This is a genomic window from Bacillus cereus group sp. Sample62 (assembly GCF_036851315.1).
Lineage (GTDB): Bacteria > Bacillota > Bacilli > Bacillales > Bacillaceae_G > Bacillus_A > Bacillus_A wiedmannii.
Window position 1 is genome coordinate 1,789,287 of record NZ_JAFLPK010000001.1, and the last position, 57,671, is coordinate 1,846,957.

A 57,671-nucleotide genomic window follows, 5' to 3' on the forward strand; every position below is an offset into this window, starting at 1 on the left:
AGCAATTAATTACTCGTTTTAAAGAAAATAATATTCAATTTATGGAGCTTAATAAAAATCCTATTTTGTTTGATTTACTTATTTAATAAAAGGAAAGAGTTAGTATCCAAATAAAAAAGATAGATACAAGCAAGGGAAATATAATGCTTGTTCTATCTTTTTTATAGTTAAACTAAATACTCATTAAATTCAAGAAGAATAAAGCTAGCTAACCAAAAAAATATTGCAATGCGAATAATTGCATACATTGTAAATTCAAAGGTAGTAAGCTTTCGTTCACGTTTTATTTTTTTTAGAAGTCTAACAGAAAAAAATGAACATAAAAGTAGAACGGCTATAGATATTTTATAAATATTCTCTAACAAACTTACATTTTCTAATAAGTCTTTCAGCATGTTCATCACCTATTCTGTAAAGTATGTTACAGAGAAATAGATCTTGCGATGTCTAGTTCCGTTTGTTTTTTATGTTCCCTGTATCATCAATTTCTACATCATTTGAAATTGTTTGTAAATATTGTAGAGCTTTTTTCTTTTCTTCCTCATTTACAGGGGAGATTTGGTTGTTGCGAATGATGTAAGGATTGAATGACATTTGGACATCCTTTCCTTTAAAAGTTAAAGTTAATACGCCAGTTTCGGCGCTTTTCCCGCTCACATAACTTGGGAATAAAAAGTTTCCTAATGAGTAAGCGATAGGAACTTTATTATAATACTCAAATCCTTGAAGCCAATGTGGATGACTTCCGACAATTGCGTCAGCTCCTGCTTCAACCATTTTAGGTACATATTGTTTTTGGTATTCTACCGGACGATTTGATTTTTCAACGCCCCAATGCATATAGACGATTAAATAGTCTGCATCTTTCTTTTGCTCTTTAATTGTTTTTGTTACAAGATTTAAATCATATCCGTTCGCAACGCCAGGTTTATTGTCACCAGCTACCCAATTCGTATCAGGCATAAATCGAACGAAGGAAAGAAATTTGAACTTTTTCCCTTTTACAGTCATTTCTCGTGCAGTATAGGCATCCTTTTCATTTTTTCCGGCTCCAATGTAAGGGAACTTTAATTTTTCTACGTGAGAAATCGTGTCTAATAATCCATCTTGCCCATAATCAAGTGTATGGTTATTTCCAATATTTACGATGTCATATCCAGTGTTTTTAATAGCTTTTAGTGTAGATGGATCACTTTTAATCCAAAATAGTTGCCCAGGTGCTTTTTTTTCTCTCGTTGTAAATGCTGACTCTAAATTAACGAAAGAAATATCAGCTTTTGTTATTTCTTCTTTTACATGTTGGAATGGATAATCAGCCCCGTTTTTTTCGATTACAGGACGTAATTGCCAATCGAACATTGTATCACCAGAGAAGGTGAGTGTAATTTCCGGATCTTCTATTTTTTTTTCACTTGTTGAAGCTTTTTTACTAGATTTGTTTTGCAAATCGGGTTTGTCTTTCGCTTTTGAAATAAAAGAGTAGTTAACTAATAAAACAATTGGTGTAATGCAAAAGGCTATTAACAGAAATCGTTTTAGTAAAGTTTTCATAAATACCTTCCCTTTTGAGTTTATCCCGCAATTTGTGGGCAGTAAAACTCGCGCTAGTTAAAGTTTCACTTTATGTATAACTACAAAGAATTGCGGTTTATGTAGTGGAAAAACATTTGTTAATATTCCCAATATTAAGTTAACATATAGATAACCTGTAAATCAATGTATAAACCAAAATATAGAAATAAAGAATTCGAAGGGTGAAGAATGAGAAATGGTTATATTAGGAGCAGTTGTAAATGGGGTTTGTATTATATTTGGAACTTTACTAGGTAAATTATTTAGTAGAATTCCAGAAAGTATGAAGGGAACAATTATGCATGCAATCGGTTTAGCGGTTACTGTGCTTGGACTTCAAATGGCATTGAAAAGTGAAAATTTCCTTGTTGTCATACTAAGTCTTGTCATTGGCACCGTCATCGGGGAATGGCTACAATTAGAGGGAAAGTTAAAACTGTTAGGAGATTGGCTAGAAAATAAAGTTGGATCGAAAGGGAAAGGAAGCATATCAGAAGGCTTTGTAACAGCTACTTTAATTTTTGCCATTGGTGCGATGGGGATACTTGGTGCACTCGACAGCGGGATTCGCGGAAATCATGATATTTTATTTACAAAGGCGATTATCGATGGATTTATTTCTATTATATTAACGACAACTTTAGGAATTGGTGTAGTGTTTTCAGCAATTCCAGTTATTTTATACGAAGGCGGTATTGCGGTTTTTGCAACACAAATTAATAGTTTAGTCCCGAAAGCATTAATGAATCAATTTATAGTGGAAATGACAGCTACAGGTGGTATTATGATAGCCGCTATTGGCTTGAACTTACTTGGTGTTATTAAAATTAAGGTGGCAAATTTGCTACCAGGTATATTGGTAGTTGGTATAATTGTTTCACTTATTTATGGTTACGGTTTACTAGTAAAGTAGTAGGGGATGAAGGTACATATGGAGGAATTTCAATTTACAAAACGTGTTCATAATATATTGCAGATTGCAGCAGAAGAGGCGGAAAATAATATTATTCAACCAGTGCATTTGTTTATCGGCATGTGTAAAGAAGGCACTGGAGTTTGCAACGAGTTGTATATGTATTTGTTTCGTAACGTGGGTACGGATTTTTTAGAAAAACTTTCGATACGAAAACAATATGATTCACCGGATCAAGAGTATAAAAAAATAGGACAATATAAGGTATCTTATAAGGTGCTAGAAATTTTACAAATAGCGAAGAAACGTATGGAACGTTTCCAGCAAGTAATAATAAATGAAGGACATGTTATAGATGCACTATTTCGCGCGGATACGTTTATTGGAAATGCACAAATACAAAAAGATATATTACGTATTCTAGCTGATCCAAGAGATTTAGCGGTCGATCTAAAATGTTTTGATCCTACTTATAATCATTTAATTTGTACTGTTAGAAAGGCTAACCCTTCTGATTTTGAAAAATTAGCAAGTTTTGTTAATGAGGAATTTGGTGAACGTTGGTTACATTCAATAGAGTATGGATTTCGTACATATAAAGAAAATGTACCTATTTATATAGCAGAACAAGAAGAAGTGATAGTAGGTTTCGCTTGTTACGATGTAGTGAGAGGGAAGAAAGGATTGTTTGGTCCAATGGGCACAGCGAAGCAAAATCGCGTGAAAGGTGTAGGGAAGCAATTGTTACATCGTTGTTTACATAGTATGAAGCAAGATGGATATGAATACGCAATTATTGGACAAGCGGGTCCGGTTGAGTTTTATGAGCGATGTTGTAATGCGCGTTTAATACCAATAATGGATAAATAACCAACTTCATTTAGGTGGAGTTGGTTTTATTATGAAAACAATGTAGAGATGTAGTGATTTTCACTAGAAAATAGCGGGTTTTGTAGTAAATCTTACAAGTAAAGCAAATTACTAAACTTTTTACAAGAAAGGGTGTAGAATGGGTATCTAAAGAAAGAAGGTGTGAAAATGGCCAGCTGGAAACGAAATTTAATGATTTGTTGGCTAGGTTGTTTTACCACTGCAGCCGGTATGAGTTTAGTAATTCCTTTTTTATCTTTTTATATTGAGGAATTAGGAGTAACTGGCACTTCTAGTATTGCACAGTGGTCGGGACTTGCATTTGGTATAACATTTTTAATGGGTGCGATCGTATCACCAATATGGGGAAAGCTTGGTGATATACATGGACGGAAATTGATGCTGATTCGTGCGAGCCTTGGTATGGCGATTATTATGACGCTTATGGGGTTTGTAACGGATGTGTATCAACTAGTCGCACTAAGGTTTTTAATGGGAGCAGTATCTGGTTTCCTTTCAACGGCGATGACATTTATTGCAGCAGAAACTCCGAAAGAGCATTCAGGTTGGGCAATTTCCACAATTTCAACTGGGGGCGTGAGCGGTTCTTTACTTGGCCCGTTACTTGGAGGATATTTGTCTGAGTTAATTGGAATGCGCTATGTTTTTCTTGTTACAGGAGCTTTTTTATTCCTTTCTTTTCTCATCGTTTTTTTCTTCCTACATGAAGAGAATCACTCCGCTCAAGCAAAAAAAGTACAACCGAAAAAAGTATGGACGATGGTTCCAGCAAAGCATTTAATTATTAGTTTATTTGTAACAACATTTATTATTCAACTTGCGAACATGTCAATTCAACCTATTATTACATTGTATGTAAAGAATTTAGAAGGCCCAGGAACGGCTCATATTGAAATGATTGCGGGCGCAGTCATGTCTGCGACAGGTTTAGCTATTATTATGGCAGCTCCTAAGTTAGGTAGATTATCAGATCGTATTGGACCTCAAAAAACGTTAGTTGTGGCGTTGTTTGCGGCAGGAATTATTTTTATTCCGCAAGCATTTGTAACCTCAGCTTGGCAACTATTAATTCTTCGCTTTTTATTAGGTATTGCACAAGCAGGACTATTACCTTCCGTACAAACTCTACTAAAACAACATACACCAACCCATGTAACGGGAAGAATATTTGGGTATAATCAATCGTTTCAGTTTTTAGGAAATATGATTGGACCAGTACTTGGTGGACAAATTGCAGCACATGCGGGCTTCCAATATGTTTTCTTTTCTACTTCATCATTATTATTTATTGCGTGCATTTGGGTTTATTTTCACAATAAGAACGAAGAGGTATCAGAGAAACGACATTTGGAAGTTAGTTAACTAAGTGAATGAAAAAGGAAAAGGATGAAGCAACGATTGCTCCATCCTTTTCTTTAAAATTGAAGACAAAGATAGCTTAATGTACCAAGCTCGTAACTACGATGAATGATTTCACCGTTATTATCGCCACTTCCCATAGCGATAAATAAAGGAACAAAATGCTCTGCTCTTGGTACGGCTAATTGTGCATGAGGGGCATTTTTCTCCCAATTAAATAATGCATCTTTATCAGTAGTCTGCATATGTTTAATAATCCAATCATCAAATTCAATTGCCCATTGTTCGGGTGTAGTTTGATTCCATTTTAAAGCTCGTAAGTTATGAACGGTAACACCGCTCCCGATTACTAAAATATCTTCTTGTCCAAGTCCTTTTAGTGCTTCTCCAATTTCAAATTGTTCTTTTGCAGGAAGGAATGGATTGACTGATATTTGGATGACAGGAATATTTGCTTCTGGATACATGCGGTGCAAGAGTGTCCATGAGCCATGATCTAAACCTCTCGTCATATTATGATGGACTGGAATACCTTTGTTTTTAAATTTTGTTTCTAACATAGATGCAATGTTTGAAGAACCTTTCGCACGATATTTGATTTCGTATAACTCAGGAGGAAAACCTCCAAAATCATAAATTGTTTCATATTCGTTATCTGATGAGGAAATCGTTAATACTTCACTTTCCCAGTGAGCAGTAAAAATAACAATTGCTTTCGGTTTATATGTTTCTCCAAGTGTTTTTAAAAAACTTGTATATTCTGTATCTTGAATAGCAAGCATCGGTGATCCGTGTGCTAAAAATAATGATGGCATCATAATAGAAACCTCCCAAAAATATAATAATTACTTTATGTAAGTTACTATATAATTTTATTTTGAGTTCGTCAACATAATAGTTATAGAGCCAATTGGAAAAGTGCAGCATTTGTCATAATGAAAGCAATTGCATATAATACATAATAAGAATAATGAATGGATATTCATTTTTTGATATACATAATAGAGTTGGGGGCTGACGAAATGAACGTACAGGAAAGTTTCGTTACGGCATTGGATGGATCGGAAATTTATTTACGTAAGTGGCTACCAGAAAGAGATCCGCGAGGGATTATTCAAATTGCACATGGTATGACAGAACATGCAGGTGTTTATACAGACTTTATTGCTGCGTTATTAAAAGCAGGGTATGGTGTTTATGCGCATGATCATAAAGGTCATGGGAAAACAGTGAAAAGAGAAGAAGATTATGGTCATTTTGAACCAAATGTAGGTTGGAATGAGGCTGTTTCTGATGTTATTTTTGTATCAGAAACGATAAAAAAGGAGCAGACATGCCCGTTGTTTTTACTTGGACATAGTATGGGGTCTTTTTTATCAAGACGCGCTGTACAACTTAAAGGTGGATTATATGATGGATTCCTTATTTCAGGAACTGGTGGGAACCCGGGATTCTTAGGAGTCATTGGTCATAAAGTAGCGACAATCGAGATGAAACTACGCGGGGCAAGAACGAAAAGTCCGATGCTAAACTTTTTATCTTTCGGAAATTTCAATTCGCACTTTAAACCAAATCGTACGAAATTTGATTGGTTATCTTCAGATAATAATCAAGTTGATAAATATATTGCGGATCCTTTATGTGGATTTATTTGTACAACAAGCTTTTATCGTGAATTATTTTCTGGGGTATTAGAAGTAAATAAACTAGAAGAGTTTAAGAAAACACCGAAAAACCTTCCAATACATATTTTTTCAGGAGATCGTGATCCTGTTGGGGATATGGGGAAAGGTGTAAAAGAAGTATATGAAAATTATAAAAAATGTGGCGTGAAAGATGTAACACTGCGTCTATATGAAAATGGAAGACATGAAATGTTCCATGAAGTAAATAGAGATGAAGTATTTCAAGATTTGATTTCTTGGTTAGATGGACATATTGTATGAGAAGAAACCTCACTTTTTTGAAGTGAGGTTTCTTTAAGGAGATGGAGGAATAGTTATGAGTGAATTTATAAATAAAGAATATGTAGAAATAGATTTTCAAGATGTTTCCATTAAAGAAGAGGAATTGAAAAATTGTACATTCATAAAATGCCGTTTTAGAGGGATAGATGCATCGGAAGTTTCTACTGAAAATTGTAATTTTATAGAATGTGATTTTACTGGTGCTCTTTTTAATGCTTCTATCCATCAAGGAACTACATTTGCGAATTGTAAGTTTGTTGGTGTGAATTTATTCGTATCGAAGTTTGAAGAATGTAAAATGACTGGCTCTGATTTTGAAGAAGCGAATTTAGACGGAATAACTATAATATCGGGCGATTGGTCATATACGAATTTAAGGTTCGCGAACTTAAGTAAACAAATGTTAAAGGGTATACGTTTAATTGAAGCTGACCTATATGAATGTAATTTAGAAAAAGCAGATTTACGTGAAGCAGATTTAACAGGTGTACAACTAGGTAAGGCGAAACTTAGCGGTGCAAATTTAAAAGGAGCGATAGTTGATAGAATTGATTTTACAAGTTTTGATTTAAAAAATGTGAAACTAGATATAGCGCAGGCAGTTGCAGTAGCAAGATGTTATGGGGCTAAGGTGAACTAAATAGTTTGAAAAACCGTTCAAAGTGCTGAACGGTTTTTCAAATCATAATAGTAGTATAATAGTAAATGAGGTGTTCATACTATGGAAGATAAAACATTAGGTATACTACTAGATGTAGTTGGGGAATTATTTTCAGATGAAATATCAATTGCCGTTTCGAATACGAAAGAATATATTTACTATCGGCCAAGTAAACGAATTGATTTAAAGATTAGCGCCGGGGACCCTATTAAGGAAGGGACGATTGCACATAAAGCAATGGTAACGAAGCAAAAAGCCTCTGAGTTTATTAACCGGGACGTTTTCGGTATTCCTTATCATGGAATGGCGGTACCTTTTTCAAATAATGGCAAGATTGAAGGGTGCGTGATGGCAATTTATCCCGCTTTAACGGATGGTAAGTCGGTCGTTACTTTAAAAACAACAGACGGATGGGTTCCGGTTCCTTTCTCAAAGGTGATGTATTTAGAGGCTAAAGATAAAAAGACGTATGTGAATTCAGAAGAGTTAACTGGAACACATAAGTACTCTCTACAAGAATTCGAATACTTGTTGCCGAAAGATTCCTTTATTAGATGCCACCGTTCCTTTATTGTAAATGTTAATCATATTAAAGCGATTTACCCTGATACGCATTCTACTTTTGTACTTTCTATGGATAACGGAGAGAGGGTACCAGTGAGTCAGTCATATGCTAGCTATTTTCGTAAGCTTCTAGGATTCTAAATTTTTCTGCTTTAGAACCTAGATTTTCTGTTTTGTCTGAATTTTCGGTATCGTGTACAAAAATCCCTATTTTGATAGTGTTAATGTGTAAAATAATTATGAATATTCATTGAGAGAGGGATTACATATGGAGAATAATTTAGATAGAATTAGGGATCAACGTTTCAAAGATCGAGTAGTTACACCTGAAGAGGCAGCTTCATGGATTGAAAGTGGAATGACTTTAGGTTTAAGTGGATTTACACGTGCTGGGGATGTAAAAGCAGTCCCGTTTGCACTTGTAAATCGAGTTAAGAATGATAAATCTTTTAAAGTAAATGTTTATACAGGGGCTTCCCTAGGCTCGGATGTAGATAAATTATTTGCTGAGGCAGGAATTTTAGGGAAAAGATTGCCTTTCCAAGCTGATGCGACTATGCGAAAAGGAATTAATAACGGAGACTTTTTATTTGTGGATCAGCACTTATCTCATACAGCAGAGTTACTCCGTGCTGACGTTATGGATATAGATGTCGCTATTTTGGAAGCGGTTGCGATTACTGAAGATGGTATGATTATTCCAACCACTTCAATTGGAAATTCCTTAGCATTTTCCTTAAATGCTAAGTCCATTATTATTGAAATGAATATGGCTCAATCTACGCAACTAGAGGGGCTGCATGATTTATATGAACCAGGTAAACAAGGGGAAAGACTTCCAATTCCGCTTGTAAAAACGGATGATAGAATTGGAACAATTGGTATCCAAATTGATGCTGAAAAAGTGAAGGGGATTGTGTTTACGAATCAACTGGATTCACCATCGACAATTGTTCCTCCAGATGAAGAAACTGTCATTATGGCACAACATTTAATAGAGTTCCTTCGAGAAGAAGTTAAAGTAGGCCGATTAACAAAGAGTTTAGCACCGTTACAATCGGGAATTGGTTCAGTTGCTAATGCAGTATTGCACGGCATGCTAGATTCGGAGTTTGAAGATTTAGAAGTGTATTCTGAAGTTTTACAAGATGCGGTCTTTGATCTAATGGACGCTGGGAAAGTTAATTTTGCTTCCTGCTGCTCGATCACGCTTTCTGAAGAGAAAATGCAACAAGTATTTTCTAACTTTGAAAAATATCGTGACAAATTAATGATGCGCCCACAAGAGATTTCTAATCACCCTGAAATCATTCGCCGCCTTGGATTGATCTCGATTAATACCGCTTTAGAATTAGATATATACGGAAATGTTAACTCTACTCACGTTTTAGGTACAAAAATGATGAACGGTATTGGTGGTTCAGGTGATTTTGCGAGAAATGCCCGACTAGCTATATTTGTTACTAAATCGATTGCAAAAGGTGGTAACATTTCAAGTATCGTTCCTTTCGTTTCACATGTAGACCATACGGAACACGATGTAGATGTTATCGTCACTGAACAAGGGTATGCGGACTTAAGAGGACTAGCACCAAGAGAAAGAGTGGAACTAATTATTGAGAATTGCGTACATCCAATGTATCGTGACCAACTAAGAGCTTATTTCGAAGAAGCACAAACAAGAGGTGGACAAACTCCTCATGTTTTAGAAAAAGCTTTTTCTTGGCATACGAATTATGCTAAAAATGGAACAATGCTTGAAGAGGTAGTAGAAACTGTTTAGAAGTGTAAAAATGATTCTTAATATAATATGCTATAAAGGTTAAAAGAAAAAGAACGCCAATTTTCAGGAATGGCGTTCTTTTTCTTTTAAAAAATTGTTACCTATAATAAAGATTTATAAAAGTAATCTCTTATTTACGGAAATAAGAGGTTTTTTAAATTACTTTTCGAATCATTTTAAAAGTGTATATATCGAAGGTGAGGAGAAAGAATCATGAAGATAAGAAAAGCGTTATTAAGTGAAGCAAATGAATTAAGTGAACTCGCGCTACATTCAAAAGCAACGTGGAATTATAGCGAAGAATTTATTCTTGCTTGTAAGGGAGATTTAACAGTTACAGAAGAGTACATAATAAATAATTTTATATATGTTTTAGAAAATGATAATACAAAGATTGGATTTTTCTCATTTTTACGTGACGATAATGCTCTCGATTTCTTATATATTCATCCTCGCTACAAAGGGAAAGGGTACGGGAAAATACTTTGGGAGTATGTAATAGAACAAGCAAATGAACTAGGAATAAAAAGTTTTACGGTTGATAGTGATCCGAATGCAAAAGGGTATTACTTGAAGATGGGAGCAAAGTTAATTGGAGAGACACGATCAACAGTTTGTAAGGATCGTTTACTGCCTCTTTTGAAATATGATGTGTAAAACAATTAATAGTAGGAGAAGCTGAAAATGGATAATGTAAAGGCAAAAAGAATATATGAAGAACTAATAAAATCGTGGTCGATTGAAACGAGTTCAAAGTGGACAAGTGAAAATCCAGCAAAGGGACAGTGTGGTGTAACGGCTTTAGTCGTTCAAGATATATGCGGAGGAAAAATTAAGAAGACAAAAATAGGAGAGGTGTGGCACTTTTATAACTGTATAGATGGACAGAGGTTTGATTTTACAGAGACTCAATTCAATGAAAACCTGAATTATTTGGATGTGGAATCAAATCGGGAAGAAGCGTTTGCAGATACAAATGAAAAACAATATAGCATTTTGAAGGAAAAGATAATGAAAGAATTGAAATTATCTTTTGACTCTTAATCTTTAATAAGTTACTATAATGGTGGTAACTTATTAAAGGGAACTTCATAGAGTTGAAAGGGGAAATACTTTTGAAAACAACTTATGTAAACGCTACAATCGTAACGATGAATGAACAAAACGAAGTGATAGAAAATGGATATATCATTGTAGAAAATGATCAAATTATAGATGTAAAGAGCGGAGAATTCGCCAATGATTTTGCAGTAGATGAAGTAATTGACATGAAAGGAAAGTGGATATTACCAGGGCTTGTAAATACACATACACACGTTGTAATGAGTCTCTTAAGAGGGATTGGCGATGATATGTTATTACAACCATGGCTTGAGACGAGAATTTGGCCACTTGAAAGTCAGTTTACGCCAGAGCTTGCGGTTGCTAGTACGGAATTAGGATTACTTGAAATGGTGAAAAGTGGTACAACATCATTCTCTGACATGTTTAATCCAATTGGAGTAGATCAAGATGCAATTATGGAAACGGTATCAAAGAGTGGGATGCGAGCTGCTGTTTCAAGAACTTTATTTAGCTTTGGAACGAAAGATGATGAAAAGAAAGCCATTGAAGAAGCTGAGAAATATGTGAAGCGTTACTATAACGAAAGTGGCATGTTAACTACGATGGTTGCACCGCATAGTCCATATACATGTTCTACAGAACTGTTAGAAGAGTGTGCTCGTATTGCAGTAGAAAATCAAACGATGGTTCATATTCATCTCTCGGAAACAGAGCGTGAAGTACGTGATATTGAAACACAGTACGGAAAACGTCCAGTAGAATATGCGGCAAGCTGTGGGTTGTTTAAACGCCCAACAGTTATTGCACACGGTGTAGTATTAAATGAAAATGAGCGTGCATTTTTAGCAGAACATGATGTTCGAGTAGCACATAACCCAAATAGTAATTTAAAACTAGGTTCTGGTATAGCGAATGTAAAAGCGATGCTAGAAGCAGGAATGAAAGTAGGAATTGCAACAGATAGTGTGGCATCTAACAACAATTTAGATATGTTTGAAGAAATGCGTATAGCAACATTATTACAAAAAGGTATTCATCAAGATGCAACAGCATTACCAGTTGAAACAGCTCTTACACTTGCGACTAAAGGAGCTGCTGAAGTAATCGGCATGAAACAAACAGGATCACTTGAGGTCGGAAAGTGTGCTGATTTTATTACGATTGATCCGTCTAATAAGCCGCATTTACAACCAGCAGATGAAGTGTTATCGCACCTTGTATATGCTGCTAGTGGAAAAGATGTAAGTGATGTAATTATTAACGGAAAACGTGTCGTTTGGAATGGCGAATGTAAAACGTTAGATGAAGAGCGTATTATATTTGAAGCGAGTCGTTATAAACGAGGTTTACAAAGATAGGTAATTATATGTAGTTGAAAAAGCTATCCTTTTTTAAAAGGATAGCTTTTTTCTTGAACGAATAAATATTCAAAAGAATGTCGCATCTTTCTGTTCATATTTCTGCTATAATATATAACGCTTTATAATATTTTATACTTAAGGAGAACAACTCATGAAGCGAAAAAAGAGCCATTTAATGGTAATGGCACTTGTTACAACTTTATTATTAACAGCTTGTAATAATAAAGCGAATAAAAGTGAAACAGAGGCAAAAGAACAAGTATTAAATGTAACAGTATCAGAAGAAATTCCTTCTCTTGATACTGCGAAAACGATGGATGGTACATCAGCACACGTTATGCAAAACATATTTGAAGGTTTGTATGTATTAGATGATCAAGATCAGCCTATTCCAGCAGTAGCAAAATCGTTTAAAAGAAGTGAAGATGGTAAAAAATATACATTTGATTTGCGTAAAGATGCAAAATGGTCAAATGGAGACAGTGTGACAGCAAATGATTTTATGTTTGCATGGAAACGTGCAATTAACCGTGAAACAGCGTCTCAATATGCGTACATGCTCTTTTACGTGAAAAATGCGAAAGAGATAAATAAAGGAACAATGCCTCTTGATGAACTTGGGGTTAAAGTTATAAATGATTATAAGTTAGAAGTGGAACTCGAACAGCCAATCCCGTATTTTTTACAGCTGTTAGCACTGCCAATTTACTTGCCACAGCATGAATCATTTTTGAAAGAACAAGGAAAGAATTATGCATTGGAACCTAGTAATCTCATATATAACGGGCCATTTGTATTAGAGAAATGGAAGCATGAACAAGAGTTTCAATTAAAGAAGAATGCTACATATTGGGATGAAAAGAAAGTGAAATTAGACGAGATAAACTTTCAAATTGTAAAGGATACAATGACGGCTGTTAATTTATACGAAGCTGGTAATTTAGACCGGGTGCCTATTAATTCTCAATTTGTAGACAAGTATAAAGGGAATAAGGAATTACATATGTCGAGCGAACCTGGAATTGCTATGCTACGTTTTAATGAGAAAAATAATGCGTTAGCAAATAAAAAGGTGCGTCAATCTATTTCATTAGCGTTAAATAAAGAAGATTTCGTTGCTCACTTTATTAATAACGGGGCAAAGTCTGCAAGCGGACTTGTACCAACTGGTCATATAAATGAAGAGACTGGTAAAGATTTTAGAAAAGAAAACGGAGATTTTTCTCCATATGATCTACAAAATGCGAAAAAGATTTGGGAAGAAGCGAAAAAAGAACTGGGAGTAGACGAAATAAACCTTGAATTTTTAACATATGAACAAGATAATGCAAAACGTATGGCAGAATATATAAAAGGTGACCTAGAAAAGTATTTGCAAGGATTAACGATACAAATTAAACAACAGCCATTTAAGCAAAAATTACAGTTAGAGCAAACAGGAGATTATGATATATCTATGGCAAATTGGGGACCTGATTATAAAGACCCAATTAGTTATTTAGAACTCTTTACGACGGATAATCAGAATAACAAAATGAATTATTCGAACCGTCACTACGATGAATTAATAAAGAAAGCGAAAAGCGATCTAGTACTAGATCAGAAGAAAAGATGGGAAGCATTGCAAGAGGCCGAACGTATTTTACTAGAGGATGCTGCGGTCGCACCGCTTTATCAAATGGGCTCAGCTTACGTACAAAAGGATTACGTAAAGGGAATTGAAAAGCATCAATTTGGTGGTGTTTATACTTATAAGAATGCTTATATCACAAATTAATAAATACAAAAAAACCTTACTTTTTAAAAGTAAGGTTTTTTACGCATACATTCTATTAAACCAATTTTAATAAAGAATAAAAATTCGTGTCATAGGGGATATCATCTTGATACATATAATTTTTTAAAACGCCTTCTTTTTCAAACCCTAATTTTAATAGCACTTTATTGGAAGCTTCATTTTCAAGAAATACAATTGCTCCGATTCGTTTTAAATGAAGTGTGTGGAAACCGTATGATATAACTTCAGAAACAGCCTCCGTCGCATATCCTTTTCCCCAGTGCTCAGGGAGAAAGGCATAACTTATATTGGCTCGTTTATGCTCAGAAGACCAATCGTGAAAACCAATGGTTCCAACGAGCTCTTTCTTGTCCTTTAATTCGATACCCCATTTTATACCGCTTCTTGCGTTGTAACTGAGTTTAAAGTTATGAATGACTTGTTTCACTTGATCAATATTTTGTAATGGTTTTTGGCCATAATAGCGCAGTACGTCAGTATTAGAAAAGCATTGTAGTATACTCGGTGCATCTTCTTCAGTAAGTTCTCTTAAAATGAGTCGGTCGGTTTTTAATATAGGAAACATGCTTTCACTCCATTTCTTCTGAAACTAAAATGTGTTGTTATTATATAATTTAGTCTGAAAATAAAGATTATTCAAGAGGGAAGTATGGTTTTGATTTGTGATACAATTGATTGTGGAATATATTTCAAAAAGAGGTACATACATAAGCGATAATTAGAAGAGAATTACTTCACCCCAAAAGGGTATTCCAAATTAAAATTGGAATACCCTTTTTTATTATCCTATAAATGTTTGATACAGTAAGAAAATATTTAAAATGATAACAAGTGCAGCAATGATCCAAGCGATAAAGGTTGTTATGCGGTGGTTAACGAGTGCACCCATAATTTTTTTACTGCTTGTAAAAATAATAAGTGGTACTAATGCAAAAGCAATACCGAATGATAAGACGACTTGGCTCATGACTAGAGCGTAAGTTGGATTTACACCTAAAGCGATAATAACTAATGGTGGAATCATTGTAATAAAACGGCGTAAGTATAACGGAATATGCATTCGAATGAAACCTTGCATAATAATATCACCTGACATTGTACCGACAGAAGAACTAGATAGTCCTGCTGATAAGAGCCCAATTCCAAATAAAGCAGCTGATACAGGGCCGACTAAAGTACTGAACTGGTTAAAAGCAACATCAAGATCTTCAACATGTAAGCCGTTTTTAAAGAATAGTGCAGCTGCTACAATTAACATACTCGCATTAATTGCTCCAGCGATAACCATTGCGATAATGATATCAATAAATTCGAAACGGAAAATCTTTTTCTTTTGTTCGTCAGTTGTTCCAACCACGCGGCGTTGTGTCAATGCAGAATGTAAATAGATTGCATGTGGCATAACTGTCGCGCCTAATATCCCTGCTGCAAGTAATATACTGTCTACACCTTGGAATTTTGGAAGGAAAAGTCCTGAAAGTAGAGGGCTTAATTCCGGCTTTGCATAAAAAACTTGAATCCCAAATGCTATTACTACAATAAAAATCATCCCTGTAATAATAGCTTCTAGTGGGCGAAATCCTCTGCGTTGAAACTCAAGAATAATAAATGATCCGACTGCCGTAATTAAAGCAGCTGGTAACATCGGAATTCCAAATAGTAAGTAAAGTCCCAATGCAGCTCCAATAAATTCAGCTAAATCAGTCGCCATAATAACGAGTTCACCTTGTATCCATAAACCGATGGAAACAGGTTTTGGGAAGTTTTCTCGAGCTATTTCAGGTAAATTATTTCCCGTAGCAATTCCTAATTTAGCTGATAAAGTTTGAATTAATACTGCCATTAAGTTAGAAGCGAATATAACCCATAATAGTAAATATCCGTATTGTGAACCAGCTGCGATATTTGTAGCAAAGTTACCAGGGTCAATATAAGCTACGGATGCGATAAAAGCGGGTCCTAAAAACGGTAACAGTCGTTTCCAGCCTTTCGTTTCGCCACTTAAAGCTAAGTGTGCTGATTGAACAGTTGTACTTTGAGAAGGGACTTGTTCATCTTTTGTTATATCTTTATTCATAGTAGTTTTCCCCTTTGAAATGTTAACTTGATGAAATTATTGTATTTATTCTTACACATTATTTCAATACATTTAAATGTATGAGATGATATTTTTATTTGAACATAAATGTTTCCTTAGTGCAAATTATATGCCTTTATGCAATGGATGGTGTGGTGTTATAAAAAATTGGGAGTTTATGGTGTGATGACGTGGGGAAACATAATGAATTAAAGGGCTATTTTTGAAATTTATGTGAACATAAAGCCGATAACACAGCATATTAATTGATGGAATTGCATTTGTATGATATATAATATATTGGGATTACAACTTAACCATAGTGTTTTGGTGTGTAATCTTGTTTTTATTTTTGTTAACTTATAGAAAATAGTATAAAGAGAAGAAAATGTGAATTCATTTTCTTATTATATATGTTTTGATATGAACGTTAACTTATACATGATTTTAAAAATTAGATAGGTGGTAGAAATACATTGGCAACTACAAAACCATATAGAGTATTACTATATTACATGTACACAACAATTGAAAATCCAGAAGAATTTGCTGAACAGCATTTAGAATTTTGTAAATCACTTGAGTTAAAAGGAAGAATTCTTGTAGCGACAGAAGGAATTAATGGAACTTGTTCTGGAACTGTTGAGCAAACAGAGAAATACATGGAAGCAATGAACAATGATCCACGTTTTGCTGGAATCGTTTTTAAAATTGATGAGGCAGATGAACATGCATTTAAGAAAATGCACGTACGCCCTCGTCCAGAGTTAGTTACACTTCGTCTAGAAGACGACATTAATCCGAAAGAAATAACTGGTAAATATTTAGAGCCAACAGAATTCTATGAGGCAATGAAACAAGAAGATACAGTTATCATTGATGCACGAAATGATTATGAGTTTGATCTAGGTCACTTTAAAGGCGCGATTAAACCGGATATTGAATCATTCCGTGAGTTGCCAGATTGGATTAGAGAAAACAAAGAAACACTTGAAGGTAAAAAGATTTTAACATACTGTACAGGCGGAATTCGTTGTGAGAAGTTTTCTGGTTGGTTAGTTCGTGAAGGTTACGAAGATGTAGCTCAGCTTCACGGCGGTATTGTAACGTACGGAAAAGACCCAGAAGTACAAGGTGAGCTTTGGGATGGACAATGTTACGTGTTCGATGAGCGTATCTCTGTACCAGTAAACCAAAAAGAGCATGTTATCGTTGGTAAAGACCACTTTACAGGTGAACCTTGTGAGCGCTATGTAAACTGTGCAAATCCAGAATGTAATAAGAAAATTTTATGTTCTGAAGAAAACGAAGCAAAACATTTACGAGCATGTTCTCATGAATGTCGTGTACACCCACGTAATCGTTATATCGTGCAACACGAATTAACTGAAGAGCAAGTAGCTGCTGCATTAGAGAAAATCGAAGCAGGAAAGTAAGATAAATTAGTGTAATAAAAAAGTACTCCAAATTTTATTTTGGAGTACTTTTTTTACTATGCGGTTCATTTTTGGTCAGTTTTTGTCGGTAAGTCGATATAATTTAAAAATCGCTGATAAAAATTTCATTCACTGAAATGCTCTACGTATTTGTAATTTGAAAATCACCCTTTTTAATGTTTATCATCTTTCTCTTTCACAGCAGAAAGTACAGTTTGTTTTACCCATGCTTTTCTTCGTTTATGTTGTAGACTCCATTGGTATAAACTTTGCGCACCTAAAATAAGTGAAATGACGATACCACTAATTGCAATTAAAAGTGCGAAAAATTCAAGTGGCGACGATATTTTGTTTGAATCGGTGTTTCTTAAAAGGTCAATCATAGTAAACCCTAACATTTGGCCTACTACAGAGTAGAGCGTTAAAATTAATAGTAAAAGGCTATCTTTTTTAGAAGCGACATTTTCTTGATACTTAAACAAACTGTCAAGATTTTGTTTTGCATTGGAGTAAAGTACTTCAATGTTAAATAGATTTCTTAAGCGGAAGAAAATATCTTCACTCTGTGATTGGGATACTAGCTCTAAAGAAAAGTAATTTGCTGTAAATGAATTGATTGAATAAATTAATTTTTCTATTTCATTTGTATCTTGTTCAATATTAAGTTCAGCATAAGCGTTTGCCATTTTTAATAAAACAACTTTATGAAATAGATTTAATAACAAAGCATAATAAAACTCCCCGTACATTTGACTAGCAAGTTTAGCGAATTCGTGTTCATCCTCGTTTGTTATACATGTAAAAATATGTTCTTCCATAATAAAGTAGCGATTAGGAGCCCATCTTTGATAAGAATGTTTTATTAAATAATCTTGAATATAAGGAACATTATTTGCGCTAATATAGGGCTTGCCATCGTCTGTTAATCCGGAAAGACTGGAAGCTCGGTATACATCGATTACATGAAGGTCGGACTTTTTGTTTATGGATAATAAAGTTTGTACATACATTCGTTGATCTTCAAAGAAGGGGAATGTTTGAAAGTAAGAACTCCGCAATCTCTTTTTCTCAAAGAAGTCTGTGACACCATGAAATAAGTCACCGAATATAAGTTTTTCCACTTGTGAATATTGTTTTCCATTACATTCAATACAGATAGTTTCAGTTGTGTCATTTTTAGTTTCAAGTACCCGGAAGCGGGCGGCGAATTCGATTGCTTCTGATAATGTCATGTTTGGAGAGGTTTCTACTTCTGTCCGAATTGTTAAGAAGCCAAGCTCATAAGGACAAAGTGTTACGTCAATAGAATGAATATTGAAGGGAACGGAAATAAGATTTGTTGTTAAATGTCCAGTTAAGTTAAGGTCTTTAGAATAGCGCTGTAATCCTTTTTGATGCTCTGAGTGAGGAAATAGAATTTTATTTGTAAATGAAAGATAGTATGCTTCCATATTTTGATGTGAAACTTGAAACTTTCCGTAATATGTATTTTCATTTTCAAGATGATCGAGTCGAAAAGGCCGAAAATCATTTTTCTGTAAGAAAGGGAACATATTTTGTTCATATCCAGTTTTAAAAGAAAACGGGAATATAAATTGAAATATAGCTGTTGCTACATCTTTTTCCTCGATTGTTTGTATTGCCTCCATTTACATTGTTTCCTTTCATATATGCTATAAAAACAACATGCCCAAATTCATTTGAAAATAACCACTGTTTTACACTTGATTAAGAATGAAAATTCAGCTTATTTAGTAGGGGACATGTATAATGTTATGTATACTAAATATTATAAAATTTTATTTTGAAAAGGGGGATGTTGTATGCGTATTTTAGTATTAGGGGCTGGTGGCGTCGGAGGCTTTTTTGGAGGGCGATTAGTCGAAAAAGAAGAAGATGTTACGTTTCTTGTCCGCAGTAAAAGAAAACAGCAATTAGAGGAAAAGGGACTTGTTATTCGCAGTGTCAATGGGGATTTTTCCTTCCAACCGAAAGTAATAACGAAAGAAGATCGAACTTCTCCATTTGACGTTATTTTATTTTCAACAAAAGCGTATCACTTAAACGAGGCGATTCAAGATTTGAAGCCGTTTGTAGGTGAAAATACTGTCATAATTCCATTGTTAAATGGTATTGCTCATGTATCACTATTACAAAAAGAATTTGGCGTGGAAAAAGTAATTGGCGGTTTATGCTTTATCGAGACGACGTTAAACGATCAAGGAGAGATTGTACAAACGAGTGTTGCCAACAGACTTGTATTTGGAGAAATGAAGTCTCAAGATTCAGAGAGAATAAAGCATATTTCTAAAGCATTTGCAGGTACGAAATCTAGTTTTGTTTTAAGTGAAAATATTATGCAAGATATGTGGCATAAATATTTATTTATTACTGTAATGTCGGGTGTGACGACATTAATGCGTGCACCGATAGGACCGATTCGCGAAAGCGAAGGTGGACGCGATTTTATCCAAAACTTATTTGAAGAATGTGTGCAAATCATGAGATTTATGAAAGCTCCAGTTAAGGATGGAATTGCCCAAGAACATATGAAAACAATTGATAAAATTTCGTATGATATGAAGTCATCGATGCAGCGTGATATGGAAAAAGGTTCGTTCATTGAAGGCGAGCACTTACAAGGATACTTACTAGATGTAGCGGAACAATTTTCTATAGAAGCACCATTACTAGGGGCAGTATATCAAAATTTGAAAGTGTATGAAGAAATGACCTTTAACAGATCAGCAATACAATTGGATGTATGAAAAAATAAAAAAGAAAGCAATATATAAGTGTATTGCTTTCTTTTTTATGACAAATTATTTATTTCTTTTCGTTCTATCTGTCAAATTTATTTCCTGTTCACGTTTACCGTATAATTGATTAATTTCATTTGCTAATGCATCTAAATAGGAATCGGAAAAAATAGGCTTCTTTTCTTTAGACATATGAGTCTCCTTTATCGATTTTTTAGTATTCATTATGTATATTTACCAGCGGATTATGCGCAATCATTTAAATTTTTTCTTTTTAAAAATTTTTGTTTACATTTTGAAAATAAAGGAGTATTATAATCCACAGTTTCAATTTTCTAAATCGCTGAAACCGTATGGTGCGGGGGACCCGTTCTTATGGATTAGTACTTAATCCAATGGGGTGAATCCTTGAAAAAGGTAGGGCTACTCATAGGCCCGAATCCGACAGCTAACCTCGTAAGCGTTATATTGAGAAGGAAGGTGGAGCTTGTGCGACAAAAAAAATAATGTCTACAAGTCTATTTCGTTATGGCTTGTAGACATTTTTTGTTTTCTGAAGAAATCGTTTATCCGCTGTAACTAGCAGAAAAGTTCATACAAAATTATTGGAGAGTGGACAGCAGTGGTTTCATCAATCAAAAGGTTTTTAATTGGAAGGCCGTTAAAATCAACTGAGTTAGGAGAGCAAAAGCTTAATAAAACGAAGGCGCTAGCCATTTTATCTTCTGACGCATTGTCATCGGTCGCATACGGACCAGAGCAAATATTAATCGCACTAGCAGGCCTAGGAGCAGTAGCTTATTGGTATTCTATTCCTATCGCTGTTGGGGTATTAGTATTATTGACAGCCCTTATTTTATCTTATAGACAAATTATTTTTGCTTATCCGCATGGCGGGGGCGCATACGTAGTATCAAAAGAAAATTTAGGGATGAATCCAGGGTTAATAGCTGGAGGGTCTTTATTAGTCGATTATATTTTAACTGTTGCAGTAAGTGTGTCAGCAGGTACAGATGCGCTTACATCAGCCTTCCCTAGTTTACATGCACATAATGTAATCATTGCAATTATATTTGTTATATTGATTACTATTTTAAATTTAAGAGGGGTAACGGAATCAGCTTCCGTTTTAGCATATCCTGTTTATTTATTCGTTTTAGCCCTATTTATATTAATTGGTGTAGGTATTTATAATATTATAACTGGTCAAGTTTCACCGACATTACATTCACCGATTGGAACACCAGTTGCAGGAATTAGTTTATTTTTACTGTTACGAGCATTTGCGTCAGGAAGCTCTGCTTTAACGGGTGTTGAGGCAATATCTAACGCAATTCCAAACTTTAAGGATCCTGCGCCTAACAATGCAGCGAAAACATTGCTTGCAATGGGGGCATTACTTGCAGTTTTATTTTCAGGAATTGTCTTTTTAGCTTATTATTACGGAATTACTCCAAGTAAAGAAGTAACAGTTGTTTCACAAATTGCTGAACAAACTTTTGGGCGTAATTTCATGTACTATTTTATACAAGGTACAACAGCTTTAATATTAATTCTTGCTGCTAACACAGGGTATTCTGCATTTCCGCTATTAGCAGTTAACCTTGCAAAAGACAAATTCATACCGAGAATGTTTACGATTAGAGGAGACCGCCTAGGTTACTCAAACGGTATTATTATACTTGGAATTGCTTCGATTATTTTAATTGTAGCTTTCCAAGGGCAAACAGAACATTTAATTCCGTTATATGCAGTAGGTGTATTTATTCCGTTTACACTCTCTCAAACGGGGATGGTATTAAAATGGCTTCGTGAAAAACCAGAAGGATGGGCTTTGAGATTAACGGTTAATTTAATTGGTGCAGTTATTAGTTTTATCGTAATGAGTATGTTCTTTTTAACTAAGTTCGCACAAGTTTGGTCAATCCTTATTTTCTTACCTGCCATCATCTTCTTGTTCCATAGAATTAAGAAGCATTACGATGCAGTGGGTGATCAATTAAGTTTAAAAACTTGTGAGCCACTTGTTCCAATTGAGGGAAATGTAATTGTTGTTCCTGTAGCTGGTATGACGCATGTAGTAGAAAATTCATTGAACTATGCGAAGGCTCTTTCGGCAGATCAAGTTATTGCTGTATATGTTGCTTTTGACAGAGAAGAGGAAAAGAAATTTGAAGAGAAATGGAAGAAGTGGCAACCTGAAGTAAGGCTTGTTACGTTACATTCTCATTATAGAAGTATTATTCAGCCACTAACAAAGTTTATTGATACAGTACAATATAAAGCGAGTGAGTCAAATTACCGAGTTACTGTAGTTATACCACAGTTCATTCCGAAAAAAGGTTGGCATAACATTCTTCATAATCAATCTAGTTTACTCATTCGTGCGTATTTACTCTATAAAAGAAATGTTGTTATTACGACAGTTCCATATCATTTGAAAAAGTAAGAAGATTTTTTAAGGATAGCTTCATGAAAGTGAAGCTATCCTTTTTGTGTATATGCTATGCATAATTGCATATGAGTCTAAAAGATATATTGATATAATTTTTATGTCTATGGATAAGTAGGATTTTTTGTTGTGATATATGGATATTTCAATTGAAATAGTGTAGCGGATTATATTTTGAAATAAGGACATGAAAGCTTGAAAATAAAGGGAATGAAAATACTTCTTTACGTTATATAAATAGCTGTGTTTAAATGACCTTACAGTACAAAACTTATATGAAAACAAAACGAAATTTCATATTTACGTACGTTATTTAGTTTAAAATGAATAATATTTTCATGTAATATATTCACTGTGTGAATGTGGAAATGGCTATAAAATAGAAATTTTATACAATGTTATTCATACTAATCACATATGAAATGTTTTATAACAATAAGTAAGTACTGTAGCAATAAAAGTTGAGAGAGGTGGTTCATACATGGATCGCGGTGAGAACGTTCTCTATTTTAACCATCTCAAATTATGTGCAAGAAAATAGAATAATAAAATGCGATAGTAATAGTTGCTAATACATAGGAGGAGTTAAAGTGAAAAAGACTTTAATTACAGGGTTATTGGTTACAGCAGTATCTACGAGTTGTTTTATTCCTGTAAGCGCTTACGCTAAGGAGGGGCAAACAGAGGTGAAAACAGTATATGCACAAAATGTAATTGCTCCAAATACATTATCCAATTCAATTAGAATGTTAGGATCACAGTCACCGCTTATACAAGCATACGGATTAGTTATTTTACAACAGCCAGACATTAAAGTAAATGCGATGAGTAGCTTAACGAATCATCAAAAGTTTGCAAAGGCGAATGTACGAGAGTGGATTGATGAATATAATCCGAAGCTAATCGACTTAAATCAAGAGATGATGAGATATAGTACTAGATTTAATAGTTATTATAGTAAGCTCTATGAACTAGCAGGAAACGTAAATGAAGATGAACAAGCAAAAGCAGATTTTACAAATGCATATGGAAAATTACAACTGCAAGTACAAAGCATCCAAGAGAGTATGGAGCGAGATTTATTAGAGTTAAATCGATTTAAAACGGTATTAGACAAAGATAGTAGCAACCTATCAATTAAAGCCGATGAAGCAATAAAAACACTACAAGGATCAAGTGGGGATATTGTGAAATTAAGAGAAGATATTAAAAGAATTCAAGGGGAAATTCAAGCGGAACTAACTATTATTTTGAATAGACCTCAAGAAATTATTAAAGGTTCTATTAATATCGGTAAACAAGTATTTACAATTACAAATCAAACTGCACAAACGAAAACAATTGATTTTGTTTCTATCGGTACTTTAAGTAATGAAATTGTCAATGCTGCCGATAGTCAAACGAGGGACGCAGCTCTTCGCATTCAGCAAAAGCAAAAAGAGCTACTACCACTTATTCAAAAGTTATCACAAACTGAAGCAGAAGCAACACAAATTACATTCGTTGAAGATCAAGTAAGTAGCTTTACAGAACTAATTGATCGCCAAATCTCAACTTTAGAAACGTTATTAACGGATTGGAAAGTTTTAAATAGTAATATGATCCAAATTCAAAAGAATGTTGAAGAAGGCACGTATACAGACAGTAGTTTACTTCAAAAACATTTCAATCAAATTAAAAAAGTAAGTGATGAAATGAATAAACAAACGAACCAATTTGAAGATTACGTTACAAACGTTGAAGTACATTAAAAATAAGTAACGATATAGGGAGAGAAGAAAAATGACAAAAAAACCTTATAAAGTAATGGCTCTATCAGCACTTATGGCAGTATTTGCAGCAGGAAACATTATGCCAGCCCATACGTATGCAGCTGAAAGTACAGTGAAACAAGCTCCAATTCATGCGGTAGCAAAAGCTTATAATGACTATGAAGAATACTCATTAGGACCAGAAGGCTTAAAAGATGCAATGGAAAGAACAGGTTCAAACGCCTTAGTAATGGATCTGTACGCTTTAACAATTATTAAACAAGGGAATGTTAACTTTGGTAATGTATCGTCTGTTGATGCGGCTTTAAAAGGGAAAGTAATTCAGCACCAGGATACAGCTAGAGGAAATGCGAAGCAATGGCTAGATGTATTAAAGCCACAGCTTATTTCAACGAATCAAAATATCATTAACTACAATACGAAATTCCAAAACTATTATGATACTTTAGTTACTGCGGTTGATGCAAAGGATAAAGCAACTCTTACGAAAGGTTTAACTAGATTATCAAGTAGTATTAATGAAAATAAAGCGCAAGTAGATCAGTTAGTAGAAGACTTGAAGAAATTCAGAAATAAAATGACATCGGATACGCAAAACTTCAAGGGAGACGCAAATCAAATTACATCTATATTAGCTAGTCAAGATGCTGGAATTCCGCTTCTGCAAAATCAAATTACAACGTACAATGAAGCGATTAGTAAATATAATGCAATTATTATCGGTTCATCAGTTGCGACAGCTTTAGGGCCAATTGCAATTATCGGTGGTGCAGTAGTTATTGCTACAGGTGCAGGAACGCCGCTAGGAGTCGCATTAATTGCAGGTGGTGCAGCAGCTGTAGGTGGTGGTACAGCTGGTATCGTATTAGCGAAGAAAGAACTTGATAATGCACAAGCTGAAATTCAAAAAATAACAGGACAAGTTACAACTGCTCAATTAGAAGTAGCTGGGTTAACGAACATTAAAACACAAACGGAGTATTTAACAAATACAATTGATACTGCAATTACAGCGTTGCAAAACATTTCAAACCAATGGTACACAATGGGATCAAAATACAATTCTTTACTTCAAAATGTAGATTCAATCAGTCCAAACGACCTTGTTTTCATTAAAGAAGATTTAAACATTGCGAAAGATAGCTGGAAAAACATTAAAGACTATGCAGAAAAGATTTATGCTGAAGATATTAAAGTAGTAGATACGAAAAAAGCATAATCGGATACGAATCGTTAGAGCGTTACGTATTGATGAGTGATTTGAAGCTCCTGTTCAGTTGTGAGCAGGAGCTTTTTATACCCTTATAAAGAAAATAGGTGAAAAGTATGCAGAAAAGATTTTATAAAAAATGTCTTTTAACGTTAATGATTGCTGGAGTGGCAACGAGTAACGCATTTCCTTTACATCCTTTTGCAGCAGAACAAAACGTAAAAACATTGCAAGAAAGTGCGGGAAATTATTCGCTAGGGCCAGCTGGATTCCGAGATGTTATGGCGCAAACGACATCGAGCATATTTGCAATGGATTCATATGCAAAATTAATTCAAAATCAGCAAGAGACTGATTTGAGTAAAATAAGTTCCATTAATAGTGAGTTTAAAGGAAATATGATTCAGCACCAAAGAGATGCAAAAATTAACGCGGCGTATTGGTTAGATCATATGAAGCCGCAAATTATGAAAACAGATCAAAATATTATTAATTACAATAATACTTTTCAAGCGTATTATAATAGTATGCTAATTGCGATTGATCAAAAAGATAGCGTAAAGTTAAAAGCGGATTTAGAAAAATTGTATGCGGATATTGTAAAGAATCAAAATGAGGTAGATGTATTATTAGGGAATTTGAAAGCTTTTCGCGATAGAATGGCGAAAGACACAAATAGCTTTAAAGAGGATACAAATCAATTAACATCGATTTTGGCAAGTACGAATGCCGGTATTCCAGCTCTAGAGCAACAAATTAATACATATAACGATTCAATCAAAAAAAGTAATGATATGGTCATTGCTGGTGGTGTACTATGCGTAGCATTAATAACATGTCTTGCTGGCGGACCGATGATTGCGATTGCGAAAAAAGATATCGCAAATGCAGAAAGAGAAATCGCCAATTTAAAAGATAGAATTTCTGGCGCACAAGCAGAAGTCGCAATTTTGACAGATGTGAAAAATAAAACAACAAATATGACTGAGACAATTGATGCAGCAATTACAGCACTGCAAAATATATCAAATCAATGGTATACGGTAGGGGCAAAATATAATAATTTATTACAAAACGTAAAAGGAATCAGCCCTGAAGAATTTACCTTTATAAAAGAAGATTTACATACAGCGAAAGATAGCTGGAAAGATGTAAAGGATTATACAGAAAAATTACATGAAGGCGTGGCGAAGTAAACAGTGGACTAGTTCCGCTGTTTATTTTTTATCCTGTTTTTTGTGAGAGGTGGACTTGTTATTTAATATATAAATTTGCTGTGTTTTTTTATTAATGTAGTTTTGGGGTAATGTTTAATCAAATCGATACTAATAACTTAGATAAACTTCTGATTAAGCTTTTTATATTTAATGTTTTAATAAAAAAAGCTATAATGTAAGCAAAACTAAAAATTGGAAAGGAAATACTAGAACATGGAAAATTATCTATTATTTATCCTTACAGCAATGCTAATCATAATAATGCCTGGTCCTGGTTTTGCACTAGTTACAAAAAACACTATCTCGCATGGTAAAAATGGTGGGATAAAGACCGTTTTAGGAACGATATCTGGAATGATGATTCATACAATAATGGCTACGCTAGGACTCTCTGCCATCCTAATGAAATTTGCTATGTTATTTACATTTATAAAATATGCTGGGGCTTTTTATTTAATTTACTTAGCTGTAAAGTCAATTAAAAGTGCCTTACATAAAAAAGAAAATATGTTAGGTTCAGTAGAAATGGACTCTAAAGATATTGGAGCAATTAAAAGTTTTAGACAAGGATTTACTACGGCAATTTTAAACCCAAAAACTGCTGTATTTTTCCTAAGTTTTTTACCCCAATTTATTGTGAGCAACCAAAGTCATTTCTTCCAATTTCTTTTGTTAGGACTCACATTTACGACTTTGACAGCAATATGGTATTTGCTTTATATCACGCTAATACGTCAATTAAGAACTTTTTTAAGAAAAGAAAGAGTGAATCGTACAATAGAGGGGATTACAGGCGCGGTATTATTAGTATTTGGAGTTAGATTGTTTTTCCAAAAATAAATATGTATATGAAAAGAGAAATAATCACTATTGATTATTTCTCTTATTTACTTATTCCAAAACTACTATTTTACAATTGATTTCACACCTTCATACTGATTTTATATATATATATCTAATTTGAACTTTAAAACTGACTTTTTCAATAACCTGACCGGTTTGCTTTATAAGAAAAAATCTTACATTATGGGGGCGGGCAGATAACCAGTAGGGGAGGGATAAAAAAGCATTGATTAAAGTTTCATTTTAAATACTAAGTGTAGTAGAAGTTCAGTTAGATAAAATTCGGTAGTCGAAATTTCTTGCATAAAGCTGTATAATGCTTGTAACGAAAAGGAAATACAGGAAAGGATATGTAATGAGTTACTATGGATAAAGATAAACAACAATTAAGCGTTGAAGTTGCAAGGTTATATTATCAATCAGATTATAGTCAGCAAGAAATTGCTAATAAATTAAATATTTCAAGGCCGACTATCTCTAGACTATTAAAGTACGCGAAAGAAAAAGGATTTGTTCAAATTAGTATAGCCGATCCATTTGCTGATTTAGATAACGTTGGGAATTTACTAAAAGAAAAGTACAACTTGTTAGAGGCACATGTCGTATTTTCTCCAGTGCCAGAATATGCAACGATTACAGAATATATTAGTAAATATGCAGCTGAGTATATGGAAAAGACGGTTAAAACTGGTGATATCGTTGGTGTAAGCTGGGGAATGACGATGTATGAAATCGCTAGAAAAATTGTACCACAACATGTAAAAGGTGTAGAAGTTGTTCAGTTAAAAGGTGGTATTAGTCATTCGAGTGTAAATACATATGCGAATGAAACGATTGCTTTATTTGCAGATGCTTTTCAAACGACGCCAAGAAATCTACCCCTTCCAGTTATATTTGATAATGCAGTGACAAAAGAATTAGTAGAGCAGGATCGACATATTCATCACATTATCGAAATGGGGAAACAAGCGAATGTTGCGATTTTCACTGTAGGAACAGTGAGAGACGAAGCGCTATTATTCCGATTAGGTTATTTCGATAAGGATGAAACGAATTTGCTCAAAAAACAATCGGTCGGTGACATTTGTTCACGATTCTTTGATGGAGACGGAAAGATTAGTAGCGAAGAAATTAATCAGCGTACAATTGGGATTGAGTTAGAAGAATTAAAGTTGAAGAAACGTTCTATATTAGTTGCAGGTGGAAATAGAAAAATAAAAGCAATTGATGGTGCGTTACGTGGCGGGTATGCAAATGTATTAATTATTGATCAGCATACGGCGAAGGAATTGTTACATTATCAAAAAGATTAAAAATAAAAGGCTTTCTCAAGATGTTAATTTTGAGAAAGCCTTTTATTTTCTTATGTATGAATTATGGGAGTGTTATTTGAATACAAATTGCCTTTTTAAAAATAATTATGGATATTGAGATACATACTACCATTGTTAATATAAAATTTTTGATTTTAAATATGAATTGTTTCTTAGTTAGAATGAGCTTTATTTACTACAAGAAAATTCCTTTTTGAAAAGAATGAACAAAATTTCAAAAGTGTATTTACATTTGTTCAACTAAGAGTTAGAATGAAGTTGTTAAAAGATATGAGGAGTGAAGATAATGAATATTGCAAAGTTAATTGACCATACAATTTTAAAAGCTAATACTACAAAAGAAGATGTTATGAAAGTAATCGAAGAAGCAAAGGAATATAAATTCGCTTCTGTTTGTATTAATCCTACATGGGTAAAGCTAGCTGCTGAAGAATTAGCTGGACATGGTGTAGACGTTTGTACTGTAATCGGTTTCCCATTAGGAGCAAGCACTACTGAAACAAAAGCTTTCGAAACAAAAGATGCTATTGCAAAAGGTGCAACTGAAGTTGATATGGTAATCAACGTAGGCGCTTTAAAAGATGGCGATAACGAGTTCGTTGAAAAAGATATTTATGAAGTAGTACAAGCAGCAAAAGGAAAAGCTCTTGTAAAAGTAATCATTGAAACTTGCCTATTAACAGATGAAGAGAAAGTACGCGCTTGTGAATTATCAGTAAAAGCTGGTGCTGATTTCGTAAAAACTTCAACTGGATTCTCAACTGGCGGAGCAACTGCTGAAGATATCGCATTAATGCGTAAAACAGTAGGACCAAACGTTGGTGTAAAAGCATCTGGTGGCGTTCGTACACGTGAAGATGCAGACAAAATGGTAGCTGCTGGAGCTTCTCGCGTTGGAGCAAGTGCTAGTGTTGCAATCGTATTAAATGATGCAAAAGGTGCTACAGATAACTACTAATCATTAATGAAGTCAAAAGCAATAGATACACAAAGTAAAGTGTATCTATTGCTCTAATAATTGAAAAAAATGTAAGCGGATACGAATGGGAGGAGACGGCTTATGAAATACTTAATCGGTATTTTTGGCCTCGTATTGATTTTAGGTATCGCTTGGCTTGCTAGTAATGATAGAAAGAAAGTCAAATATCGCCCAATCATAACGATGGTTATATTACAATTCATTTTGGGGTTTTTATTATTAAATACAAGTGTAGGGAATATATTAATTAGCGGAATAGCAGATGGTTTTGGAGAGTTATTAAAATATGCCGCTGATGGTGTGAATTTCGTATTTGGTGGATTAGTAAATCAAAAAGAGTTTTCGTTCTTTTTAAGTGTATTAATGCCAATCGTATTTATCTCAGCTTTAATAGGTATTTTGCAACACATTAAAGTATTACCTATTATTGTGAAATCTATCGGTCTAGCATTAAGTAAAGTAAATGGAATGGGGAAACTAGAATCATATAACGCTGTTGCTTCTGCGATTTTAGGACAATCTGAAGTGTTTATTTCAGTTAAGAAACAACTAGGATTATTGCCAGAGAAAAGAATGTATACACTATGTGCATCTGCAATGTCTACCGTTTCAATGTCTATCGTTGGATCGTATATGGTGTTATTAAAACCGCAATATGTTGTAACCGCTTTAGTGCTTAACTTATTCGGTGGTTTTATTATCGCTTCTATCATTAACCCTTATGAAGTTACTGAAGAAGAAGATATGTTAGAAGTACAAGAAGAAGAGAAAAAGACTTTCTTTGAAGTACTAGGGGAATACATTATAGATGGATTTAAAGTTGCGATTACAGTAGCAGCTATGTTAGTCGGTTTCGTTGCTCTTATCGCATTCATTAATGCAGTATTTAAAGGTGTAATCGGTATTTCATTCCAAGAAATCCTTGGCTATGTATTTGCGCCATTTGCATTTATTATGGGTGTACCTTGGCATGAAGCAGTTAATGCCGGAAATATTATGGCAACAAAATTAGTATCAAATGAATTTGTCGCTATGACAGATTTAGCACAAGGAAACTTTAATTTCTCAGATAGAACGACAGCGATTATATCTGTATTCTTAGTTTCATTTGCAAACTTCTCTTCAATTGGAATTATTGCAGGGGCAGTTAAGAGCTTAAATGAAAAGCAAGGGAATGTAGTCGCAAGATTTGGTTTGAAATTACTTTTCGGTGCAACATTAGTAAGTTTCTTATCAGCAACAATCGTAGGCTTATTATTTTAATAGATTCATATCATATAAAAAGGAATGGTGATTGTAATGAGAATGGTAGATATTATTGCGAAAAAACGTGACGGCAAAGAATTAACGACTGAAGAAATCAAATTCTTTATTAATGGATATACAGACGGAAGTATTCCTGATTATCAAGTGAGTGCACTTGCAATGGCAATCTTCTTTAAAGATATGACAGATCGCGAACGTGCAGATTTAACGATGGCAATGGTGGAGTCTGGAGAAACGATCGACTTATCAGCAATTGAAGGAATTAAAGTAGACAAACATTCAACTGGCGGTGTTGGTGATACAACAACATTAGTATTAGGACCATTAGTCGCTGCTTTAGATGTACCAGTAGCAAAAATGTCTGGTCGTGGATTAGGACATACAGGCGGAACAATTGATAAATTAGAAGCGGTAGAAGGATTCCACGTTGAAATTACGAAAGAGCAGTTCATTGATATTGTAAACCGTGACAAAGTTGCTGTTATTGGACAAACAGGAAACTTAACACCTGCCGATAAAAAGATTTATGCATTACGCGATGTAACAGGAACAGTAAACTCAATTCCTTTAATCGCAAGTTCAATTATGAGTAAAAAAATTGCAGCTGGTGCTGACGCAATCGTACTTGATGTAAAAACAGGTGCTGGCGCATTTATGAAAACAGAAGAAGATGCAAAAGAATTAGCACATGCAATGGTACGTATCGGAAATAATGTAGGACGTCAAACAATGGCTGTTATTTCAGATATGTCACAACCGCTTGGTTTTGCGATTGGTAACGCTCTAGAAGTGAAAGAAGCGATTGATACGTTAAAAGGCGAAGGTCCAGAAGATTTAACAGAATTAGTACTTGTATTAGGAAGCCAAATGGTCGTACTTGCGAAAAAAGCAAATACGTTAGAAGAAGCTCGTGAAATGCTAATTGAAGTTATGAAAAATGGAAAAGCAACTGAGAAGTTTAAAGAGTTCTTAAGCAATCAAGGCGGAGATAGTTCAATTGTAGACAATCCAGAAAAAATGCCACAGGCGAAGTATGTAATTGATGTACCTGCAAAAACTTCAGGTGTTATTTCTAACATTGTTGCAGATGAAATTGGTATCGCAGCTATGCTCCTTGGTGCTGGTCGTGCAACAAAAGAAGATGAAATCGATTTAGCGGTAGGATTAATGTTACGTAAAAAAGTGGGCGATACAGTAAAAGAAGGCGAGCCGTTCGTAACGATTTATGCAAATCGCGAAAATGTAGAAGATGTAAAAGCTAAAATTTATGAAAACATTTCTATCGCTGAAACAGCAGTGGCTCCTAAATTAGTTCATACAGTTATTACTGACTAATCATAATTACACTTACTTTAAGGAGGAAATAATATGGATAAGAAAAAATATATCGAAGAAGCAAATAAGATGTTAGCAAAAGCATATATTCCGTATTCGAAATTTCCTGTTGGTGCAGCATTAGTTACGAAAGAAGGTAAAATCTATACTGGTTGTAATATAGAAAATGCTTCTTACGGTTTATGTAACTGTGCAGAAAGAACAGCGATCTTTAAAGCAGTATCAGAAGGAGAGCGCGATTTTAGTTACTTAGTTATTACAGGCGAAACGGACGGACCAATTTCACCATGTGGTGCTTGTAGACAAGTAATTGCTGAATTCTGTGAACCGAAAATGCCAGTTTTACTAACGAATGTAAAAGGTGATGAAAAAGAAGTGACTGTAGAGCAGTTACTGCCTGGTGCCTTTTCAATTGAAGACTTAAAATAAATTAAAAGGTCATTCCACAATTAATAGTTGTGGAATGGCCTTTTTTATTTTCAATAATAGAATGTAATATTTTGTTCATATTCCGTTCATAAACTTTCCGTAAAATGATTTCAGCGAATATGGAAAGTTTACAACAGGGGGAATAAAATGAAGAAATTATATAATGCAGCATTCATTTACTTAATTATCGGTTTATTATCAGGAGTATTTGCAAGAGAGTATTCGAAAGCACAAGGAATTAAAGGATCCACAATGTTGCAATTAGTGCATACACACGTATTAGTGCTCGGCTTCGTCTTCTTTTTAATTGCTTTAGCTTTATGTAAAGTATTTCATGTCCATGAAACAAAGAGTTTTCATGCATGGTTTGTTGTTTATAATGTAGGAGTAATTTTTACTGTCGCTACAATGCTATGGAGAGGACTTTTACAAGTAAATGGAACTGACTTTAATGGTTTAAGCCATATGGCTGGATTAGGTCATGTTATTATAAGTATCGGGCTCGTTTGGTTTATGATTTTGCTTAAAAAGCCTTTTAAATAGATAGGAGTGGATAGTATGATAGCACTTTTATCAAGTATTGTAGCAGTTTGTATGGCTGTTGGTGTCATGTTTCTTCGCTTTAAAGCAGCCAAAAAACCGGTAACGAAAAAGAAGATTATATTACCGCCAATTTTTATGAGTACTGGTGCAATGATGTACTTCTTACCGGAGTTTCGATTAACATCGTTAGAAATAGTAGAGGCGATTAGTATAGGACTTATTTTCTCTATATTTCTTATTAAAACAACTAAGTTTGAAATAAGAAACGAACATATATATATGAAACCGTCAAAAGCATTCATATTTATTTTAGTAGGCTTATTGGCTGTACGAGTAGCGTTAAAATCGTATTTAAGTCAATCAATTGATTTAGCAGAGTTAAGCGGAATGTTTTTCTTACTTGCATTTGCAATGATTGTATCGTGGAGAATTGCGATGTATCGCTCGTTTACTAAATTAGAAAAGACAATAAAAAGAGCTGGAATTTCTAAATAGGAATTCCGGCTCTTTTTATGTTTTATACGATTGTTTTTTTAGCTTTGATTTCATTTGCTTAATTTTAAACGTATTTGAGCATCTTGTAATGCGGCTGGTGTAACGTTAAGACCATGTTGATCAACAATTTTTGTGTTCAATAAAATGGAATCTAAGCTTCCACGAAATGTTTTTGTATAGTTTTGACGCAACATTTGTTGCTCTTGTTTTTCATCAACTGTTAATCCAGATGTTTTTTCTTTTTTTGATAATTCGTTAATACGGAATAAAATGTTTTTCATTTGTTTCACCTCTAGTTAAATTTAATTACATTAGTTACTTACTAATGTATAGTTATTGTAACGTATCTTTTAATAAGTGTCAATGCTTATAAATATTTCTTGTTTTGTAAGTGTATGGGGTGATAAAAAATGAAAAAAACTACAAATACTTGAAATAGAAAAGATGTTAATATACAATACCTTAGTAGGGTATATAAAGGTGTTGTTTTTCATTATGAAAGTAATAAGCAAAAAGGAGTATGTAATAATGAATGCAGTAATTTCAAAGAAAGAAACAATCATCTCATATACGATTGCTATTTTATTTATTTTAGCTATGGTAACAGCAGGTGTGTTATTAAATGATCCAGAAGTCATTTTGCCGGAAATAGCAGCAATGGCAGTTGCTTTATGGGCGTATCGTGAGCCAGGATGGTTAAGACAACCAGAAAAAATCTTTATTGCACCGTCAATAACAGCAGTGATTGGCTTTATGGTGAATCAAATGGATATAGCCTATTTAGGGAAAGTAAGCTTAACGCTTGTATTCATGATGCTGTTTTTACGTGTTATTCAATCCAATTTAGCACCATCTATTGCGACAGGTTTATTACCATTAGTAACAAATGCGACGGAATGGTCCTTTGTTATCGCAGTTTGCGCTTTAACATTTATTTTAATGGTTGGTGTTCTTATATTTAAATTGAACAACGGTATTGAGCGAAAAGTGAATATACAGTATAAATATATGACTGTATTTCTAATACTAAATTTCGTGTGGATCAGTTTATGTTGGATAACTGGTTATGAACAATTAGCGGTTATTCCGCCAATTCTAGTCGTTGTGTATGAATCGCTTCAAAAACCGATGTACAATGAAAAAATGGCATTTAAACAAATATTAGTATTAACTACATCAGCAACTGTTGGAACTTTATTGTATTTTGCAATTGATTCATGGATTGTAGTCACTTTATTCAATATGATATTAATGCTAATTTTATTAAAAATCGTTGGAGTACGTATTCCAGCAGCGTATGCATTCCCATTACTTCCGCTCGTATTTCCTGATGAAATGATAAAAATGTTACCAGTAGGTTCATTCGTTGCAGGGGGATTTTTATTTGGTGCAGTACTATTGTATAAGAAGTGGGAGATGAAGCAAAAGGGCATGCAAATGTAGAGAAGAACATACAATCTTTAGTTAGCATAAAAAATAGACACCTGCGGGTGTCTATTTTCATTAAATGAAATTTAGCTTAACGCATTTAAACAATTAACTAGTTCTGTTGCTTTAGAGAAGAAGGGAGAATGATCAGCTTCTAAAGTAATGATCTTTGAGCAAGGAGTTTCTGTATTCATTCGGCGCTGAAAATCAATCGGAATCGCTCTATCTAGAGTTGTTTCAATATAAATGCGGTCTATAGTTCCAAAGCTTTCTTCAGAAATTTTCAGCTCTTGTTGGAATGGTCCTAGTGGCTGAGGGCGCATTTTTTTGAAAGAAGCTTCTTTAATTTCTTCATTTTCGGTAGCATTTAAAAATGTTTGTTCAATCAGATTAGGTATAAGTTCTGCAGTCATGTCATTCTCATTTACAGAGAATTGTGGGCCAACCTCTCCGGCTAGTTTACTACCAAGGCTTTCTCCATTTTGCGGTAAGAATGCACAAAGGTATACTAATTTATCGATTTTATTCGGTATATATTCAGCGGTTTGGGTAATAACGATTCCGCCCATACTATGTCCAACAAGAATAACTTTTTCAGTTTGTTGATTTATAGTAGCTGTTACTGCATCAACATAGGAATCTAACGTGATATTTTGTGAAGGAGTTACATCTTGCCCGCTTCCAGGTAAGTCTAGTGTAACAACTGTATGTCCGAAAGCCTCTAGTTGAGGTTTTACTAATTCCCAGGCCCATTCACCTTGCCATGCTCCATGTACTAAAACGTAAGTACTCATTTAATCAACACTCCTCTAATGTTTATATGTTTATTTTTTCGTAATATTGATGATGTATAATTAGTGTATATGAAGTAGTTTGATAAATATAATGAAGGTTATTTATAGATGATATAAATATCTTTTATATAAGGAGAACAGCATGAACGTTTTTGATTTTGAAGTTTTTAAATATGTGGCGCGTTTGAACAGTATTAGTTTAACGGCGAAAAAATTACATATGACACAGCCTGCTATAACGCATATCATTAACAAATTAGAGAAGAGATATGCGTTAACTTTATTCGATCGATCTAGACAAGGAACAGTTTTAACTGAAAATGGAAAAGAATTTTTAGTTTGTGTAGATCGACTTCTAATGGAGTATGAAAATCTTGAAGAAACAGCTTTACAATTGAAAAATAAAAGCTTGTATAAGATTGTACTAGCTACATATCCTTCCGTTACTGTATATTGTTTGGCAGAGTGTATCGAATTAGGTAATTTTGATCAAAGTCAGTATGTACTTGCAGTTCGAGAGGGAAGTTATCAAGAAGTGTTAGATTGGTTGTCTTCTGGAAGTGCAGATTTTTCTATTTCTATAAAAGAAAACTTAATTCCAGGATTTCATTATGATGTCATTGGTGAAGATCCGTATGTTATGGTTTCTTCAAAGTCAGTTCCATCTGGTCTTACAATGAAAGAGTTGAAAAATTATCCTTTTATAATGCCACTTTCTGGTTGTAAAGAAGTACTTGAACCATATTTGATGAAAAATGAAATAGTAGTTAATAAAGTGATGGAATCAGAGACAATTAGTTCCGCGTTAGCACTGGCTTTACAAGTTAAAGGAATAACAATCGTTCCATTATCAGGACTTCATAAACAAATTATTCATGAATTCATCGTGCAACCGATAGAAATTAAAATTCCACGACAACTTATTATGCAATGGTCACCTAAAAAAGAAAATGACGCACTGTTTCTGGCGTTTGTTACGAATTTACTAAGCCAACTACAACAAAAGAAAAAATGAATAAAATGGTACAAAAGGTAAGCTCATTTCACTGAAGCTTACCTTTTGTGTGTATTACCAATATAGGACAGTATCATAAAGCCCGATTAATATAAGGAGAACACCGGCTATACGCTGAATGTTTTTTCCTATTTTTCGGCTCTTTTTCAGTAAAGTCCCATTTAATCCAAGATAGGAGATGATGAACATTAGTACAACGATAGGTAGAGCAGTTCCTATCGAAAAGAATGTCGGAAACAAGTAACCATAATTATATGAGAAAGATAAAGGGATTAACGTTCCGAAAAATAGAACGAACATAGTCGGACAGAAAGCTAAGGAAAAGAAGAATCCAAGTAAAAATGAGCCAACCTCATTTTGTTTTCGTATAAATTTGATCGAGAAGAAACTTCTTCCTTTTATAATACCTACCAACATTAGCCCCATTAAAATTAATAAAGGTCCAATTATTTTTCGTAACCATGGGAAATACAAAGTTAATATTTGCTGAATCTCTTTTCCTAAAAACCATACTAATAGTCCAAGTGTCGTAAAAGCTATTATTTTTCCTAAAATGAATAACAATATATGTTTCCATGCATGTCCCTTTTGTAAAGATTGATTCCCATAAAGTGTAATAGCGCTAATGTTTCCTGTTAATTGGCAAGGAGCAAGGGTACCTACAATACCTAATAAAAACGCAAATAAAAGAGGAATTGATTTCGTAGCATTCGCGACATCCATTAAAGGAGACATGAGTTGATAACTCCACTCGCTAATTGTTGAAAACACGTTATATTCACCTTTCTAATTAAATTGAAATGCTCCTTCTTTAGTAATCTGCTTCCAAGTTTTCCCCTCATCTGTAGAAAGGAACACATTTGCTTTCATTGTAGCAAATACTATTTCAGATGAATTTTGAGGATTTTGTGAGATGTACATAATTGTATCTTTAGAATCTAAAGATGGAATCTGTAAGTTTGTTTCTTCATTTGTAGCAATTGATTTCTTCGTTATCATTTGCTTATTGATAGGGGCGTAAAAAACATCTTCATTACTTAATGTAACTGCTGTCGATTCAAGTGATGTAGAGAATAGTTCAAATGTATTTCCGTAATCTGTAGATAAGTAAACACCGTCTTTAGCACTTACCGCGACTACACTAGATTGATCAGGGTGTACGGAAAAGGAATGAATTGTACTTGAAAGACCTTTTAACTTACTATTTTTCCAATCTTGTCCGTTGTTCGTACTGAAATAAAAACCTTGTTGTAATTTAGAATTTGGACGCTCATTGTATAAATAAATTGCTTCCGTATTATATCCGACAGCAAGGTTGTGAAAATCAGATTCTCCATAAAACGCTAACTTCTCGAGGGTATTACCGCCATCAGAACTTTTCATTAATCCTAAAGGATTTTTTAAATTTGCTCCTGGTGCAGGATGACCGCTGGCAAAGAACCCATTCTTCGTTGCCTGAAATCCCATATAATCATGTAGCTCAGTCTTAGTTTCAAACCATTTTCCATTTTGATAAACTTTTATCCCGCTATGAGTGGCGATAGAAACCCCGGGCGTATTTCCTGCATAGCCAATTCCGTGAATGTGCTCGATTTTTCCAGATTTAGTTTCCTTATAGAAGTTTTGCGGACTCGTATTTGCTGTTTCTGTATGTTTTGGTTGAGATTGCACCGTGTCTTTCTTCACTGGTGCTGTCTCGGCGTTGCTAGAACATCCTGTAATGATGAATAAAGACGTAATTGCTATCCCTGTTGCTACATAATATTTCAAAGTTGTAGCTCCTTTCCTATATATGAGATTTTAAGTATATGGAATAAATGTCAAGAAATTGTGGAGTGGTATGCATAATTTAGATTGGAATGGGCACTAGTAATGAAAAATTTCCTTTTTCTATGAGTACTATTAATTGACGAAAAATTATAACAATAATAGAATGAATTGTATTGGGTAATTAGATTTACCAGTATACATAGAACGCTAGGGGGATTATTATGAAATCAACATTTTTTGCTCAAAATAGAGAACGATTAGTAAACACATTACCAGACGAATCTATTACTATTTTATTTGCTGGACAAGCACCTCATATGTCAGCAGATGCACATTATAAATTTGTGCCGAATCGAAATTTTTACTATGTAACAGGAATCGATGAACCAAATGTTATTTTCATGTTGAAGAAGTTTGGAGATAGTGTTGAAGAAACACTTTTCATTGAAAAATCGGATCCAGTAATGGAAAAATGGGTCGGTAAAACAGTTTCTAACGAAGAAGCAGAGAAAATTTCAGGTATAAAGAAAGTTGTATATTTAGATAGCTTTGAAAAGACAATGTCAAATATACTTTTTACAGAAAATGTGAAGCATCTATATTTAGATTTAGAGCGTCGTGAGTGGAATGGGACGGAGACAAAAACAAAAACGTTAGCGTTTGCTAAACATGTAAGAGAACAGTATCCACACGTTTTAATTGGTAATGTATATCCGAATATTTGTGAATTACGAGTGTTTAAAACAGAAGAAGAAGTTGAAATTATTAAAGAAGCGATTGCTGTAACGAAAGAGGGCATTTACAACGTACTTAAGCATGCAAAAGCTGACATGATGGAGTATGAATTAGAAGCTCAGTTTGATTTCACACTGAGATCATCTGGCATTAAGCATCATGCGTTCAATACAATTTTGGCAAGTGGAAAAAATGCTACAGTTCTTCATTATGAAGACAATGATGCACAAATTCAAAATGGTGATTTAGTACTGCTAGATTTAGGCGCTCAAAAAGACTACTATAACGCTGATATTAGTTATACATTCCCGGCAAATGGAACATTCTCTAGTCGTCAAAAACAAATGTATAATATTGTATTAAAAGCATTGAAAGAAACAACGGAACTCATTAAGCCAGGAGTAAAGTTTGCTGCATTAAATGAGCATACAAAAAAGGTACTAGCAGAAGAGTGTAAAGAAATTGGCTTAATTCAAGAAGACGAGGAACTATCTAAATATTACTATCATGGTGTTAGCCATTTCCTTGGTTTAGATACGCATGATGTAGGAACATATAAAGATAGAGTGTTAGAAGAAGGTATGGTAATAACAATTGAACCTGGTCTTTATATTGAAGAAGAATCAATTGGAATTCGTATTGAAGATGATATTCTTGTAACGAAAGACGGACATGAAAACTTGTCAAAAGATATTATTAGAGAAGTTGAAGAGATTGAAGCGTTTATGAGAGAAAATAATGTGAATGTAAAAGAAGATGAAGTTGTTACGAAATAATCATTAGTAAAGACGCTCAATTTTGGGCGTCTTTTTATTTGATCCATTGCACATCTCCATATTTTCTTGAAAATCATTTTTTATAATGATTTTGAAAAAGAAAAAGGAGGGATTTTCCATGAAGCGATTTGTATTAACAGCAGTTACAGTCTCTGTCATATCTTTAATTGCTGCATGTTCTGCGACCACAAATACAACAAATGATCATAAAAATATGAATGATAAAAAAGCAGAACAGACTGAAACTGCTACAAAACCATTGAAAGTTATAAAAGGACCAGAAGTTACTTTAGTAGCGAAAGAAGAAAAGCAAAAGCTAAGTAGCGGTATTATTGTTCCGGTCTGGACATTTAATGGTTCATCTCCTGGACCAGAAATCAGGGTGAAAAAAGGTGAAAAGGTTAAAGTGACATTAAAAAATGAATTATCTGCACCAGTATCTATTCATTGGCATGGATATCCAGTCCCAAATAACATGGATGGAATTCCGGGTGTGACACAAGATGCGGTTGAATCAGGAAAAAGTTTCACCTATGAATTTGAAGCGAACGTACCAGGAACGTATTGGTATCATTCACATCAAGATTCTGTAAATCAACTAGATAGAGGTTTGTATGGTGCTCTTATTGTAGAGGATACAAGTGAAAAGTATGATAAAGATTACAAATTAATGTTAGATGAATGGGTAACAGATAAAGAAGAAATTAATAAGCAGTTAAAAGAAATGACAAAAGGGAAAACAGAAAAAGCAGACGGTAATAAATCTAGTAAGGATAATGAAAATAAGAAAAAGAATGATGATAAGAACGGTATGGATCATTCCGGTATGGACATGGGCAGTGATAAAAAAGATTCTAGTAATATGGCAGGAATGGACCATGGAAATATGAAGATGGAAGGTCATGATATGAGTATGTATGACATATTCACAATCAATGGTAAAAGCGGAGATTTAGTAGAGCCATTAAAAGTGAATAAGGGGGATAAAGTTCGTCTTCGACTCGTTAATGCTGGTTATCTATCACATGATATACACGTTCACGGTCATGATATAAAAGTAATTGCGACAGATGGTCAACCAATAAACGATCCAAAAGTTATAAAGGATAAAGTAATTTCAATCGCACCTGGTGAACGTTATGATATTGAATTTACTGCTAATAATCCTGGGAAATGGTATGTTGAAGACCATTCAGCAAATAAAGGTGCAAAAGGAATGAAAGCTGTTATTGAATATGATGGCAGCAAAGAGATGAAAGATAAAGCAAACGAAAAAGAAAAATTACCGAAATTAGATATGACGAAATATGGTGCTAAAAAATTAGGTAGTTTCACGTTAGAGCAGCAGTATACTGCCACATATAATATGGACTTGAATACGCAAATGAATGGAAATGAAATGGTATATACAATTAACGGAAAGGTATTTCCGGACATTGACCCGATTCCAGTAAAAAAGGGTGATTTAGTAAAAATAAAATTAGTAAATCGTTCTAAAATGGACGATCATCCAATGCATTTACATGGTCACTTCTTCCAGTTGTTGAGTAAAGATGGAAAACCGATAGAAGGTTCTCCAATTGTGAAAGATACTTTGAACCTAAAACCAGGTGAAGAATATGAAGTAGCCTTTGTAGCAGACAATCCGGGTGATTGGATGTTTCACTGTCATGATTTACACCATGCTTCCGTGGGGATGGTAACAGAAGTGGAATATACAGATTATAAATCTGATTATGTTCCGGACCCTAACATTCCTAATAAACCGGAATAATGTGAAATTCATGTAGTTTATAATGATGTAAAGCAGTTATCTTAATAGATGGCTGCTTTTATATGTAATGTTGTGAATGGGGAATATTATTTTTATAAAAGTTTAAACAATAAGAGGGAGCTATCCTGTAGAAAGAGTTTACAAGGTGAAAATATTTTTGATGAGAAGTGGGTAGATTTAATGTATTATATTGTAGTTTCAAAAGGCTAAATATTTATATTTGACCATTCTATTATTTTGTACTACAATTCGTAGTGTGAAAGGAGAACTGGTATATTTAATCAAAAGTATAAGTGAAGAAGGCCTAAATTATGATTTTTTTATTTTTGTAGTATTAATAATAGCTGATTATTTTTAGCTATTTTTTTTTGGAATTTAAACTACAATATGTAGTGTTAGATTGAAGAGAAGATTTTCAGAGTGTGATGAATTTAACTTTCCTTTATTACTAGATATAGATGGTGGAAAATAAATGAAAATTCAATATGGATAATAAAAGGATACTTTTGCTGAATAGTTAGAACGAAAAGAAATAGAATTTGATATAAAAATATAATGATACTTAAATATATTTATAGGAAGGTGTTTTGTACTTATGAAAAAGATTTTAGCTAGTGTAGCAGTAGCTTCTGTTACAGGAAGTGTATTTATTAGTACTGCTCAAGCGAAAAATACTGTTATACAAAAAGACATGAAGCATGAGCAACCTACTGATGTAGTAAAATATGAAAATCAAGTAACAGTAAATACAAATACTCTACGTGTCCGCACACAACCAAATACGTTTAGTGCAATAATGGGACGCGTGTATGAAGGAGAAGTTTTACAAGTTATTGGAGAAGAAAACAGTTGGCTGAAAATTAATCATAAAGGAAAAACTGGCTATGTAAGTAGTGAATTTGTTTCGGAAAATAATGTATCAGCGAAGACGAATGTAAGCATGAGTCGTAGTAAAACTGTAACTGCTAATGTATTACGTGTTCGCACACAACCAAATACGTCTAGTGCAATAATGGGGCGCGTGTATGAAGGGAAAGCTTTACAGGTTATTGGAGAAGAAAACGGTTGGTTGAAAATTAATCATAATGGAAAAGTAGGTTATGTAAGCAGTCAATTTGTAATAGACGGTAGCTCAAATGGAAGCGACAATAACAATGGGAAATTTCAAGTAGCGAGTGGAGATTACAAAGTTAACGTATCCTCCCTCCGCGTTCGTACAGGTCCAAGTACTTCCCATACGATTTTAGGCTCTATACATAAAGGACAAGTTGTTCAAGTAACTGGTGAAATTCAAGATTGGGTCAAAATTAACTATAGTGGAAAAACTGCTTATATTAGTAAAGATTACATTTCAAAGAGTGGCTCTAATGCAAATGTAGACCAAACAAATGAACAACAAAAGAATGTTACGGTTCAAACTGACGGTACATACATTGTAAACGCTACTTCTTTACGTGTGCGTACCGGCCCTGCTACTTACCATAGTGTAGTTGGTGGTGTATTATACGGACGAATGTTACAAGTAACTGGCGTTGAAAATGGCTGGTTGAAAATTAATCATAATGGAAGAACTGGTTATGTAAGTAGTGAATATGTAAAATTCGTTAAAGGAGGTACACCATCAATACCTGAAACCAGTAATCCATCTACTGGAGCAACAGTTGGTGACTACTATGTTAACGTAAGCATGTTAAATGTAAGGAGCGGCGCTAGTACAAATCATGGGGTAATCGGTGCATTATCAAAAGGAATAAAAGTACAGGTTCTATTTGAACAAAATGGATGGGGGAAAATTAATTACAACGGTAAAAACGGTTATGTATCAAGTAAATTTCTATCAAAAACAAGTGAGACTGATGCAGAGGAGCAGCGACAATCCCAAGAGGTAAATACAACAAATGACTTTATTCAACCAGCTGTAGGAAGATATACTTCTAGATTTGAGAAACGTGGTGGCCAAATGCATCACGGATTAGATATTGCTGCTTCAGGAATAGTGCCGGTTGTTGCCGCCGCAGAAGGTGTAGTCACTCGCTCTTATTATTCTACAAGCTATGGTAATGTGGTGTTTATTTCTCACAATATTAATGGACAAACCTATACGACTGTATATGCTCATTTAAAGAGTCGTTCTGTTACTGCTGGTCAAAAAGTAAAGCAAGGACAACAACTTGGCATAATGGGGAATACAGGACAATCTGAAGGACAGCACTTACATTTTGAAATCCATAAAGGTGAATGGAATGCACAGAAGAGCAATGCTATGGATCCAAAAATATATATTGGTTAATTGAAAATTTATTATTTCAACATGGAATTGTATATCTTGCTCAAGCAAAGAGAATTTCATAGATTTAGAAGTTTTAGCCTAACGATTCAAAGTGTTTTTTATCTTCATCTGTTAAGAAATAAAAATAATGAAATCGATTCCCTCTACTATGATGAAATAGTAGAGGGGATCGATTATAGTTGCTAATGATTATGTTGTTCTTCTGTGGAAGAGGTTGGCGGGATATGCTCTGGGAACGTTACAAATATAGTCAGGATAATTACTACACCAATTGAGAGTAATAATGGAAAACGTCGCTGAATAACAGCAGAAAAACTTTCTGATAAAAACTGAATCATACATGACATAGTTATTGTTATAGTAAGTAAAAGGCTAATGAATAGTATACTATGAGCTTGCTGAGCGTTTAACATTTCTGTAATCATTGCTCCCATCATACTTGCCATTACCCCAGAGAACATTCCTTCTAAAGCAGTATACAGGTGAAAACGTAGACCGACTAAAAAGCCGATAAATCCACTAATCAAAATAGCAAGCAAAGTAGAATATAGTAATTCCCCTTTAAATAGAATACCTAAATAAAAACCTATACTTAAACCGATACTCATACTAAAAGACATAATAAATACCATATACTCCATTAGGGTACCCTCACGTTTAGAAATATATGATGTAATAATAATCGAGATACAACAAAGTGTTAAGGCAGTTAATGTATAAGCAAACATCATGATACCTCCCTGTCCTATCGTTCACTTCATCATATGTTCATATGGAGAGTACTTATGCTTATTTATATCTGCATATTATCTGCACAATTTAATAAATGTAAGTAAGTAGGTGCTTAATTTTTTGAGCATCTTTTTTATTTGTGAGCATGAGAAAGAAATTGTTATATAACGAGTTTCTATTGTGAAGCCATCAAGAATAAGCGTATAATATTATAGTTATCCCATTACTGGGAGTAACCCGTGAATGATAAATAAGATTGTTCTTTTATCATCGCCTCTAAACAGATAGACAATGAAAGTAACACTGGAATACAGATAGGGAGTTATAAAATGAAATTAATTATTGCCGAGAAACCAGATCAAGGTTTGGCTCTTGTTTCACAATTTAAATATCGCCGGAAAGATGGATATTTAGAAGTAGAAGCGAATGAGTTATTTCCAAATGGAGCGTACTGTACATGGGCAATTGGTCATTTGACGCAGTTATGTAATCCAGAGCACTATCACGCAGAGTGGAAAAAATGGTCACTTAATACGTTACCGATGATTCCAGAGCGTTTTCAATTTGAAGTAACAAAGTCGAAGTATAAACAGTTTAACGTTGTGAAACAGCTGTTACATAATCCGCAGGTAACAGAAATTATTCACGCGGGCGATGCCGGGCGTGAAGGGGAATTAATCGTACGAAACATTATTAATCTTTGCAACGTACAAAAGCCGATGAAGCGTCTTTGGATTTCATCTTTAACGAAGCAAGCTATTTACCAAGGGTTTAAAAACTTGCTTGATGAATCAGATACAATCAATACGTACTATGAGGCGTATACAAGGTCATGTGCGGATTGGGTCGTTGGTATGAATGCATCGCGTGTCTTTAGTATTTTGCTAAAGAAAAAAGGAATGAATGATGTATTTTCAGCTGGTCGTGTACAAACACCGACACTCGCATTAATTGTAAAGCGTGAAAAAGAAATAGAGAACTTTAAGTCAGAGCCATTTTGGGAAGTGTTCGCAACCTTTAATATGGAAGGAAAGAAGTATGAGGGGAAATGGGAGAAGGATAGTGAATCCCGCTTAAAAGACCCTGATATGGCAAATAAAATTGCGGCATTTTGCCAAGGGAAACCAGCTGTAGTAAAAGAAATGAAAACGGAGCGTAAAGAGTTTCAGCCGCCGTTTTTATTTAATTTATCAGCACTGCAAGCGACAGCTAATAAAGCTTTTAAATTTTCACCGAAAAAGACGCTTGATATAACACAAGCACTATATCAAAAAGGGATAGTTTCTTATCCTCGTTCAGATTCTAACTATGTTACACAAGGAGAAGCAGCGACGTTCCCTGATATTTTACAGAAGTTAAGTCAGTTTGATGAATATAAAAATTTATTACCGGCTCCGGTTGAATCGATTATGAATAATAAGCGTTATGTGAATGAAAAGAAAGTAACAGATCACTACGCAATTATACCGACAGAGCAAGTTACAAATCCAAGTAGATTATCAGGTGATGAAAAGAAAATTTACGATATGATCGTAAGAAGACTGATTGCGGCGCATTATGAAGTAGCAATCTTTGACTATACAACGATTGTAACGCTTGTAGATGAACGTGCTGAATTTATTTCAAAAGGAAAACAGCAAATTCAAGAAGGATGGCGTAAAGTTATTTTCCAAGACGATAAAGATGACGAAACAATTCTTCCAATTGTAGCTGAAGGTGAAGAAGGAAAAGTTGTAAAGGTAAAAGTAAAAGAAGGAAAAACACAACCACCGAAACGTTATACAGAAGGACAACTTATTACGTTAATGAAAACGGCAGGTAAGTATTTAGAGAATGAAGAGCTCGAGAAAGTATTAAAGAAAACAGAAGGTTTAGGTACGGAAGCGACTCGTGCAGGTATTATTACGATGCTGAAAGACCGTAAATATATAGATGTGACGAAAAACCAAGTGTATGCAACCGATAAAGGGAAAGTATTAATTACTGCAATCGGTGATAAAATACTAGCTTCACCAGAAATGACAGCGAAATGGGAGCAGCGCCTTGCGGAAATTGGAGAAGGCACAGCTTCACCAGCTACATTTATGGAACAAACAAAAAAACTATCAGCTAAAATTATTGAAGATGCAGTGGAAATGTCGGAGAAATGGGATTTCACTGGATTACACGTTGAATCGATTGAGCGAAAAGGATCGAAATTTACAACAGGTAAAAAGGTTGGGAACTGTAAAAAATGTGATGGCGATGTGATTGATAAGTCAACGTTTTACGGTTGTTCAAACTACAATACAACGCAATGTGATTTTACCATCTCAAAGAAGATATTAAGTAAAACAATTTCGCAAAAGAATATGACAAAGCTTTTAAAAGGTGAAAAGACCGATTTAATTAAAGGCTTTAAAAAAGGCGAGAAAACGTTTGATGCGATGTTAGAGTGGAAAGATAATAAGATTAATTTTGTGTTTGAGAATTAAGTGTTTTCAATAAATAAAAAAACATGATAATTAAACTGTATCCTATAGAATAGACACTTAAAAAAGTCTATTCTATAGGATATTTTTTTGAATAAGTAGTACTATTTATTTTTATTTAAAATAAAATATACAATAAAAAAATCTTAATAATTGATAATTATTTATTGTAAAACAATAAATTTTGTATTAAAATCAATATCGTGATAAATCAGTGAGGTGCTTTTTATAGAAAGGTAACAACGCTGTTTTTTATTAGAGGAGGTAAAACTATGAACAATCACAATTTGATTATTGAAAATATGGATAATCCTCATGAGTTGGAGAGAATGTATAGAAAAGACCCAAAAGCTTTTAAAAAGTCATTCTCACAAGCATGGGATAAAAATCCTGATTCTCAGGTGCTAGCTGCTTGGTATGAAAGGTTGCATTTCAAGGAGACGGCAAATAAAGAAAAAGTATCGTTGTTTCAAAAAGGTTTCTTATTCATGGGCATGTTAGCTATTCTAGCCGGGCTAAGCACTAGAATCATTTTCCACTTTGTTGAGCAGGAAGCAATTGCTCCAATAAACTTGGCTTTTGGTGTAATTCCCTTTATTGCTGCTTATTTTATTTACAATAATACTCCGAAAAAAAGTATTATTTATTTTCTTGCAGCGTTGTTCCTAATTGCCGGGTTGTATCTTAATACGTTGCCATTAAATTATAAAGACAGCAGTATCCTTGCGTATTTACATCTTCCTATATTGTTATGGGTCTTATTGGGACTTGCGTTTACAGGAAATGAATATTCAAAAGGCAGTACAAGGTTAGCTTATATTAAATTTAATTTAGAATATGGTATTCTCTACGCGAGCATGGCAGTGAGCGGAATGATACTAGCAGTATTCACCATGAAGTTATTTAGCTTCGTTGATTTGGATATAGGAGAATTCTATTTTAGTAATGTTGTTTTATTTGGAGCTGCGGCTCTCGCTGTAGTGGCTGCATACTTAGTATCATTGAATCTTAAACTTGCTAAAAATATTACACCATACATATCTAAAATTTTTAGTCCTCTCGTCCTGATCACATTGTTTATCTATCTTATAACTGTAATTTTGGTCGGGAAAAATCCATTCTTGGATCGCAATTTCCTAATGGCCTTCAATGGAATACTTCTTGGTGTATTGGCCGTTACCATATTTTCTATCGTTGAGAGTGACTCGGACGAGAAAAAGAGCATTTCAGATTATATAAATTTTGCCTTAATTGTTCTGTCGCTTATTATTGACACTGTCGCTTTGTCAGCCATCGTATTCAGACTCTCTTCTTACGGGATTACACCTAATAGACTTGCTGTTTTAGGCGTAAACATACTGATTTGGGCAAATCTCATTTGGATTATGTTTTCCTATATGCGTTTCTTGCAAAACAAATCAGGACCGACAGCTATCCAAGATGCCGTTACGAAGTATTTGCCAATCTACGGACTTTGGGCAGCTTTCGTAATATTTACTTTTCCTATAATTTTTAAATAGAAAGGCTTTGTTAATGTAATTGCAAGGTAATCTTCTATAATTTCTCGAAAATAAAAAACGTCCTAAAGTAGGACGTTTTTTTATGTATATCGCTGTTTTCTCTTAATAAGCAACAACACTTGTGAAACACAAGCAAGTACTGGCAGTTCAATCAACGGTCCAATAACTAACGCGAGAGCGATAAGAGGTTCGTCTGGAAAAGCGGTCACAGCAATAGCAAGTGCAACAGGTGAGTTTCTTGCTAATGTTGTTAAGTTTAGACTTACTGTATCTTTATAAGATAAATGCATAATACGCCCGATAAATTGTCCGAGTACAAAATTAATGATGAAGAACAATAGAACAGGAATGAGTAATAATAAAACGACATTCATATTTTGTAGTAAATATTTACCTTGTGATGCAAACATCGCTACTATTGCTAAACTTAAAAATACAATTTGGGCAGAGCTGAAAAAAGGAATGAGTTTATTCTCGAGTGTTGCAGCTTGTTTCATTTTATACATAATGAATTTTGTAGCGTGTGCAAGTACAAATGGTAAGACGATTACGATAACAATACTTTCTACTAAAACAGAAACCGCTACAGTCTTCATAACACCAGCGAATAAAAATAAATAAATGGGAAGGAGTAGTACTTGCAAAATTAAATTTACAGGCAAAATTGCAGTAGAAAGTGCTACATTTCCTTTCGCTATTTCAGTAAAGATTAAGTACCAATCTGTACATGGAGTAACCATTAACATAATAAATCCAACCCAAAGTGCTGGGTGATCGGAAAGAAATAGTGCACCTAATCCCCAAGCGAGTAAAGGTGTCCATACAAAATTAATAGTAAGGCTCGTTCCAGCAAATTTTAAATTACGGAATCCATTTTTTATTTCTTTCAATGGGATGCTGAGGAATAATCCATACAGCATGAAAAATAAGAAGGGGACAATAAATTGCTCTGAATACATATGTATCAAATTAAATTGTCCGAGTACGATGCCGCATGTAACAGCAAAAAGAATAATAAAAGTTTGAATCTTTTCAATAGTGCTCATGAGTAAATCCTTTCTAAATATGAATTGCCCTCTCTACATCCATTATACAAATAATAAAGTTATAATGGGTGTTTTAATTGTATTGGGGCTATTACTTTTAATTCGAGATATTATTTTTTATTTAAAGTTACTTGACTAAAGTAAGTGGGTGTATTACAATCACTTACATAAGGTAATTAAATAACAAAAAGTTTCATGTGTCTTTACTAAAGGTATCTATTGGAACTTTTTATTAGAATAAGAATTTTTATGATGATGAATAATGAATATGATAAGAAAGTCTAGGTGAAGAAAATGGGATTATTTAGCTCGTTATTTGGTAAAAAAGAAGAAAATACAAAAGTAGAGGGGAATAAAACAATGTCAAAAGTATTATTTGTAAAAGCAAACGATCGTCCAGCGGAGCAAGCAATTAGTTCAAAAATGTATGAAACGTTTGTAAGTACTTATAAAGAAGCGAACCCAAATACAGAAATTACAGAGTTAGATTTATTTGCATTAGATCTTCCATACTACGGAAACATCGCTATTTCAGGTGGATACAAACGTAGTCAAGGAATGGAATTAACAGCAGAAGAAGAGAAGGCTGTAGCTAAGGTAGATCAATATTTAAATCAGTTTTTAGAAGCTGATAAAGTTGTATTTGCGTTCCCACTATGGAACTTCACAGTGCCAGCACCATTAATCACATATATTTCATACTTATCTCAAGCTGGAAAAACATTTAAATATACAGCAAATGGCCCAGTAGGTTTAGCTGGTGATAAGAAAGTCGTTGTATTAGGTGCGCGTGGTTCGGATTATTCTTCAGAACAAATGGCTCCTATGGAAATGGCGGTTAATTATGTAACGAATGTGCTTGGGTTCTGGGGAATTGTAAATCCAGAGACTGTTGTAATTGAAGGGCACAATCAATATCCAGATCGTTCACAACAAATTGTTGAAGAAGGTTTAGAGAACGTTAAGAAAGTAGCGGCAAAATTTTAATTGATAGTAAATATAAAAAAACCAACATGGATGACCATGTTGGTTTTTTAGTCTATTTCTATGTTAAAAAATGTATATTTATAAAATAAATGAAAAGTTTGAAAATAGTATTGCAAAATATTATATATCAAACTATAATGAGTTCAAGAATAGTTGATACTTGAATTAAATATTCAGAAAATTCAATTAGTTAAAATTGGAAAATGAGATAAGGAAATTTGAATGGGGGTTATATTATGGCGAATAAAGTACCGTTTTCGTTCATAGTAGTTATTGGATTAATGTTATTTGCACTATTTTTTGGAGCAGGAAATTTAATTTTCCCAGCAATGCTAGGGCAATCGGCAGGAGAGAATGTATGGATTGCTAACGCTGGATTTTTAGTAACAGGTGTAGGTTTACCGTTGCTAGGAGTATTAGCATTTGGTTTTTCGGGTAAAGATGATTTACAGTCATTAGCAAGTCGTGCTCACCCAGTATTCGGGATTGTGTTTACAACAGTTTTATACTTAGCGATCGGTCCGTTATTTGCAATACCAAGAACGGGTAATGTTTCTTATGAAATTGGTCTTAAGCCTTTTATGCCAGAAGGATTAGGTTCTACACCTTTAATTCTTTTCACAATTATATTCTTTAGCATCACTTGTTTTTTTTCGCTAAATCCTGCGAAAATTGTCGATATTGTTGGAAAAATATTAACGCCAATTAAATTGACATTCATCGGTATTTTAGTAATCGTTGCTTTTGTTCATCCGATTGGAGATATGCAAGCACCAGTGGAAGCTTATACATCACATGCATTCTTTAAAGGGTTCCAAGAAGGATATTTAACAATGGACACGCTTGCATCATTCGTATTTGGAATCATCATCATTAATGCAATTAAAGAAAAAGGTGCGAAAACGAAAACACAGATTATGATCGTTTGTGCAAAAGCGACAATCATTGCAGCATCTATTTTAGCAATTATCTATACAGCTCTTTCTTATATGGGTGCTTCAAGTGTTGCAAAGCTTGGACATTTAGAGAATGGTGGAGAAGTATTAGCGAAAGTTTCTAACTATTATTTTGGATCATATGGCGGAGTATTATTAGGATTAATGATTACAGTAGCGTGTTTAACAACTAGTGTGGGACTTGTATCAGCCTGTTCTTCATTCTTCCATAAGTTATTCCCAAATGTTCCTTACAAAGCGATTGCAATCACGCTATGTGCATTTAGTGCAATTGTTGCAAACGTAGGATTAACACAATTAATCGCAGTTTCTGTTCCAGTACTAACAGCAATTTATCCACTAGCAATCGTATTGATTTTCTTAACATTCTTCCATTCATTATTCAAAGGAAGAACTGAAGTTTATCAAGTGAGCTTAATCGTAACATTTATCATCAGCTTATTCGATGGATTAAGTGCAGCTGGAGTTAACATTGAAGTAGTAAGCCGAGTATTCACTAAATTCCTTCCGATGCAAGAAGTAGGATTAGGATGGATCTTCCCAGCAATTATCGGTGGATTTATCGGATATGGCATTAGCGTTTTAAAAGCAAAAAATCAAGTTCAGCCAGCTAGTGCGAATAAGAAAATAGGTTAAACAAAAAAGTTATAGAACTTGTTTCTATAACTTTTTTTGTTACTATTAATAATGAAAGAAAATAAAGTAGTAGGGGAAATAAAATGAAAAAAACAATTGATCATATCGGCATCGCAGTTCGAGATATAGAAAGTACGATACGTTTTTATGAAAATGTGTTGTTAGGAACGTTAATAGATCGTTACGTAAGTGAAGCTCCTGGTGTGGAAAGCGAAGTAGCCATTCTTGAAGTGGATGGAGATAGAATTGAATTACTTGCGCCTACGAATAATACGACATCTCCAATTGCCCGTTTTATTAAACAAAAAGGTAAAGGTGTTCATCACGTTGCGTATCGTGTCGATGATTTAGATGTAGCTCTAGAAGAGTTAAAAGAACAAGGTATTCGGACATTAGAGCATACACTTCGAATTAATAAGCACGGTAGAAGATTAATATATCTTAACCCAGCGGATACAGAGGGAACAATCATTGAGTATTGTGATTATCCAGAAGAGAAGTAAAGAAATTTAATGATGGAAGAAGGGTATTGCGTAATAACGTAATACCTTTTTCATTTATGTATTTCACACTTTTTTCACAAATGATTCACGATAACTTTTCTTCTTCAGGAACTTACATAAATATATTTTATGATATAATAACAATCGACTTTAAAAATGTAAGTTGTATCTGTGAAGGTAGTTACTATTATATTAGAAGTTTAAAGGTGAAAGAAAAATAAAGAGTTCTACTGTATAGAAGTCTATATTTAATCAGGTTAATATTTCTCCAAGTAATCGACTTGGGAAGTAGATGTAATGAAAATAGAGCGATGAGGAAGAAAGAAGTGAAATGAGTGTGAAAGTAATGAGAAGGTTAGGGGCATGGCTATTAATTGCATGTGTACTTATCATATTGATACCAAAAAGTGCATCTGCTCATGCGTACATTGTGAAATCAAACCCTGCTGAAAATGAAACGTTGAAGAAAGCACCATCTGTAGTGAAAATTGAATTTGATGAGGATATACAAGTTTCGCATTTTAATACCTTGTTTGTAAGAGATACCTCAGGTACAAGAGTAGATTTAAAAGATGCTCATATCGATAAGAAAAACAAAAAAATATTAGAAGTAGGCTTAAAAGAAAACTTAAAAAACGGGCTTTACTCTATTCAGTGGAAAGTGATTTCTGCTGACGGGCATCCTATTCAAGGAGTTATTCCGTTCCGAATTGGGTCAGAGGAAGCGGGAGCAGACGATATACAAGTAGAAGAGATGGGGTATGTCCCGCAAATAGATATGATTATGGAACGTGGAGTTTTATATACAAGTTTCTCACTATTTATAGGCGTGCTATTCTTTAATCTTATTATGTATAAAGGGAATGCAACCTCGGTTCGATCAAGGAGTAAGAACATAATATGGATCTCATTATTGGGTATATTGATTAGCTTATTATTCAATCTACCATTGCAAGCGAAAATAAATGCTGATGTTTCATGGTTAGAAGCATTCGATCCGTTACTATTAAAAGAAACATTACAGCTTTCTGTTTTTGGATATGTATGGATTACTCAAATGGTTCTTATTAGTTCGCTTATAATCGTTACGTATTTTGCGATGAAGTGTGAGAAGCTGTCATCGTTTAAAGTATGGAGCATTCCAATAGTATTGTTTATTGGGATACTTGTTATGAAAGCCTTTAATAGTCACGCGTTTGGTTTAAAGTTTAAAGAGATTGCGGTCGTTATGGACTTTCTACATTTATTCGCAGCTTCGTTATGGATTGGTGGTCTATCATGTATTGTTCTTCTTTTACGTAAAGAGGATAATAAGTGGAGTATGTATTGGGATATGATTAAGCGCTTTTCACCGTGGGCAACAGGTGCTGTCATCGTAATTTTAATAACAGGTCTTTTTAACAGTACATTCTTTATACCAACAATAAACTCGTTATTTGATACGAAGTATGGATTAGCTTTATTAGCAAAGATACTTTTATTCATTTTCATGGGGATATTGGGAATTGTTCATTATGTGAAAGGGAAAATGAGAGCGGAGCAAGGTTTAGGCGCTACGGTGAAAGTAGAGTTTATCATTGGAATTATCATTTTCGTAATCGTAGCTTTTATGACAAACGTACAAACACCGCCGATGCCTCCAACTGGACCTTTTACAGAGAGTAAGCAATTAGATAATGGATATGAACTTACTTTACATGTAAGTCCTAATAAAGTAGGACAAAATACATTCCATATTACTTTAAAGGATGAGAACGGACAACCTGTTACTGATATGGAGCAAATTATTTTAACCACGCAATCATTGGATATGAATATGGGGAAGGGTTCATTTAAAGTTTCGGCCGTGTCACCAGGAGAATATGAAGCGGAAGGTATGTATATTAACATGACAGGAAACTGGAATATACAAGTGCACGGATTAACAAAATCTCTTGATAGTTTTGATACGGATTATAAATTTATTGTAGGCGGCAGATAAAGTGAAACTTTAATCAGCCCTCATCAATCGGGTTATCCGGCGAATAGCGGGATAAAGAGAAGGTATAGATAAAAAGGAGCTAATAGAAAATGAAACGTATAAAAAAATTTGGCACAACAATGATCGCAACAATAATTGCAATGGGGATTTTTTCGTTACCTGTTAGTGCGCACGTCACTGTGAAACCAGAAGCTTCGGACGTTAATTCTTGGGAGACTTACACGATAAAAGTACCAGTTGAGAAGAATGTAGCAACGACAAAAGTTACATTGAAAATACCGTCTGGAGTAGAGTTCCAACAGTATGAACCAGTGCCAGGATGGAAAGTGGAAGAGCAGAAAGATAATGCCGGAAAAGTGAAAACTGTAGTATGGGAAGCAACAGGAGAAGGGATTTTACCCGGTCAGTTCCAGCGATTTACTTTCGTCGCTAAAAATCCGGATAAAGAACAAAAAATAGCTTGGGATGCATATCAACAATATAAAGACGGAGAAATTGTGGAATGGACAGGCGATGAAAAAGCTGAAAAACCACATTCACTTACTACAATTGCAAAAGGTACGTCATTAACAGGAGAACATGGTGAAGTGTCTAGTGTAGAAAAGAATGAAGGTGCTAGTAATATGCAAGTAATAGCGATTATCTTATCTATTTTGGCGATTGTATCGTCGGCAGGTGCGTGTGTTTTTGTAGTACGTCGTAAAAAGTAAGATATAAGAAAGAGCCTACAAACAGCAGGCTCTTTTTCATTTTTATTTCACTTCAACCTGCTGCCTTACAGTAAGTGTTTTCGGCTTTATATTTACGAAGCAAATACTCACAACAATAAATAATAGTCCGATGAATAAGCTAATAGTAATGGCCTCATGTAAGAAAATTGAACTTACAATAATAGCGATTAGTGGAATGAGGAATGTATAAGCCCCAACTTTACTTGCTTCACCAGCTCCAACAAGAGTGAAGTATGCAAGCCATCCCATTGCAATAACAAAGAATGAAATAAAGAGTAGTACACTAACAAACGGTATACTCCAAGCAATACTAGACCAGCTTTCAAACTCTGATCCAAATCCAATTAAGCAAAGCCCGCCAATAATAAGCTGCAGTGTTACCATCCAAATGGAATTAACGCGGTGCCCAGTCTTCTTAATAAATACTGTTCCAAGTGCCCAGCCAATAGCGCATCCTATCGCGAGAAGGATTCCGATAATAGAAATATGTCCAGTTAAACTACTAGAGCTAATGACACCTACGCCAATAAATCCAAGAACAAGCCCGAAAATTTTTAAGCCGTACATAGATTCTTCAAGCCAAATCCATGAGAAAATGCCGAGTAAAACAGGTTGTAGAAATACAATGGCGGAAAATAACCCAGCGGGCATATATTGAAGGCCTACAGTTTGTAATCCGTAAAATATAATGATGTTAAGTAAAGAAGAAATAACGTATAAATGCCAAGTTTCTTTTAAGTGTAACTCTTTGTATTTCGGTAATGCGAAAAGGAGTAAAATGAATCCTCCAATTAAAGTTCGAACGCCTGCAAATAAAACGGGTGGTGTATAATGCAGGGCAAACTTAGATAAAGGCCAATTGATTCCCCACATGAAAACGAGAAAGGTAAGGATTATGGCCGTCTTAGTTCGAGAAAGCTGTGTCACGGTAAGACCTCCTTGTTGTTATTCATTTCACTATGATATGATATCGACTGTAATAAATAAAATGAATCTTTTTTATAAGGAGTATAAGTGATTAGTTATGACCATTACACAACTGCAAGTATTAATAAAAACTGTTGAGTTAGGTAGTTTTACGAAGGCTGCTCGGGTGTTAAATATGACGCAGCCAGCTGTAAGTCATGCGATTTCAAGTATTGAGTCAGAGTTAGGAGTTACGATTCTTATACGTGATAAACGAAAAGGGCTAATCGTTACGGATGTAGGAAACAGAATTCTTGTGCATATTAGAGAGATTTTGAACGGTGTAGAGAAGATTGAACAAGAAGTTGCGATGGAGAAAGGACACGAAGTTGGGACGATTCGAATTGGGAGTTTTCCGAGTGCCTCTGCACATTTCTTACCCAAAATGATAAACCTTTTTAAGGAGAAGTATCCGAACTTAGAAGTCGTTCTTTGTGAAGGAACGATTAAAGAAGTTGAAGATTGGTTAGTATCGAGGG

53 protein-coding genes and 1 riboswitch (2 of these 54 cut by a window edge) are annotated in these 57,671 nt (G+C 34.2%); of the genes, 39 read left to right on the forward strand and 14 right to left on the reverse strand.

Annotated elements, in window-relative coordinates:
- Positions 1–86 carry the 3' end of a threonine ammonia-lyase IlvA gene (gene ilvA, locus J0835_RS09105; protein ID WP_087980166.1) on the forward strand. The gene continues 1,177 nt to the left of window position 1, outside the view, so 86 of the gene's 1,263 nt are visible here — the last part of the coding sequence; its start codon lies beyond the left edge, outside the window; its stop codon occupies positions 84–86.
- Between the two features lie 81 nt (positions 87–167).
- Here the strand turns inward: ilvA and J0835_RS09110 are convergent, their stop codons facing one another.
- Positions 168–395, reverse strand: a complete 228-nt coding sequence (locus J0835_RS09110; RefSeq protein ID WP_087980167.1) for a hypothetical protein — start codon at positions 393–395, stop codon at positions 168–170.
- Positions 396–447: 52 nt separating this feature from the next.
- On the reverse strand, positions 448–1,551 hold the full coding sequence (locus tag J0835_RS09115; protein ID WP_087980168.1) for a CapA family protein: 1,104 nt from the start codon (positions 1,549–1,551) through the stop codon (positions 448–450).
- 217 nt (positions 1,552–1,768) lie between these two features.
- Between J0835_RS09115 and J0835_RS09120 the strand changes: the two genes are divergently transcribed.
- From J0835_RS09120 to J0835_RS09130, 3 genes are all read left to right on the forward strand, one after another.
- A complete protein-coding gene (locus tag J0835_RS09120; RefSeq protein WP_087980169.1) occupies positions 1,769–2,485 on the forward strand; it encodes a DUF554 domain-containing protein in 717 nt (238 codons plus the stop codon).
- A gap of 18 nt (positions 2,486–2,503) precedes the next feature.
- Positions 2,504–3,355, forward strand: a complete 852-nt coding sequence (locus J0835_RS09125; RefSeq protein ID WP_140386730.1) for a GNAT family N-acetyltransferase — start codon at positions 2,504–2,506, stop codon at positions 3,353–3,355.
- 168 nt (positions 3,356–3,523) lie between these two features.
- Positions 3,524–4,738, forward strand: coding sequence for a multidrug efflux MFS transporter (locus J0835_RS09130; protein ID WP_087980171.1), 1,215 nt, complete (start codon positions 3,524–3,526; stop codon positions 4,736–4,738).
- A 53-nt stretch (positions 4,739–4,791) separates the two neighbouring features.
- On the opposite strand, the gene J0835_RS09135 is transcribed toward J0835_RS09130, so the two are convergent.
- Positions 4,792–5,553 (reverse strand): DODA-type extradiol aromatic ring-opening family dioxygenase, encoded by a 762-nt coding sequence (locus tag J0835_RS09135; RefSeq protein ID WP_087980172.1) that lies wholly within the window; start codon positions 5,551–5,553, stop codon positions 4,792–4,794.
- 204 nt (positions 5,554–5,757) lie between these two features.
- Between J0835_RS09135 and J0835_RS09140 the strand changes: the two genes are divergently transcribed.
- The 8 genes from J0835_RS09140 to J0835_RS09175 all read left to right on the forward strand — a co-directional run bounded on the left by J0835_RS09140 (position 5,758) and on the right by J0835_RS09175 (position 13,913).
- Positions 5,758–6,681, forward strand: coding sequence for an alpha/beta hydrolase (locus tag J0835_RS09140; protein ID WP_087980173.1), 924 nt, complete (start codon positions 5,758–5,760; stop codon positions 6,679–6,681).
- 55 nt (positions 6,682–6,736) lie between these two features.
- The gene (locus tag J0835_RS09145) at positions 6,737–7,342 is read left to right on the forward strand and encodes a pentapeptide repeat-containing protein (protein ID WP_087980174.1); all 606 of its coding nucleotides are present in this window, start codon (positions 6,737–6,739) and stop codon (positions 7,340–7,342) included.
- 81 nt (positions 7,343–7,423) lie between these two features.
- Positions 7,424–8,068: a LytTR family DNA-binding domain-containing protein gene (locus J0835_RS09150; protein ID WP_087980175.1), complete on the forward strand. Its 645-nt coding sequence runs from the start codon at positions 7,424–7,426 to the stop codon at positions 8,066–8,068.
- A gap of 127 nt (positions 8,069–8,195) precedes the next feature.
- A complete protein-coding gene (locus J0835_RS09155; RefSeq protein WP_087980176.1) occupies positions 8,196–9,710 on the forward strand; it encodes an acetyl-CoA hydrolase/transferase family protein in 1,515 nt (504 codons plus the stop codon).
- A gap of 213 nt (positions 9,711–9,923) precedes the next feature.
- Positions 9,924–10,367 (forward strand): GNAT family N-acetyltransferase, encoded by a 444-nt coding sequence (locus tag J0835_RS09160; RefSeq protein WP_087980177.1) that lies wholly within the window; start codon positions 9,924–9,926, stop codon positions 10,365–10,367.
- A 27-nt stretch (positions 10,368–10,394) separates the two neighbouring features.
- A complete protein-coding gene (locus tag J0835_RS09165) occupies positions 10,395–10,754 on the forward strand; it encodes a YunG family protein (protein ID WP_087980178.1) in 360 nt (119 codons plus the stop codon).
- Between the two features lie 53 nt (positions 10,755–10,807).
- On the forward strand, positions 10,808–12,133 hold the full coding sequence (locus J0835_RS09170) for a bifunctional S-methyl-5'-thioadenosine deaminase/S-adenosylhomocysteine deaminase (RefSeq protein WP_140386731.1): 1,326 nt from the start codon (positions 10,808–10,810) through the stop codon (positions 12,131–12,133).
- Between the two features lie 154 nt (positions 12,134–12,287).
- Positions 12,288–13,913: a peptide ABC transporter substrate-binding protein gene (locus J0835_RS09175; protein ID WP_087980180.1), complete on the forward strand. Its 1,626-nt coding sequence runs from the start codon at positions 12,288–12,290 to the stop codon at positions 13,911–13,913.
- Between the two features lie 55 nt (positions 13,914–13,968).
- Here J0835_RS09175 and J0835_RS09180 read toward each other — a convergent pair whose 3' ends face one another.
- Together J0835_RS09180 and J0835_RS09185 are read right to left on the reverse strand one after the other, a co-directional pair.
- Positions 13,969–14,499 (reverse strand): GNAT family N-acetyltransferase, encoded by a 531-nt coding sequence (locus tag J0835_RS09180; protein WP_087980181.1) that lies wholly within the window; start codon positions 14,497–14,499, stop codon positions 13,969–13,971.
- Positions 14,500–14,715: 216 nt separating this feature from the next.
- Entirely contained in the window at positions 14,716–16,011 is a 1,296-nt protein-coding gene (locus tag J0835_RS09185) for an Nramp family divalent metal transporter (RefSeq protein ID WP_087980182.1), read from the reverse strand.
- Between the two features lie 476 nt (positions 16,012–16,487).
- Here J0835_RS09185 and trhO point away from each other — a divergent pair, with 476 nt between their 5' ends.
- A complete protein-coding gene (gene trhO / locus J0835_RS09190; RefSeq protein ID WP_087980183.1) occupies positions 16,488–17,447 on the forward strand; it encodes an oxygen-dependent tRNA uridine(34) hydroxylase TrhO in 960 nt (319 codons plus the stop codon).
- Between the two features lie 173 nt (positions 17,448–17,620).
- Here the strand turns inward: trhO and J0835_RS09195 are convergent, their stop codons facing one another.
- Positions 17,621–19,096 (reverse strand): hypothetical protein, encoded by a 1,476-nt coding sequence (locus J0835_RS09195; protein ID WP_087980184.1) that lies wholly within the window; start codon positions 19,094–19,096, stop codon positions 17,621–17,623.
- A 174-nt stretch (positions 19,097–19,270) separates the two neighbouring features.
- Between J0835_RS09195 and panE the strand changes: the two genes are divergently transcribed.
- Complete coding sequence (gene panE, locus J0835_RS09200; protein ID WP_087980185.1) at positions 19,271–20,215, forward strand: 2-dehydropantoate 2-reductase; 945 nt, start codon at positions 19,271–19,273, stop codon at positions 20,213–20,215.
- A 54-nt stretch (positions 20,216–20,269) separates the two neighbouring features.
- Here panE and J0835_RS09205 read toward each other — a convergent pair whose 3' ends face one another.
- Positions 20,270–20,398 (reverse strand): hypothetical protein, encoded by a 129-nt coding sequence (locus J0835_RS09205; protein WP_000031869.1) that lies wholly within the window; start codon positions 20,396–20,398, stop codon positions 20,270–20,272.
- A 139-nt stretch (positions 20,399–20,537) separates the two neighbouring features.
- Positions 20,538–20,684, forward strand: a riboswitch (cyclic di-AMP (ydaO/yuaA leader).
- A 144-nt stretch (positions 20,685–20,828) separates the two neighbouring features.
- Here J0835_RS09205 and J0835_RS09210 point away from each other — a divergent pair.
- The 12 genes from J0835_RS09210 (at position 20,829) to J0835_RS09265 (ending at position 34,081) form a co-directional block, all read left to right on the forward strand.
- Entirely contained in the window at positions 20,829–22,655 is a 1,827-nt protein-coding gene (locus J0835_RS09210; RefSeq protein WP_087980186.1) for an APC family permease, read from the forward strand.
- A gap of 593 nt (positions 22,656–23,248) precedes the next feature.
- On the forward strand, positions 23,249–24,409 hold the full coding sequence (gene nheA / locus J0835_RS09215; protein ID WP_087980187.1) for a non-hemolytic enterotoxin NHE subunit A: 1,161 nt from the start codon (positions 23,249–23,251) through the stop codon (positions 24,407–24,409).
- A 31-nt stretch (positions 24,410–24,440) separates the two neighbouring features.
- The gene (nheB, locus tag J0835_RS09220) at positions 24,441–25,649 is read left to right on the forward strand and encodes a non-hemolytic enterotoxin NHE subunit B (RefSeq protein ID WP_087980188.1); all 1,209 of its coding nucleotides are present in this window, start codon (positions 24,441–24,443) and stop codon (positions 25,647–25,649) included.
- Between the two features lie 107 nt (positions 25,650–25,756).
- Positions 25,757–26,836, forward strand: coding sequence for a non-hemolytic enterotoxin NHE subunit C (gene nheC / locus J0835_RS09225; protein WP_087980189.1), 1,080 nt, complete (start codon positions 25,757–25,759; stop codon positions 26,834–26,836).
- Positions 26,837–27,070: 234 nt separating this feature from the next.
- A complete protein-coding gene (locus tag J0835_RS09230) occupies positions 27,071–27,697 on the forward strand; it encodes a LysE family translocator (RefSeq protein ID WP_087980190.1) in 627 nt (208 codons plus the stop codon).
- Positions 27,698–28,065: 368 nt separating this feature from the next.
- Positions 28,066–29,013 carry a sugar-binding transcriptional regulator gene (locus J0835_RS09235; RefSeq protein WP_087980191.1) on the forward strand — a complete coding sequence of 316 codons (948 nt, stop codon included), beginning with the start codon at positions 28,066–28,068 and terminating at the stop codon, positions 29,011–29,013.
- Between the two features lie 307 nt (positions 29,014–29,320).
- Positions 29,321–29,992, forward strand: a complete 672-nt coding sequence (gene deoC / locus J0835_RS09240) for a deoxyribose-phosphate aldolase (protein ID WP_064476406.1) — start codon at positions 29,321–29,323, stop codon at positions 29,990–29,992.
- 102 nt (positions 29,993–30,094) lie between these two features.
- Positions 30,095–31,276 carry a NupC/NupG family nucleoside CNT transporter gene (locus J0835_RS09245; RefSeq protein ID WP_000876170.1) on the forward strand — a complete coding sequence of 394 codons (1,182 nt, stop codon included), beginning with the start codon at positions 30,095–30,097 and terminating at the stop codon, positions 31,274–31,276.
- Positions 31,277–31,312: 36 nt separating this feature from the next.
- Complete coding sequence (locus J0835_RS09250) at positions 31,313–32,614, forward strand: pyrimidine-nucleoside phosphorylase (RefSeq protein ID WP_087980192.1); 1,302 nt, start codon at positions 31,313–31,315, stop codon at positions 32,612–32,614.
- A 33-nt stretch (positions 32,615–32,647) separates the two neighbouring features.
- Positions 32,648–33,043 (forward strand): cytidine deaminase, encoded by a 396-nt coding sequence (locus J0835_RS09255; RefSeq protein ID WP_000358522.1) that lies wholly within the window; start codon positions 32,648–32,650, stop codon positions 33,041–33,043.
- Positions 33,044–33,190: 147 nt separating this feature from the next.
- Positions 33,191–33,586 (forward strand): DUF2871 domain-containing protein, encoded by a 396-nt coding sequence (locus J0835_RS09260; RefSeq protein ID WP_087980193.1) that lies wholly within the window; start codon positions 33,191–33,193, stop codon positions 33,584–33,586.
- Between the two features lie 15 nt (positions 33,587–33,601).
- Positions 33,602–34,081, forward strand: a complete 480-nt coding sequence (locus J0835_RS09265) for a CcdC family protein (RefSeq protein ID WP_087980194.1) — start codon at positions 33,602–33,604, stop codon at positions 34,079–34,081.
- A gap of 50 nt (positions 34,082–34,131) precedes the next feature.
- Here J0835_RS09265 and J0835_RS09270 read toward each other — a convergent pair whose 3' ends face one another.
- Positions 34,132–34,362, reverse strand: coding sequence for a DUF896 domain-containing protein (locus J0835_RS09270; RefSeq protein WP_046955048.1), 231 nt, complete (start codon positions 34,360–34,362; stop codon positions 34,132–34,134).
- A gap of 247 nt (positions 34,363–34,609) precedes the next feature.
- On the opposite strand from J0835_RS09270, the gene J0835_RS09275 reads away from it, so the two are divergent.
- Entirely contained in the window at positions 34,610–35,524 is a 915-nt protein-coding gene (locus tag J0835_RS09275; RefSeq protein ID WP_140386732.1) for a hypothetical protein, read from the forward strand.
- A gap of 71 nt (positions 35,525–35,595) precedes the next feature.
- Here J0835_RS09275 and J0835_RS09280 read toward each other — a convergent pair whose 3' ends face one another.
- Complete coding sequence (locus J0835_RS09280) at positions 35,596–36,303, reverse strand: alpha/beta fold hydrolase (protein ID WP_087980196.1); 708 nt, start codon at positions 36,301–36,303, stop codon at positions 35,596–35,598.
- Positions 36,304–36,445: 142 nt separating this feature from the next.
- Here J0835_RS09280 and J0835_RS09285 point away from each other — a divergent pair, with 142 nt between their 5' ends.
- Positions 36,446–37,318: a LysR family transcriptional regulator gene (locus J0835_RS09285; protein WP_087980197.1), complete on the forward strand. Its 873-nt coding sequence runs from the start codon at positions 36,446–36,448 to the stop codon at positions 37,316–37,318.
- A 54-nt stretch (positions 37,319–37,372) separates the two neighbouring features.
- Here J0835_RS09285 and J0835_RS09290 read toward each other — a convergent pair whose 3' ends face one another.
- Positions 37,373–38,089 (reverse strand): urease accessory protein UreH domain-containing protein, encoded by a 717-nt coding sequence (locus J0835_RS09290; RefSeq protein WP_222122524.1) that lies wholly within the window; start codon positions 38,087–38,089, stop codon positions 37,373–37,375.
- A gap of 15 nt (positions 38,090–38,104) precedes the next feature.
- Complete coding sequence (locus tag J0835_RS09295) at positions 38,105–39,088, reverse strand: F510_1955 family glycosylhydrolase (protein WP_087980199.1); 984 nt, start codon at positions 39,086–39,088, stop codon at positions 38,105–38,107.
- Positions 39,089–39,309: 221 nt separating this feature from the next.
- Here J0835_RS09295 and J0835_RS09300 point away from each other — a divergent pair, with 221 nt between their 5' ends.
- From J0835_RS09300 to J0835_RS09310, 3 genes are all read left to right on the forward strand, one after another.
- A complete protein-coding gene (locus tag J0835_RS09300) occupies positions 39,310–40,599 on the forward strand; it encodes an aminopeptidase P family protein (RefSeq protein WP_087980200.1) in 1,290 nt (429 codons plus the stop codon).
- Between the two features lie 118 nt (positions 40,600–40,717).
- Positions 40,718–42,373 carry a multicopper oxidase family protein gene (locus J0835_RS09305; RefSeq protein ID WP_087980201.1) on the forward strand — a complete coding sequence of 552 codons (1,656 nt, stop codon included), beginning with the start codon at positions 40,718–40,720 and terminating at the stop codon, positions 42,371–42,373.
- Between the two features lie 595 nt (positions 42,374–42,968).
- Positions 42,969–44,663 carry an SH3 domain-containing protein gene (locus tag J0835_RS09310; RefSeq protein WP_087980202.1) on the forward strand — a complete coding sequence of 565 codons (1,695 nt, stop codon included), beginning with the start codon at positions 42,969–42,971 and terminating at the stop codon, positions 44,661–44,663.
- A gap of 182 nt (positions 44,664–44,845) precedes the next feature.
- Here J0835_RS09310 and J0835_RS09315 read toward each other — a convergent pair whose 3' ends face one another.
- A complete protein-coding gene (locus tag J0835_RS09315) occupies positions 44,846–45,391 on the reverse strand; it encodes a hypothetical protein (RefSeq protein WP_087980203.1) in 546 nt (181 codons plus the stop codon).
- Between the two features lie 333 nt (positions 45,392–45,724).
- Here J0835_RS09315 and topB point away from each other — a divergent pair, with 333 nt between their 5' ends.
- Positions 45,725–47,869 (forward strand): DNA topoisomerase III, encoded by a 2,145-nt coding sequence (gene topB / locus J0835_RS09320; RefSeq protein WP_087980204.1) that lies wholly within the window; start codon positions 45,725–45,727, stop codon positions 47,867–47,869.
- A gap of 269 nt (positions 47,870–48,138) precedes the next feature.
- Positions 48,139–49,386, forward strand: a complete 1,248-nt coding sequence (locus tag J0835_RS09325; protein WP_087980205.1) for a DUF4153 domain-containing protein — start codon at positions 48,139–48,141, stop codon at positions 49,384–49,386.
- Positions 49,387–49,466: 80 nt separating this feature from the next.
- Here the strand turns inward: J0835_RS09325 and J0835_RS09330 are convergent, their stop codons facing one another.
- The gene (locus tag J0835_RS09330; protein ID WP_087980206.1) at positions 49,467–50,432 is read right to left on the reverse strand and encodes an arsenic resistance protein; all 966 of its coding nucleotides are present in this window, start codon (positions 50,430–50,432) and stop codon (positions 49,467–49,469) included.
- A 294-nt stretch (positions 50,433–50,726) separates the two neighbouring features.
- On the opposite strand from J0835_RS09330, the gene J0835_RS09335 reads away from it, so the two are divergent.
- The 5 genes from J0835_RS09335 to J0835_RS09355 all read left to right on the forward strand — a co-directional run bounded on the left by J0835_RS09335 (position 50,727) and on the right by J0835_RS09355 (position 56,205).
- Complete coding sequence (locus J0835_RS09335; RefSeq protein WP_087980207.1) at positions 50,727–51,419, forward strand: FMN-dependent NADH-azoreductase; 693 nt, start codon at positions 50,727–50,729, stop codon at positions 51,417–51,419.
- A 236-nt stretch (positions 51,420–51,655) separates the two neighbouring features.
- Positions 51,656–53,011 carry a branched-chain amino acid transport system II carrier protein gene (gene brnQ / locus J0835_RS09340; RefSeq protein WP_087980208.1) on the forward strand — a complete coding sequence of 452 codons (1,356 nt, stop codon included), beginning with the start codon at positions 51,656–51,658 and terminating at the stop codon, positions 53,009–53,011.
- Between the two features lie 83 nt (positions 53,012–53,094).
- Positions 53,095–53,514, forward strand: a complete 420-nt coding sequence (locus tag J0835_RS09345; RefSeq protein ID WP_087980209.1) for a VOC family protein — start codon at positions 53,095–53,097, stop codon at positions 53,512–53,514.
- A 331-nt stretch (positions 53,515–53,845) separates the two neighbouring features.
- Complete coding sequence (locus J0835_RS09350; RefSeq protein ID WP_140386733.1) at positions 53,846–55,495, forward strand: copper resistance CopC/CopD family protein; 1,650 nt, start codon at positions 53,846–53,848, stop codon at positions 55,493–55,495.
- Positions 55,496–55,584: 89 nt separating this feature from the next.
- Complete coding sequence (locus tag J0835_RS09355) at positions 55,585–56,205, forward strand: YcnI family copper-binding membrane protein (protein ID WP_087980211.1); 621 nt, start codon at positions 55,585–55,587, stop codon at positions 56,203–56,205.
- Positions 56,206–56,247: 42 nt separating this feature from the next.
- Here the strand turns inward: J0835_RS09355 and J0835_RS09360 are convergent, their stop codons facing one another.
- The gene (locus tag J0835_RS09360; protein WP_000192803.1) at positions 56,248–57,153 is read right to left on the reverse strand and encodes a DMT family transporter; all 906 of its coding nucleotides are present in this window, start codon (positions 57,151–57,153) and stop codon (positions 56,248–56,250) included.
- A 97-nt stretch (positions 57,154–57,250) separates the two neighbouring features.
- Between J0835_RS09360 and J0835_RS09365 the strand changes: the two genes are divergently transcribed.
- Positions 57,251–57,671, forward strand: partial view of a LysR family transcriptional regulator gene (locus J0835_RS09365; protein WP_048561109.1) — the 5' end (the start) only. 449 nt of this gene lie beyond the right edge of the window; 421 of the gene's 870 nt are visible here — the first part of the coding sequence; it begins with the start codon at positions 57,251–57,253; its stop codon lies beyond the right edge, outside the window.

Excerpts from the sequence above, each read along its gene's own strand:
- J0835_RS09110 (WP_087980167.1), bottom strand. The coding sequence starts at position 395 with ATGCTGAAAGACTTATTAGAAAATGTAAGTTTGTTAGAGAATATTTAT.
- J0835_RS09115 (WP_087980168.1), bottom strand. The coding sequence starts at position 1,551 with ATGAAAACTTTACTAAAACGATTTCTGTTAATAGCCTTTTGCATTACA.
- J0835_RS09120 (WP_087980169.1), top strand. The coding sequence starts at position 1,769 with ATGGTTATATTAGGAGCAGTTGTAAATGGGGTTTGTATTATATTTGGA.
- J0835_RS09125 (WP_140386730.1), top strand. The coding sequence starts at position 2,504 with ATGGAGGAATTTCAATTTACAAAACGTGTTCATAATATATTGCAGATT.
- J0835_RS09130 (WP_087980171.1), top strand. The coding sequence starts at position 3,524 with ATGGCCAGCTGGAAACGAAATTTAATGATTTGTTGGCTAGGTTGTTTT.
- J0835_RS09135 (WP_087980172.1), bottom strand. The coding sequence starts at position 5,553 with ATGATGCCATCATTATTTTTAGCACACGGATCACCGATGCTTGCTATT.
- J0835_RS09140 (WP_087980173.1), top strand. The coding sequence starts at position 5,758 with ATGAACGTACAGGAAAGTTTCGTTACGGCATTGGATGGATCGGAAATT.
- J0835_RS09145 (WP_087980174.1), top strand. The coding sequence starts at position 6,737 with ATGAGTGAATTTATAAATAAAGAATATGTAGAAATAGATTTTCAAGAT.
- J0835_RS09150 (WP_087980175.1), top strand. The coding sequence starts at position 7,424 with ATGGAAGATAAAACATTAGGTATACTACTAGATGTAGTTGGGGAATTA.
- J0835_RS09155 (WP_087980176.1), top strand. The coding sequence starts at position 8,196 with ATGGAGAATAATTTAGATAGAATTAGGGATCAACGTTTCAAAGATCGA.
- J0835_RS09160 (WP_087980177.1), top strand. The coding sequence starts at position 9,924 with ATGAAGATAAGAAAAGCGTTATTAAGTGAAGCAAATGAATTAAGTGAA.
- J0835_RS09165 (WP_087980178.1), top strand. The coding sequence starts at position 10,395 with ATGGATAATGTAAAGGCAAAAAGAATATATGAAGAACTAATAAAATCG.
- J0835_RS09175 (WP_087980180.1), top strand. The coding sequence starts at position 12,288 with ATGAAGCGAAAAAAGAGCCATTTAATGGTAATGGCACTTGTTACAACT.
- J0835_RS09180 (WP_087980181.1), bottom strand. The coding sequence starts at position 14,499 with ATGTTTCCTATATTAAAAACCGACCGACTCATTTTAAGAGAACTTACT.
- J0835_RS09185 (WP_087980182.1), bottom strand. The coding sequence starts at position 16,011 with ATGAATAAAGATATAACAAAAGATGAACAAGTCCCTTCTCAAAGTACA.
- J0835_RS09195 (WP_087980184.1), bottom strand. The coding sequence starts at position 19,096 with ATGGAGGCAATACAAACAATCGAGGAAAAAGATGTAGCAACAGCTATA.
- panE (WP_087980185.1), top strand. The coding sequence starts at position 19,271 with ATGCGTATTTTAGTATTAGGGGCTGGTGGCGTCGGAGGCTTTTTTGGA.
- J0835_RS09205 (WP_000031869.1), bottom strand. The coding sequence starts at position 20,398 with ATGTCTAAAGAAAAGAAGCCTATTTTTTCCGATTCCTATTTAGATGCA.
- nheB (WP_087980188.1), top strand. The coding sequence starts at position 24,441 with ATGACAAAAAAACCTTATAAAGTAATGGCTCTATCAGCACTTATGGCA.
- nheC (WP_087980189.1), top strand. The coding sequence starts at position 25,757 with ATGCAGAAAAGATTTTATAAAAAATGTCTTTTAACGTTAATGATTGCT.
- J0835_RS09230 (WP_087980190.1), top strand. The coding sequence starts at position 27,071 with ATGGAAAATTATCTATTATTTATCCTTACAGCAATGCTAATCATAATA.
- J0835_RS09235 (WP_087980191.1), top strand. The coding sequence starts at position 28,066 with ATGGATAAAGATAAACAACAATTAAGCGTTGAAGTTGCAAGGTTATAT.
- deoC (WP_064476406.1), top strand. The coding sequence starts at position 29,321 with ATGAATATTGCAAAGTTAATTGACCATACAATTTTAAAAGCTAATACT.
- J0835_RS09245 (WP_000876170.1), top strand. The coding sequence starts at position 30,095 with ATGAAATACTTAATCGGTATTTTTGGCCTCGTATTGATTTTAGGTATC.
- J0835_RS09250 (WP_087980192.1), top strand. The coding sequence starts at position 31,313 with ATGAGAATGGTAGATATTATTGCGAAAAAACGTGACGGCAAAGAATTA.
- J0835_RS09255 (WP_000358522.1), top strand. The coding sequence starts at position 32,648 with ATGGATAAGAAAAAATATATCGAAGAAGCAAATAAGATGTTAGCAAAA.
- J0835_RS09260 (WP_087980193.1), top strand. The coding sequence starts at position 33,191 with ATGAAGAAATTATATAATGCAGCATTCATTTACTTAATTATCGGTTTA.
- J0835_RS09265 (WP_087980194.1), top strand. The coding sequence starts at position 33,602 with ATGATAGCACTTTTATCAAGTATTGTAGCAGTTTGTATGGCTGTTGGT.
- J0835_RS09270 (WP_046955048.1), bottom strand. The coding sequence starts at position 34,362 with ATGAAAAACATTTTATTCCGTATTAACGAATTATCAAAAAAAGAAAAA.
- J0835_RS09275 (WP_140386732.1), top strand. The coding sequence starts at position 34,610 with ATGAATGCAGTAATTTCAAAGAAAGAAACAATCATCTCATATACGATT.
- J0835_RS09280 (WP_087980196.1), bottom strand. The coding sequence starts at position 36,303 with ATGAGTACTTACGTTTTAGTACATGGAGCATGGCAAGGTGAATGGGCC.
- J0835_RS09285 (WP_087980197.1), top strand. The coding sequence starts at position 36,446 with ATGAACGTTTTTGATTTTGAAGTTTTTAAATATGTGGCGCGTTTGAAC.
- J0835_RS09300 (WP_087980200.1), top strand. The coding sequence starts at position 39,310 with ATGAAATCAACATTTTTTGCTCAAAATAGAGAACGATTAGTAAACACA.
- J0835_RS09305 (WP_087980201.1), top strand. The coding sequence starts at position 40,718 with ATGAAGCGATTTGTATTAACAGCAGTTACAGTCTCTGTCATATCTTTA.
- J0835_RS09310 (WP_087980202.1), top strand. The coding sequence starts at position 42,969 with ATGAAAAAGATTTTAGCTAGTGTAGCAGTAGCTTCTGTTACAGGAAGT.
- J0835_RS09315 (WP_087980203.1), bottom strand. The coding sequence starts at position 45,391 with ATGTTTGCTTATACATTAACTGCCTTAACACTTTGTTGTATCTCGATT.
- topB (WP_087980204.1), top strand. The coding sequence starts at position 45,725 with ATGAAATTAATTATTGCCGAGAAACCAGATCAAGGTTTGGCTCTTGTT.
- J0835_RS09325 (WP_087980205.1), top strand. The coding sequence starts at position 48,139 with ATGAACAATCACAATTTGATTATTGAAAATATGGATAATCCTCATGAG.
- J0835_RS09330 (WP_087980206.1), bottom strand. The coding sequence starts at position 50,432 with ATGAGCACTATTGAAAAGATTCAAACTTTTATTATTCTTTTTGCTGTT.
- J0835_RS09335 (WP_087980207.1), top strand. The coding sequence starts at position 50,727 with ATGGGATTATTTAGCTCGTTATTTGGTAAAAAAGAAGAAAATACAAAA.
- brnQ (WP_087980208.1), top strand. The coding sequence starts at position 51,656 with ATGGCGAATAAAGTACCGTTTTCGTTCATAGTAGTTATTGGATTAATG.
- J0835_RS09345 (WP_087980209.1), top strand. The coding sequence starts at position 53,095 with ATGAAAAAAACAATTGATCATATCGGCATCGCAGTTCGAGATATAGAA.
- J0835_RS09350 (WP_140386733.1), top strand. The coding sequence starts at position 53,846 with ATGAGTGTGAAAGTAATGAGAAGGTTAGGGGCATGGCTATTAATTGCA.
- J0835_RS09355 (WP_087980211.1), top strand. The coding sequence starts at position 55,585 with ATGAAACGTATAAAAAAATTTGGCACAACAATGATCGCAACAATAATT.